At 60.1% G+C, this 55,541-nt stretch carries 57 protein-coding genes (1 of these 57 running past the window's edge); 32 read left to right on the top strand and 25 right to left on the bottom strand.

The window, feature by feature from the left end; genetic code table 11:
* Positions 1-89 precede the first annotated feature (89 nt).
* From AC1DXW_RS19665 to AC1DXW_RS19695, 7 genes are all read left to right on the top strand, one after another.
* Entirely contained in the window at positions 90-989 is a 900-nt protein-coding gene (locus AC1DXW_RS19665) for a carbohydrate ABC transporter permease (RefSeq protein WP_477756205.1), read from the top strand.
* Between the two features lie 8 nt (positions 990-997).
* Positions 998-1,828 carry a carbohydrate ABC transporter permease gene (locus tag AC1DXW_RS19670; RefSeq protein ID WP_477756204.1) on the top strand — a complete coding sequence of 277 codons (831 nt, stop codon included), beginning with the start codon at positions 998-1,000 and terminating at the stop codon, positions 1,826-1,828.
* Positions 1,829-1,960: 132 nt separating this feature from the next.
* On the top strand, positions 1,961-3,064 hold the full coding sequence (locus tag AC1DXW_RS19675) for an ABC transporter ATP-binding protein (protein ID WP_477760350.1): 1,104 nt from the start codon (positions 1,961-1,963) through the stop codon (positions 3,062-3,064).
* 16 nt (positions 3,065-3,080) lie between these two features.
* Entirely contained in the window at positions 3,081-4,553 is a 1,473-nt protein-coding gene (locus AC1DXW_RS19680) for a mannitol dehydrogenase family protein (protein ID WP_477760351.1), read from the top strand.
* A gap of 113 nt (positions 4,554-4,666) precedes the next feature.
* Positions 4,667-6,163 carry a xylulokinase gene (gene xylB, locus AC1DXW_RS19685; protein ID WP_477760352.1) on the top strand — a complete coding sequence of 499 codons (1,497 nt, stop codon included), beginning with the start codon at positions 4,667-4,669 and terminating at the stop codon, positions 6,161-6,163.
* Between the two features lie 13 nt (positions 6,164-6,176).
* Positions 6,177-7,121 carry a carbohydrate kinase family protein gene (locus tag AC1DXW_RS19690; RefSeq protein ID WP_477753814.1) on the top strand — a complete coding sequence of 315 codons (945 nt, stop codon included), beginning with the start codon at positions 6,177-6,179 and terminating at the stop codon, positions 7,119-7,121.
* Between the two features lie 290 nt (positions 7,122-7,411).
* The gene (locus AC1DXW_RS19695; RefSeq protein WP_477753813.1) at positions 7,412-7,678 is read left to right on the top strand and encodes a DUF2790 domain-containing protein; all 267 of its coding nucleotides are present in this window, start codon (positions 7,412-7,414) and stop codon (positions 7,676-7,678) included.
* Between the two features lie 97 nt (positions 7,679-7,775).
* On the opposite strand, the gene AC1DXW_RS19700 is transcribed toward AC1DXW_RS19695, so the two are convergent.
* A complete protein-coding gene (locus tag AC1DXW_RS19700) occupies positions 7,776-8,042 on the bottom strand; it encodes a DUF1652 domain-containing protein (RefSeq protein ID WP_477753812.1) in 267 nt (88 codons plus the stop codon).
* 281 nt (positions 8,043-8,323) lie between these two features.
* Here AC1DXW_RS19700 and eco point away from each other — a divergent pair, with 281 nt between their 5' ends.
* On the top strand, positions 8,324-8,806 hold the full coding sequence (eco, locus tag AC1DXW_RS19705; protein WP_477753811.1) for a serine protease inhibitor ecotin: 483 nt from the start codon (positions 8,324-8,326) through the stop codon (positions 8,804-8,806).
* A 64-nt stretch (positions 8,807-8,870) separates the two neighbouring features.
* On the opposite strand, the gene ilvA is transcribed toward eco, so the two are convergent.
* The 4 genes from ilvA to lpxO all read right to left on the bottom strand — a co-directional run bounded on the left by ilvA (position 8,871) and on the right by lpxO (position 12,705).
* Positions 8,871-9,884 (bottom strand): threonine ammonia-lyase, biosynthetic, encoded by a 1,014-nt coding sequence (ilvA, locus tag AC1DXW_RS19710; RefSeq protein ID WP_477753810.1) that lies wholly within the window; start codon positions 9,882-9,884, stop codon positions 8,871-8,873.
* A 206-nt stretch (positions 9,885-10,090) separates the two neighbouring features.
* Positions 10,091-11,254 carry a PQQ-dependent sugar dehydrogenase gene (locus tag AC1DXW_RS19715; RefSeq protein ID WP_477753809.1) on the bottom strand — a complete coding sequence of 388 codons (1,164 nt, stop codon included), beginning with the start codon at positions 11,252-11,254 and terminating at the stop codon, positions 10,091-10,093.
* Positions 11,255-11,321: 67 nt separating this feature from the next.
* On the bottom strand, positions 11,322-11,663 hold the full coding sequence (locus AC1DXW_RS19720; RefSeq protein ID WP_477753808.1) for a hypothetical protein: 342 nt from the start codon (positions 11,661-11,663) through the stop codon (positions 11,322-11,324).
* Between the two features lie 142 nt (positions 11,664-11,805).
* Positions 11,806-12,705, bottom strand: coding sequence for a lipid A hydroxylase LpxO (gene lpxO / locus AC1DXW_RS19725; RefSeq protein ID WP_477753807.1), 900 nt, complete (start codon positions 12,703-12,705; stop codon positions 11,806-11,808).
* A 487-nt stretch (positions 12,706-13,192) separates the two neighbouring features.
* Here lpxO and AC1DXW_RS19730 point away from each other — a divergent pair, with 487 nt between their 5' ends.
* Entirely contained in the window at positions 13,193-14,779 is a 1,587-nt protein-coding gene (locus AC1DXW_RS19730; RefSeq protein WP_477753806.1) for an ABC-F family ATPase, read from the top strand.
* A gap of 282 nt (positions 14,780-15,061) precedes the next feature.
* Positions 15,062-16,249: an MFS transporter gene (locus tag AC1DXW_RS19735; RefSeq protein WP_477753805.1), complete on the top strand. Its 1,188-nt coding sequence runs from the start codon at positions 15,062-15,064 to the stop codon at positions 16,247-16,249.
* A 38-nt stretch (positions 16,250-16,287) separates the two neighbouring features.
* Here the strand turns inward: AC1DXW_RS19735 and AC1DXW_RS19740 are convergent, their stop codons facing one another.
* Together AC1DXW_RS19740 and AC1DXW_RS19745 are read right to left on the bottom strand one after the other, a co-directional pair.
* Positions 16,288-17,325, bottom strand: coding sequence for an alpha/beta hydrolase family protein (locus tag AC1DXW_RS19740; protein WP_477753804.1), 1,038 nt, complete (start codon positions 17,323-17,325; stop codon positions 16,288-16,290).
* Between the two features lie 168 nt (positions 17,326-17,493).
* The gene (locus tag AC1DXW_RS19745; RefSeq protein WP_477760353.1) at positions 17,494-18,105 is read right to left on the bottom strand and encodes an FMN-dependent NADH-azoreductase; all 612 of its coding nucleotides are present in this window, start codon (positions 18,103-18,105) and stop codon (positions 17,494-17,496) included.
* 131 nt (positions 18,106-18,236) lie between these two features.
* On the opposite strand from AC1DXW_RS19745, the gene AC1DXW_RS19750 reads away from it, so the two are divergent.
* Both AC1DXW_RS19750 and AC1DXW_RS19755 read left to right on the top strand, forming a co-directional pair.
* Positions 18,237-19,145: a LysR substrate-binding domain-containing protein gene (locus tag AC1DXW_RS19750; RefSeq protein ID WP_477753802.1), complete on the top strand. Its 909-nt coding sequence runs from the start codon at positions 18,237-18,239 to the stop codon at positions 19,143-19,145.
* Positions 19,142-19,501 carry an MmcQ/YjbR family DNA-binding protein gene (locus AC1DXW_RS19755; protein ID WP_429396430.1) on the top strand — a complete coding sequence of 120 codons (360 nt, stop codon included), beginning with the start codon at positions 19,142-19,144 and terminating at the stop codon, positions 19,499-19,501. The genes AC1DXW_RS19750 and AC1DXW_RS19755 overlap by 4 nt, the downstream gene beginning before the upstream one ends.
* A gap of 7 nt (positions 19,502-19,508) precedes the next feature.
* Here AC1DXW_RS19755 and AC1DXW_RS19760 read toward each other — a convergent pair whose 3' ends face one another.
* Positions 19,509-19,937: a DUF1294 domain-containing protein gene (locus AC1DXW_RS19760; RefSeq protein ID WP_477753801.1), complete on the bottom strand. Its 429-nt coding sequence runs from the start codon at positions 19,935-19,937 to the stop codon at positions 19,509-19,511.
* Positions 19,934-20,764, bottom strand: a complete 831-nt coding sequence (locus AC1DXW_RS19765; RefSeq protein ID WP_477753800.1) for an undecaprenyl-diphosphate phosphatase — start codon at positions 20,762-20,764, stop codon at positions 19,934-19,936. The genes AC1DXW_RS19760 and AC1DXW_RS19765 overlap by 4 nt, the downstream gene beginning before the upstream one ends.
* 295 nt (positions 20,765-21,059) lie before the next feature.
* On the opposite strand from AC1DXW_RS19765, the gene pnuC reads away from it, so the two are divergent.
* The 8 genes from pnuC (at position 21,060) to AC1DXW_RS19805 (ending at position 27,327) form a co-directional block, all read left to right on the top strand.
* The gene (gene pnuC, locus AC1DXW_RS19770) at positions 21,060-21,623 is read left to right on the top strand and encodes a nicotinamide riboside transporter PnuC (RefSeq protein WP_477753799.1); all 564 of its coding nucleotides are present in this window, start codon (positions 21,060-21,062) and stop codon (positions 21,621-21,623) included.
* Positions 21,620-22,144, top strand: a complete 525-nt coding sequence (locus AC1DXW_RS19775) for an AAA family ATPase (protein WP_477753798.1) — start codon at positions 21,620-21,622, stop codon at positions 22,142-22,144. Before pnuC ends, AC1DXW_RS19775 begins: the two co-directional genes overlap by 4 nt.
* A 347-nt stretch (positions 22,145-22,491) precedes the next feature.
* Positions 22,492-22,938 (top strand): hypothetical protein, encoded by a 447-nt coding sequence (locus AC1DXW_RS19780; protein WP_477753797.1) that lies wholly within the window; start codon positions 22,492-22,494, stop codon positions 22,936-22,938.
* Position 22,939: 1 nt separating this feature from the next.
* Complete coding sequence (locus tag AC1DXW_RS19785) at positions 22,940-23,518, top strand: adhesin (protein ID WP_477753796.1); 579 nt, start codon at positions 22,940-22,942, stop codon at positions 23,516-23,518.
* A 64-nt stretch (positions 23,519-23,582) separates the two neighbouring features.
* Positions 23,583-24,437 (top strand): heme utilization protein, encoded by an 855-nt coding sequence (locus tag AC1DXW_RS19790; RefSeq protein WP_477753795.1) that lies wholly within the window; start codon positions 23,583-23,585, stop codon positions 24,435-24,437.
* A gap of 67 nt (positions 24,438-24,504) precedes the next feature.
* Entirely contained in the window at positions 24,505-25,185 is a 681-nt protein-coding gene (locus AC1DXW_RS19795) for a C39 family peptidase (protein WP_477760354.1), read from the top strand.
* A gap of 26 nt (positions 25,186-25,211) precedes the next feature.
* On the top strand, positions 25,212-25,973 hold the full coding sequence (locus tag AC1DXW_RS19800) for a hypothetical protein (RefSeq protein WP_477760355.1): 762 nt from the start codon (positions 25,212-25,214) through the stop codon (positions 25,971-25,973).
* Positions 25,974-26,019: 46 nt separating this feature from the next.
* Complete coding sequence (locus tag AC1DXW_RS19805; protein ID WP_477760356.1) at positions 26,020-27,327, top strand: hypothetical protein; 1,308 nt, start codon at positions 26,020-26,022, stop codon at positions 27,325-27,327.
* Positions 27,328-27,382: 55 nt separating this feature from the next.
* On the opposite strand, the gene AC1DXW_RS19810 is transcribed toward AC1DXW_RS19805, so the two are convergent.
* Positions 27,383-28,708: a sigma-54 dependent transcriptional regulator gene (locus tag AC1DXW_RS19810; protein ID WP_477753791.1), complete on the bottom strand. Its 1,326-nt coding sequence runs from the start codon at positions 28,706-28,708 to the stop codon at positions 27,383-27,385.
* Positions 28,709-29,049: 341 nt separating this feature from the next.
* On the opposite strand from AC1DXW_RS19810, the gene AC1DXW_RS19815 reads away from it, so the two are divergent.
* From AC1DXW_RS19815 to nhaB, 3 genes are all read left to right on the top strand, one after another.
* Positions 29,050-29,316 (top strand): hypothetical protein, encoded by a 267-nt coding sequence (locus tag AC1DXW_RS19815; protein WP_477753790.1) that lies wholly within the window; start codon positions 29,050-29,052, stop codon positions 29,314-29,316.
* A gap of 289 nt (positions 29,317-29,605) precedes the next feature.
* A complete protein-coding gene (locus tag AC1DXW_RS19820; RefSeq protein WP_477760357.1) occupies positions 29,606-30,895 on the top strand; it encodes an NHL repeat-containing protein in 1,290 nt (429 codons plus the stop codon).
* Between the two features lie 78 nt (positions 30,896-30,973).
* Positions 30,974-32,476 carry a sodium/proton antiporter NhaB gene (gene nhaB, locus AC1DXW_RS19825; RefSeq protein WP_477753788.1) on the top strand — a complete coding sequence of 501 codons (1,503 nt, stop codon included), beginning with the start codon at positions 30,974-30,976 and terminating at the stop codon, positions 32,474-32,476.
* 49 nt (positions 32,477-32,525) lie between these two features.
* On the opposite strand, the gene zwf is transcribed toward nhaB, so the two are convergent.
* Both zwf and gnd read right to left on the bottom strand, forming a co-directional pair.
* Positions 32,526-34,040 (bottom strand): glucose-6-phosphate dehydrogenase, encoded by a 1,515-nt coding sequence (gene zwf / locus AC1DXW_RS19830; RefSeq protein ID WP_477760358.1) that lies wholly within the window; start codon positions 34,038-34,040, stop codon positions 32,526-32,528.
* Positions 34,037-35,017, bottom strand: a complete 981-nt coding sequence (gnd, locus tag AC1DXW_RS19835) for a phosphogluconate dehydrogenase (NAD(+)-dependent, decarboxylating) (protein ID WP_477753786.1) — start codon at positions 35,015-35,017, stop codon at positions 34,037-34,039. Before gnd ends, zwf begins: the two co-directional genes overlap by 4 nt.
* A gap of 273 nt (positions 35,018-35,290) precedes the next feature.
* Between gnd and AC1DXW_RS19840 the strand changes: the two genes are divergently transcribed.
* Both AC1DXW_RS19840 and AC1DXW_RS19845 read left to right on the top strand, forming a co-directional pair.
* The gene (locus AC1DXW_RS19840) at positions 35,291-35,473 is read left to right on the top strand and encodes a DUF6026 family protein (protein WP_108217489.1); all 183 of its coding nucleotides are present in this window, start codon (positions 35,291-35,293) and stop codon (positions 35,471-35,473) included.
* Positions 35,474-35,675: 202 nt separating this feature from the next.
* On the top strand, positions 35,676-35,885 hold the full coding sequence (locus AC1DXW_RS19845) for a hypothetical protein (protein ID WP_007994798.1): 210 nt from the start codon (positions 35,676-35,678) through the stop codon (positions 35,883-35,885).
* 76 nt (positions 35,886-35,961) lie between these two features.
* On the opposite strand, the gene AC1DXW_RS19850 is transcribed toward AC1DXW_RS19845, so the two are convergent.
* The 3 genes from AC1DXW_RS19850 to zapE all read right to left on the bottom strand — a co-directional run bounded on the left by AC1DXW_RS19850 (position 35,962) and on the right by zapE (position 38,298).
* Complete coding sequence (locus AC1DXW_RS19850) at positions 35,962-36,453, bottom strand: GNAT family N-acetyltransferase (protein WP_477753785.1); 492 nt, start codon at positions 36,451-36,453, stop codon at positions 35,962-35,964.
* Between the two features lie 118 nt (positions 36,454-36,571).
* Positions 36,572-37,153, bottom strand: a complete 582-nt coding sequence (locus tag AC1DXW_RS19855) for a DinB family protein (protein WP_477753784.1) — start codon at positions 37,151-37,153, stop codon at positions 36,572-36,574.
* Positions 37,154-37,179: 26 nt separating this feature from the next.
* Complete coding sequence (gene zapE, locus AC1DXW_RS19860; RefSeq protein WP_477753783.1) at positions 37,180-38,298, bottom strand: cell division protein ZapE; 1,119 nt, start codon at positions 38,296-38,298, stop codon at positions 37,180-37,182.
* A gap of 158 nt (positions 38,299-38,456) precedes the next feature.
* Between zapE and AC1DXW_RS19865 the strand changes: the two genes are divergently transcribed.
* The gene (locus AC1DXW_RS19865; protein ID WP_477760359.1) at positions 38,457-39,509 is read left to right on the top strand and encodes an aldo/keto reductase; all 1,053 of its coding nucleotides are present in this window, start codon (positions 38,457-38,459) and stop codon (positions 39,507-39,509) included.
* 114 nt (positions 39,510-39,623) lie between these two features.
* Here the strand turns inward: AC1DXW_RS19865 and speB are convergent, their stop codons facing one another.
* Positions 39,624-40,583: an agmatinase gene (gene speB, locus AC1DXW_RS19870; protein ID WP_477754227.1), complete on the bottom strand. Its 960-nt coding sequence runs from the start codon at positions 40,581-40,583 to the stop codon at positions 39,624-39,626.
* A gap of 20 nt (positions 40,584-40,603) precedes the next feature.
* On the bottom strand, positions 40,604-41,695 hold the full coding sequence (locus AC1DXW_RS19875) for a polyamine ABC transporter substrate-binding protein (protein WP_477760360.1): 1,092 nt from the start codon (positions 41,693-41,695) through the stop codon (positions 40,604-40,606).
* Between the two features lie 101 nt (positions 41,696-41,796).
* On the opposite strand from AC1DXW_RS19875, the gene AC1DXW_RS19880 reads away from it, so the two are divergent.
* From AC1DXW_RS19880 to AC1DXW_RS19890, 3 genes are all read left to right on the top strand, one after another.
* Positions 41,797-42,690: a LysR family transcriptional regulator gene (locus AC1DXW_RS19880; protein WP_477754229.1), complete on the top strand. Its 894-nt coding sequence runs from the start codon at positions 41,797-41,799 to the stop codon at positions 42,688-42,690.
* Between the two features lie 163 nt (positions 42,691-42,853).
* Positions 42,854-43,960 (top strand): enoyl-CoA hydratase/isomerase family protein, encoded by a 1,107-nt coding sequence (locus AC1DXW_RS19885; protein ID WP_477754230.1) that lies wholly within the window; start codon positions 42,854-42,856, stop codon positions 43,958-43,960.
* A 3-nt stretch (positions 43,961-43,963) separates the two neighbouring features.
* Positions 43,964-45,115 (top strand): acyl-CoA dehydrogenase family protein, encoded by a 1,152-nt coding sequence (locus AC1DXW_RS19890; protein WP_477754231.1) that lies wholly within the window; start codon positions 43,964-43,966, stop codon positions 45,113-45,115.
* A gap of 149 nt (positions 45,116-45,264) precedes the next feature.
* On the opposite strand, the gene AC1DXW_RS19895 is transcribed toward AC1DXW_RS19890, so the two are convergent.
* The 6 genes from AC1DXW_RS19895 to AC1DXW_RS19920 form a co-directional block, all read right to left on the bottom strand.
* Positions 45,265-46,038 carry an enoyl-CoA hydratase gene (locus AC1DXW_RS19895; RefSeq protein ID WP_477754232.1) on the bottom strand — a complete coding sequence of 258 codons (774 nt, stop codon included), beginning with the start codon at positions 46,036-46,038 and terminating at the stop codon, positions 45,265-45,267.
* A 14-nt stretch (positions 46,039-46,052) separates the two neighbouring features.
* Positions 46,053-47,180, bottom strand: a complete 1,128-nt coding sequence (locus AC1DXW_RS19900; protein ID WP_477754233.1) for an acyl-CoA dehydrogenase — start codon at positions 47,178-47,180, stop codon at positions 46,053-46,055.
* 141 nt (positions 47,181-47,321) lie between these two features.
* Positions 47,322-48,515, bottom strand: coding sequence for an acetyl-CoA C-acyltransferase (locus AC1DXW_RS19905; RefSeq protein WP_477754234.1), 1,194 nt, complete (start codon positions 48,513-48,515; stop codon positions 47,322-47,324).
* Positions 48,516-48,527: 12 nt separating this feature from the next.
* On the bottom strand, positions 48,528-49,289 hold the full coding sequence (locus tag AC1DXW_RS19910) for an SDR family NAD(P)-dependent oxidoreductase (RefSeq protein WP_477754235.1): 762 nt from the start codon (positions 49,287-49,289) through the stop codon (positions 48,528-48,530).
* A gap of 16 nt (positions 49,290-49,305) precedes the next feature.
* Entirely contained in the window at positions 49,306-50,970 is a 1,665-nt protein-coding gene (locus AC1DXW_RS19915) for an AMP-binding protein (protein WP_477754236.1), read from the bottom strand.
* A gap of 136 nt (positions 50,971-51,106) precedes the next feature.
* Positions 51,107-52,030, bottom strand: coding sequence for a carbon-nitrogen hydrolase family protein (locus tag AC1DXW_RS19920; protein WP_477754237.1), 924 nt, complete (start codon positions 52,028-52,030; stop codon positions 51,107-51,109).
* Between the two features lie 84 nt (positions 52,031-52,114).
* Here AC1DXW_RS19920 and AC1DXW_RS19925 point away from each other — a divergent pair, with 84 nt between their 5' ends.
* Entirely contained in the window at positions 52,115-53,023 is a 909-nt protein-coding gene (locus AC1DXW_RS19925) for a LysR family transcriptional regulator (protein ID WP_477754238.1), read from the top strand.
* 99 nt (positions 53,024-53,122) lie between these two features.
* On the opposite strand, the gene AC1DXW_RS19930 is transcribed toward AC1DXW_RS19925, so the two are convergent.
* Positions 53,123-53,374 (bottom strand): hypothetical protein, encoded by a 252-nt coding sequence (locus AC1DXW_RS19930; protein ID WP_007983592.1) that lies wholly within the window; start codon positions 53,372-53,374, stop codon positions 53,123-53,125.
* A 164-nt stretch (positions 53,375-53,538) separates the two neighbouring features.
* On the opposite strand from AC1DXW_RS19930, the gene AC1DXW_RS19935 reads away from it, so the two are divergent.
* Positions 53,539-53,856, top strand: coding sequence for an ElaB/YgaM/YqjD family protein (locus AC1DXW_RS19935; protein ID WP_477754239.1), 318 nt, complete (start codon positions 53,539-53,541; stop codon positions 53,854-53,856).
* A gap of 85 nt (positions 53,857-53,941) precedes the next feature.
* Here the strand turns inward: AC1DXW_RS19935 and AC1DXW_RS19940 are convergent, their stop codons facing one another.
* Positions 53,942-54,982 carry an Ldh family oxidoreductase gene (locus tag AC1DXW_RS19940; protein WP_477754240.1) on the bottom strand — a complete coding sequence of 347 codons (1,041 nt, stop codon included), beginning with the start codon at positions 54,980-54,982 and terminating at the stop codon, positions 53,942-53,944.
* Positions 54,983-55,216: 234 nt separating this feature from the next.
* Between AC1DXW_RS19940 and AC1DXW_RS19945 the strand changes: the two genes are divergently transcribed.
* On the top strand, positions 55,217-55,541 hold the 5' portion of the coding sequence (locus tag AC1DXW_RS19945; protein WP_477754241.1) for a dermonecrotic toxin domain-containing protein. Its footprint extends 4,508 nt past the window's final position; 325 of the gene's 4,833 nt are visible here — the first part of the coding sequence; it begins with the start codon at positions 55,217-55,219; its stop codon lies off the right edge, out of view.

The raw sequence follows: 55,541 nt of genomic DNA on the forward strand, positions 1-55,541 counted from the left end.
CCATCGCGAGCAAGCTCGCTCCTACAGGGATCTTCATTGTTCGTTCCAATCGGTTTAACACCATGAATACATCAACTGCCAAAGCTCACATGGACATTGTCCAACCGCAGCGTAAAAGCCGCGTGACCAATCCCGGCTGGTTTCTGGTCAGCCCTTCGGTAGCGCTGCTGCTGTTGTGGATGATCGTGCCTCTGGGCATGACCCTCTACTTCTCGATGATCCGCTACAACCTGCTCAATCCGGGTGAAAACCAATTTGTCGGGCTGGAGAACTTCACTTATTTCCTGACGGACTCGGGCTTCCTGCCCGGCGCCAGCAACACGCTGTTGCTGGTGGGCAGCGTGCTGCTGATCAGTGTGGTGTTCGGCGTGCTGATCAGTGCGCTGCTGGAGGCCAGTGAGTTTTTCGGTCGCGGCATCGTGCGGGTGCTGCTGATCTCACCCTTCTTCATCATGCCCACCGTCGGCGCGCTGATCTGGAAGAACCTGATTTTCCATCCCGTGTCGGGGATTCTCGCCTACGTCTGGAAGCTGTTCGGCGCGCAACCGGTGGACTGGCTGGCGCACTACCCGCTGCTGTCGATCATCGTCATTGTCTCGTGGCAATGGCTGCCCTTCGCGATCCTGATCCTGATGACCGCCATGCAGTCCCTCGACCAGGAACAGAAAGAAGCCGCGCGCCTGGACGGTGCCGGGCCGATCGCGATCTTCTGGCACCTGACCTTGCCCCACCTGGCACGGCCGATTGCGGTGGTGGTGATGATCGAAACCATCTTCCTGCTCTCGGTGTTCGCCGAAATCTTCACCACCACCAACGGCGGCCCCGGCTACGCCTCGACCAACCTCGCCTACCTGATCTACAACCAGGCGCTGGTGCAGTTCGACGTTGGCATGGCCTCGGCGGGCGGCTTGATCGCCGTGGTCATCGCCAACATCGCCGCGATCATCCTGGTGCGGATGATCGGCAAAAACCTGACCGACAAAGCCTGAGGCCTGCCATGACTCTTCAACAATCCCGTCGCCTGCAAAGCCTGCTGCTCGGTACATTGGCCTGGGCCATCGCGATCCTGATTTTCTTCCCGATCTTCTGGATGGTACTGACCAGTTTCAAGACCGAAATCGATGCCTTCGCCACGCCGCCGCAGTTCATCTTCATGCCGACGCTTGCGAACTACCTGCACATCAACGAGCGTAGCGATTACTTCAGTTTTGCCTGGAACTCGGTGGTGATTTCCTTCAGCGCCACGGCCCTGTGCCTGCTGATCGCGGTGCCTGCGGCCTACTCCATGGCGTTCTACGAAACCCAGCGCACCCGAGGCACACTGCTATGGATGCTCTCGACCAAGATGCTGCCGCCGGTGGGCGTGCTGATGCCGATCTACCTGCTGGCCAAGAGTTTCGGCCTGCTCGATACGCGCATTGCACTGATCGTCATCTATACGCTGATCAACCTGCCGATCGTGGTCTGGATGATTTACACCTACTTCAAGGACATCCCCAAGGACATCCTCGAAGCCGCGCGCCTGGACGGCGCAACGCTGGCGCAGGAAATGCTCCGGGTGTTGCTGCCCATCGCCAAGGGCGGCCTGGCGTCCACGGTGCTGCTGTCGCTGATCCTGTGCTGGAACGAGGCCTTCTGGTCGCTGAACCTGACCTCGTCCAAAGCCGCACCGCTGACCGCGTTGATCGCCTCGTACTCGAGCCCCGAAGGGCTGTTCTGGGCCAAGTTGTCGGCCGTCTCGACCCTGGCCTGTGCGCCGATCCTGATCTTCGGCTGGATCAGCCAGAAACAACTGGTTCGCGGCCTGTCGTTCGGCGCCGTGAAATGAAGATCCCTGTAGGAGCGAGCTTGCTCGCGATGGACGTGAACGATAACGCGTGCAGACAGGAAGAACGCTCCGCCTACAAATTTATCGCGAGCAAGCTCGCTCCTACATAACAACAAACGGAGGCCCATCACCATGGCCAACCTGAAAATCAAGAATCTGCAAAAAGGCTTCGAAGGCTTTTCCATCATCAAGGGCATTGACCTGGAAGTGAACGACAAGGAATTCGTGGTCTTCGTCGGCCCGTCGGGTTGCGGCAAATCCACGTTGCTGCGGCTGATCGCCGGGCTGGAAGAGGTCAGTGGCGGCACCATCGAACTCGATGGCCGCGACATCACCGAAGTGAGCCCGGCCAAGCGCGACCTGGCGATGGTGTTCCAGACCTACGCACTGTACCCGCACATGAGCGTGCGCAAGAACATGTCGTTCGCCCTCGACCTGGCCGGCGTGGCGAAAGCCGAAGTGGAGAAGAAGGTTGGCGAAGCGGCGCGCATCCTCGAACTGGGGCCGATGCTGGAGCGCAAGCCCAAGCAACTGTCCGGCGGCCAGCGCCAGCGCGTGGCGATTGGCCGGGCCATCGTGCGCAACCCGAAAATCTTCCTGTTCGACGAACCGTTGTCCAACCTCGATGCCGCCCTGCGCGTGCAGATGCGCCTGGAACTGTTGCGCCTGCACAAAGAACTGCAAGCCACGATGATCTACGTGACTCACGATCAGGTCGAAGCGATGACCATGGCCGACAAAGTGGTCGTACTCAATGGCGGCAAGATCGAGCAAGTCGGCTCGCCGCTGGACCTCTATCACCAGCCGGCCAACCTGTTTGTCGCGGGGTTTCTGGGCACACCGAAAATGGGCTTTCTCAAAGGCAAGGTCACACGCACCGACAGCCAGGGTTGCGAGTTGCAACTGGACGCCGGAACCCGCATCAGCCTGCCCTTGAGCGGCAGGCATCTGAGCGTCGGGAGTGCGGTGACGCTGGGCATCCGCCCCGAGCATCTGGAACTTGCCAAACCCGGCGACTGCGCCTTGCMGGTCACCGCCGATGTCAGCGAACGCCTGGGCAGCGACACCTTCTGCCACGTTCTGACCTCGTCCGGCGAAGCCCTGACCATGCGTGTTCGCGGCGATCTGGCCAGCCGTTATGGCGAAAACCTGAGCCTGCACCTGGATGCGCAACACTGCCATTTATTCGATGCCGACGGCGTGGCACTGACCCGCCCGCTGCGCGTTGCTGCCTGATTTCAGAGAGCCTGCGATGAAACTGAACAAACAGAACCTCAACCGCCTCGCGCCTGAAGTGGTCCTGCCCGCCTACGCGTTGGGCGATACCCGCCAAGGCATCGCGCACATCGGCGTCGGCGGTTTCCATCGCGCCCACCAGGCGTTTTACACCGATGCACTGATGAACACCGGAGAGGCGCTGGACTGGGCCATTTGTGGTGTCGGCCTGCGCGCGGATGACCGCCGCGCCCGTGACGATCTCAAGGAGCAGGACTACCTGTTCACCCTGTTCGAACTTGGTGATAGCGACGACACCGAGGTGCGGGTGATCGGCGCCATCCGCGACATGCTGCTGGCCGAGGACGGCGCCCAGGCGTTGATCGACAAACTGGCCAGCCCCGAGATCCGCATCGTCTCGCTGACCATCACCGAAGGCGGTTACTGCATCGACGACAGCACCGACGAGTTCATGGCGCACTTGCCGCAGATCCTGCATGACCTGGCGCACCCGGATGCGCCGAAAACCGTGTTCGGTTTCCTCTGTGCCGCACTGGCCAAGCGTCGCGCCGCCGGCACGCCGGCCTTCACCCTGATGTCCTGCGATAACCTGCCGCACAACGGTGCCGTCACCCGTAAGGCGCTGCTAGCCTTCGCCGCCTTGCACGACGGCGAATTACGCGACTGGATCGACGCCAACGTCAGTTTCCCCAATGCCATGGTCGATCGCATCACGCCGATGACCAGCATCCAACACCGTTTGCAACTGGCCGACAAACATGGGCTGGACGATGCCTGGCCGGTGGTCTGCGAACCCTTTGTGCAATGGGTGCTGGAAGACAAGTTCGTCAACGGTCGCCCGGCCTGGGAAAAGGTTGGCGTGCAGTTCACCGACGACGTCACGCCCTACGAAGAAATGAAGATCAAGCTGCTCAACGGCAGTCATCTGGCGCTGACGTACCTGGGATTCCTCAAGGGTTACCGCTTCGTCCATGAGACCATGAACGACCCGCTGTTCGTGCGCTACATGCGCGCCTACATGGACCTGGATGTGACGCCGCAGCTGCCGGCGGTGCCGGGAATTGACCTGGCCGAGTACAAGAACACCCTGGTGACGCGCTTCTCCAACCAGGCGATTGCCGATCAGCTTGAACGGGTGTGTTCGGACGGCTCGTCGAAGTTTCCGAAATTCACCGTGCCGACCATCAACCGCTTGATCGCCGATGGCCGTGAGACCAGGCGAGCAGCGTTGGTGGTGGCGGCGTGGGCGCTGTACCTCAAGGGCGTGGATGAGCATGGCGAGACCTATTCGATCCCGGACCCACGCGCAGCGTTCTGCCAGACGCTGGTGGCCGATGATGTGTTGATTACCCAGCGATTGTTGGCGGTCGAGGAGATTTTTGGTACGGCCATTGCGCGCTCGCCGGAGTTTGTCGCGGCGTTTGAGTGGTGCTGCAACAGTTTGCGGGATTTTGGGGTGTCGCGGACGTTGGAACGGGTGCTGGCGTAGGCCCTGCGGTGAGTCTGCTGTCGCCTTCGCGGGCAAGCCCGCGATGGCGGCCTGACAGTCGGCAGAGATGCTGAATGCTCAACGATATCCACCTGACGATCCAAGGATTTTGCATGACAACCCAACAACTCTTCCTCGGCATCGACTGCGGCACCCAAGGCACCAAGGCCATCATCCTCGAAGCGATCAGCGGTGAAGTGCTCGGCCTGGGCGCCGCCAGCCACAGCCTGATCAGCGGCCCCAATGGCTGCCGCGAACAGGACACCCGTCAGTGGCTGGAAGCCTTCGCCACTGCCACCCGCCGTGCGTTGCTCGCGGCCAAGATCGATGGCCAGTCGATCCTCGGCATTGGCGTCTCCGCTCAGCAACACGGCCTGGTGCTACTGGACGATCAGGGCCAGATGCTGCGTCCGGCCAAGCTCTGGTGCGACACCGAAACCACCCCGGAAAATGACCGCCTGCTGGCCCATCTGGGCGGCGAAAAGGGTTCGCTGGAACGCCTCGGCGTGGTCATCGCGCCGGGCTACACCCTGTCCAAACTGCTATGGACCAAAGAGCAGCATCCCGAGGTGTTTTCCCGCATCGCCCGCATCCTGCTACCCCACGACTACCTCAACCATTGGCTCACCGGCCGCAGTTGCAGCGAATACGGCGATGCCTCGGGCACCGGGTATTTCAATGTGCGTACGCGCCGGTGGGATTTGCAATTGTTGCTGGACATCGACCCGAGCGGACGCCTGCAAGCCGCGCTACCTGAGCTGATCGATGCCCATCAGGCGGTCGGTACGGTTCTGCCGGGCATTGCCGAACACCTGGGCATCAACCCGCGGGCACTGGTGTCCAGTGGCGGCGGCGACAACATGATGGGCGCCATTGGCACCGGCAACATCCAGCCCGGTGCAATCACCATGAGCCTCGGCTCGTCCGGCACGGTGTACGCCTATACCGATCAACCGAGCGTCGCCGCGGATGCCGCAGTCGCCACGTTCTGTTCTTCCAGTGGCGGATGGTTGCCATTGATCTGCACCATGAACCTGACCAACGCCACCGGCCTGATTCGTGACCTGCTGGACCTCGACATCGATCAGTTCAATGAGCTCGTTGCCCAGGCGCCGATCGGTGCCGAAGGTGTGAGCATGTTGCCGTTTTTCAACGGGGAGCGGGTGCCTGCCCTACCCCATGCCAGTGGCAGCCTGTCGGGTCTGACCATGACCAATCTGACCCGGGCCAACCTGTGCCGCGCGGTGGTCGAAGGCACGACGTTCGGTTTGCGTTACGGACTGGACCTGTTACGCCACAATGGCTTGCAAAGCCGCGGCATTCGGCTGATCGGCGGTGGTTCGAAAAGTGCGGTCTGGCGGCAAATTGTCGCCGATACCATGAATACACCGGTGATCTGCACCGAACAAAGCGAGGCCGCGGCTCTCGGTGCGGCGATCCAGGCGGCCTGGTGCGTATCCCGGGCGAACGGGCACGAACACAGTCTGGCGGACTTGTGCGAGCGTTGCGTGAAGCTCGACCCGGCCAGTGAAACCCGGCCGGAGGCCGACAATGTACACGCCTGTCAGCAGGCGTATGAACGCTATCAACAGCATGTCGCAACCCTTTGAAGAGTGAACAACTATGTACCTGGTGTGTGGCGAAGCGCTGTTCGATTTTTTCAGTGAAAACGACGCCAGCGATCTGGCTTCCAAAGTGAACTTCAAAGCCATTGCCGGTGGTTCGCCGTTCAATGTGGCAGTGGGCTTGCGCCGATTGGGCGTGGACGCGGCGCTGTTGGTCGGGTTGTCCACCGATTACCTGGGGCGGCGCCTGCTGCAAGTGCTGCAAGATGAAGGCGTGTGCCAGGACTACCTGCTGGATTTTGCCGCGCCGACCACCCTGGCGATGGTCGCGGTCGGGGCCAATGGCTCACCGCAGTACAGCTTCCGTGGCGAAGGCTGCGCGGATCGACAATTGCAACCGGAGCACCTGCCGGCACTCGGGCCGGAGGTGCGCGGGCTGCATATCGGCTCGTTTTCCCTGGTGGTGCAGCCGATTGCCGACACGCTATTGGCCCTGGTGCGCCGGGAAAGCGGCAAGCGCCTGATCAGCCTCGACCCGAATGTGCGCCTGAACCCGCAACCGGACATTGACCTGTGGCGCGGGCGGATCGCGACCCTGGTAGAGCTGGCTGACCTGATCAAGGTCAGCGACGAGGACCTACATCTACTGTATCCAGACCAGGATCCTGCGCAGGTGATCGAGGGCTGGTTGCAGCACCGCTGTCAGCTGGTATTCCTGACCCGGGGCGGTGAAGGCGCGACTGTGTTCAGCCGGGCTCATGGTTCGTGGTCGGCTCCTGCCTGTGCGGTAAAAATCGCCGACACCGTGGGCGCGGGCGATACCTTTCAGGCGGCGCTGATTACCTGGCTGACCGAACAGCAGCTGGACTCGGTGGAGGGAGTGAAACAACTTGGCCGCGAGCAGATCGACCGCATGCTGAAGTTCGCAGTGCAGGCGGCCGCGTTGACGTGCAGCAGGACCGGGCCGGATTTGCCTTATCGGCAGCAACTGGATTTGCGCTGAGTTCGAGGACGTCATCGCGAGCAAGCTCGCTCCCACAGGGTTGCGGGTCGCTCACTGCATTTGTGTCCACCCTTGTTCGCGATGACTTTCCATCAGGCGCCCGATGGTCTTAACTGATACACAGGATCGCGCATTCGCAACAGACGGCGTTCAGCCGGGTTAACCCTCGCTTAACCGTGCGGTCCAACACTTCACTGGACCGCACGCCCTCAGACTGCTCTGACGCCCAGTGCGGCAAGTTCGACAAGCGACACATCGAACTGACTTTCCGTCCGCACCGGAGATCGCTGATGAACACTCGTACCCTGCTGGTTACCACCGCCCTCGCCTGCACTGCGTTTGCCGGCCTGGCTCAGGCCAATGACACCACTGACTCTCAAGCCGTGCCCTATCACTACGGCATGCCATTGCATGTCAGCAAAGTGATTTCACTGACCGAGCCGGACACCCTTGAGTGCAAAGTGGTAAATGCCCAGATGAAGTACATCGATGACAGGGGAAAACCCGCAGAAATTACCTACCGTAAACTTTCCGACGCCTGCGAGAACCAGAGCTGACCGAAAAGTCTGATTTGCCGACGGTTGCCGTTGAACTGGCGCTGGGCCTGGCGTTCTTCCAGACCCGGCGCGTGTCCGTGGAACTCGAAACCGCAGGTTAAAGCGCTTTGCCCAGCATCGAGTGGGGATCGACCTCGATGTGATGCTGTTTGGATCGCAGCCGGGCAATCAACTCGTTGATTTCCCGGCAACCATTGAGCCCGGAAGCATCAATGCCGGTGACCAATAGATCCAGGTGATCGGTTTGCCCGTCTGCATAGACCTTGACGGTCATCGACAGATCCGGTGACAGCGTGCACTGGCAGCGCACGGGCAGAAAACTGCTTTCGATGATGTTGCGAATTTCCAAGGCAGAAAGAAACATGGCGACTCCCTCCTATGTGAGACTGCCAATAACGGTCAATGCTCGCTCATATGAAATCCCGGCAAGCTTCAAGGACAGATACAGCATAAATCATGCTCCGGATTTCGCTGTGCAGCTCATCGGCAATTCATGGGTTCAGGCAAGATACCTGTAAAGCTTGTCATGCCGTTTGCAATATACACCCCTTGTGACCTTGAAATTTGCACGCTGGGCGCCACGGGTTTGCATTCACTGCACACCACAGTGAAAATGCCGTCCTTCACTTCAAGCAAGGAGGCATCATGAGTTCTTTGACCGTTAACGCTTGCGCAGCGCTAGCCGCACTGGGGCTTGCCGGCCTGGCGCACGCCGCCAAACTCGAAGGCACCGCGCCCTATCCGAAGGCCGAAAGCGGGTTTACCCGCCAGGTGATTCACCTCGCACCACAGACCCGGGAAAACGACTTCCAGGTCGAGATCCTGGCCGGCAAGACGATGACCGTCGACTGCAATAACCCGCGTCTGGGTGGCATTCTCGAAGAGAAGAACCTCGAGGGTTGGGGCTACCCGTTCTATCGCCTGGAAAAAGTCATTGGCCCGATGAGCACGCTGATGGCCTGCCCGACCGGCACGAGCAAACAGGGTTTTGTACCGGTGGTCGGTGACGGCTTCCTGCTGCGTTACAACAGCAAGCTGCCGCTCGTGCTGTACGTACCCAAGGACATCGAAGTGCGCTATCGGATCTGGTCGGCGTCGAACAAGGTCGAGAAAGCCGCTCAGGAATAACCCGGCCATCCGGCGGACCCTTGTGGCGCCCGCTTGCGGCGCCCGCCGTCGGCCTGCCCGAGTGTCATGCCGGAGCGCCACTCAACGCAGCTCGCTCGGCCACATGCCCCAGGCTGTCGAAATTGATGTTGGCACCCGAGTCGATGGCGACCAGGGTCTGACCACGAGCCCCGCTCTGCGCCACGTACTTCTTGATCCCGGCCACCGCCAGCGCGCCGGAAGGTTCGGTGATCGAGCGGGTATCGTCATAGATATTCTTGATTGCAGCGCAAAGCTCATCGTTGCTGACCGTCAGCACCTCATCGACACAAAACCGGCAGACCTCAAAACCGTAAGCGCCGATCTGCGCCACCGCCACCCCGTCGGCGAAGGTGCCGACACTTGGCAAGATAACTCGCTCGCCGGCGAGCAACGCAGCTTGCAGGCACGCGGAATGCTCCGACTCGACGCCGATGATGCGCACCTCCGGTCGCAAGTATTTGACGTAAGCGGCGATGCCGGCGATCAGCCCCCCGCCACCCACCGGCACGAAGATCGCATCCAGCGGACCTTGATGCTGGCGCAGGATTTCCATGGCCACCGTGCCTTGACCGGCGATCACCTCCGGATCGTCGAAGGGCGAAACAAAGGTGCGACCGGTTTCCCGGGCCAGATCAAGTGCATAGGCCAGTGCAAACGGAAAGCTTTCGCCGTGCAATACAGCATCGGCGCCACGACTGCGAACCCCGATGACCTTCAATTGCGGCGTCGTGCATGGCATGACGATGGTGGCATTGATCCCCAACTCCCGAGCAGCCAGCGCCACACCCTGGGCATGATTGCCGGCAGAAGCGGTAACCACGCCGCAAGCCTTTTGCGCCTCGCTCAGTTGCACCAGCTTGTTGTAGGCGCCGCGGATCTTGAAGGAAAAGGTCGGTTGCAAGTCTTCGCGCTTGAGCAGGATCTGGTTGCCCAAGGCTTCGGACAAGGCCGGTGCCGGTTGCAACGGCGTGCGCACGGCCAGTTCATACACCGGCGCGGCAAGGATTTTTTTGACGTAGCGTTCCAGCAAGGCCTGTTGATCAGCGGTAAAACTCATGGTCGTCTCCTGACATTGATCGGGACCCGGGAGACAGAAAGTAAAAACCCGCCTCTAGGGCGGGTTGGGTGCTGCAGTCGTGAGCTAGCCCGCCAAATGAGGAATGGCGGTAATAATGCTTGGCTGGCAGCGCAATACGGTGGAAGTCATGATTCGAAATTAGCCGGACGGTGGTGGCAAGTCAATGGCAAGTTTTGTAGATGCCGTTAGTCAGCCGGCAACTTCAACCCGACTTTGTAAATGCCACCGTTCTCCTCATCGGTCAATACATACAAATAGCCATCCGGCCCCTGCCGCACATCGCGAATGCGTTGTTTCAGCTCCCCGAGCAAACGCTCCTCGTGGATCACCTTGTCGCCATCGAACTCCAGGCGGATCAGTTCCTGGCTGACCAACGCGCCGATAAACACGTTGCGCTGCCAGGCCTTGAAACGATCGGCATCGTAGAACGCCATGCCACTCAGGCCCGGGGATTTTTCCCAGACATGGTTCGGGGCAACGGTGCCTTCGACGGTATCACCCCTGGCTTCGGGAATCGGTTGACCGGAGTAGTTGATGCCATGGGTCGCCAGCGGCCAGCCGTAGTTTTTGCCACGCTCGATGATGTTGATTTCATCGCCGCCCTGGGGACCGTGTTCGTTTTCCCACAGTGTGCCGTTCCACGGGTTGAGCGCCGCGCCTTGCGGATTGCGCTGCCCGTAGGACCAGATYTCCGGGCGCACGTTGGCCTGGCCGACAAAGGGGTTGTCCTTGGGCACCGTGCCGTCCGGGTAGATCCGCACCACTTTGCCTTGCAGTTTGTCGAGGTCCTGGGCAGTCGGGCGGTCGTTGTTTTCCCCCAGGGTCACGAACAGATAGCCGTCGCGATCGAACACCAGCCGCGAGCCGAAATGGTTGCCCACCGAGAGTTTGGGTTCCTGACGCAGGATCACGTGGAAATCCTTGAGCGCCGTCATATCGTCGGAGAGCCGGCCGCGGCCCACTGCTGTGCCGGCCTTGTTATCCTCACCACCACCTTCGGCATAGGACAGATAGACCGTCCGGTCCTGCTTGAAATCCGGTGACAACGCCACGTCCAGCAAGCCGCCCTGTCCCTTGGCCCAGACCGTTGGCACGCCATTGAGCGGTGCTGACAGCTTGCCGTCAGCGGTCACCAGTCGCAGGTTGCCAGGCCGTTCGGTTACCAGCATGCCTTTACGATCCGGCAAGAATGCCAGCGCCCAGGGGTGCTCCAGCCCCGTCACGACGGGGGTGACCTCGAGGGTGCCTTCTTCGCTTTTCATCGTCTGGGCGGGCGCGGCAAGCACAGGGACAGTGGCGCTGATCAATGCGCTGGCACAGAGGGTTGCCAATAGGTTTTTACGCAACATGCAGGATTCCTTTTCCGATGAACATGAGGTTTGGTGAAAAGTAGCGGGCAGAGCTGATGCCTGCCACTCAACGGTTGTTGCTGCCGGTGTCTCGCGGGGCAGGATTGGGAATGAATGTCGGTGGGCTGGCGGGAGCGGTCCGGTCGGGATAGCGATTACCGATGCCACCGTTGTCCAGCGTCGGCGAGCGCTGGACCGGCACGGTATTGGGTCCGCGTATGGCCGGGGCGCTGGGTTGAGTGCCTTGCATGCTGTTGGGGTTGGCCCGGTGGATCGGACTGTTGTAAGGGTTGTTGTTGGTGCGGCCCGGCAGGTTCTGGGCCAATTGCAACGCAGCAGAGGCATCGGCCAGAGAGCCCAATATGGCACTCAAGCCCAGCACAATGGCGCCAAACACGTATCGGTTCATGGGGTGCCTCTCTACGTCGCGTGGATAAGGACTTCGATACCACGCTACGCCCGGGGTTCAGCTTTGTTAACAAAAACCTCCCCGGCAAGACGTAATAGGCTGGATGTTCCGGCTTCATCGTCAGCAGCCCGAACACACCCCTTCAGATCAGAATGATGACCACCAGCAATCCGGCGAAGATCGACCACTTTTCGAGGTAGTAAAGCGTGCGATTGCGCTTTTTCAGTTGTTTGCCGTGCAGGCGAACCTTATAGATCCTGCTGAACAGCCGGTTGAGCCCGCCGGTCCTGTCGCCCGCCTCGTTCGGCGCACCTGCCGCCGACATGACGGTGCGGCTGAACCAGCGATTGAATGCCGCAGCCCAGCGATACTTCATCGGCCGCTCGACGTCGCAGAACAAGATGATGCGATTGTGCGGCGTGGTGTTCTCTGCGTAATGAATGTAGGTCTCATCGAACATCACCGCTTCGCCATCGCGCCAATGGTAGTTCTGGCCATCGACATTGATGTAGCACCCGGCAGCGTTGGGTGTTTCCAGGCCCAGGTGATAACGGTAGGAACCGGCGTACGGATCGCGATGGCGCACCAGTCTGGAGCCCGGGGGCAACTCGGCGAACATCGCCGCCTTGATCGAACCAATGCCCTGCACCAGCTCAGTGGTGCGCGGGCAGAGCTTCATGGCCGACGGGTGGCTGTCGCCATACCACTTGAGATAGAAACGCTTCCAGCCGGTCTTGAAAAACGAGTTGAAACCGACGTCGTCGTATTGATTCGAACGCTTGATCTCGCCGGTGTGRAGCAAGTTCTGGCCTTCGGCACGGATTTCTTCCCAATGCGCCTGCAGCGGGCTCAGGTCGGGAAAGTCGGCCGGGTCGAGATAAGGCTTGTTGGGGATTTTCGAAAACAGATAAAGAAAGCAATTGATCGGCGCCAGAAACGTCGAGTGATCACTCAACTGGCGGCCCAGCTTGTGGCGCACGTGACCGCGCAGGTGGACATACGCAATGGAGACAACGTAGATAACGGCAATGATGAGTTTCACTGGAATCGTCACAGGTCGGAAGTAAACAAACTGCGCCCTTTACCAGCATGCCAGTCCTGGGGTCTTGTGCAGCGACTGATTACGAAACAGCGGCGCCGTAGTGCCATCGAGCCTTACCGATGGTCGGTTTCCGGCTGATGGATGGCATTTTAGCCACAGTTTGTAACCAATGGTTAACCAGCAACTGCGAAAATGTGTCCGCAAAATCCGCCAAAGCGTTGCAGTGGTCTCAACGCCCTATCGTTTAAAGAGCCAGACCAGTACAATTGCCGCCAAACTTTACGCGCGACCCAGGTTGAGAGCGGGAAATCCCCTTTCAGCGCACATTGACTCGGGCCAAGCGCGCCACATGCTGCTGTCCACTTGATGCCAGATGGATCTTTCACTGCCGATCGGGATGAATATCCCGGGGTCCGGACAGTGGAACGGATACTGAACCGGTACTGCCGCAACCCTGGCTACTCTGAATGCTTCGCAGGAAAAACCTTTGATTTCTACAGCTAACATCACGATGCAGTTCGGCGCCAAGCCGCTCTTCGAAAACGTTTCCGTCAAGTTCAACGGTGGCAACCGTTACGGTCTGATCGGCGCCAACGGTTGCGGCAAGTCGACCTTCATGAAGATTCTCGGCAATGACCTCGAGCCGTCCGGCGGCCAGGTCATGCTGGAACCGAACGTGCGCCTGGGTAAATTGCGCCAGGACCAGTTCGCCTACGAAGAATTCACCGTGATCGACACCGTGATCATGGGTCACGAAGAGCTGTGGAAGGTCAAGGCCGAGCGCGACCGCATCTACTCGCTGCCGGAAATGAGCGAAGAAGACGGCATGGCCGTGGCCGAGCTGGAAACCGAGTTCGCCGAAATGGACGGCTACACCGCCGAATCCCGTGCCGGTGAACTGCTGCTGGGCCTGGGTATCCCCCTGGAACAGCACTTTGGCCCGATGGCCGAAGTGGCGCCAGGCTGGAAACTGCGGGTGTTGCTGGCCCAGGCACTGTTCTCCGATCCGGAAGTGCTGTTGCTCGACGAACCGACCAACCACCTGGACATCAACACCATCCGCTGGCTGGAAACGATCCTCAAGGCGCGTAACAGCACCATGATTATCATTTCCCACGACCGTCACTTCCTCAACAGCGTCTGCACTCACATGGCCGACCTGGACTACGGTGAGCTGCGCCTGTTCCCGGGCAACTACGACGAGTACATGACCGCGGCGACCCAGTCCCGCGAGCAACTGCTGTCGGACAACGCCAAGAAGAAAGCGCAGATCTCCGAACTGCAGACCTTCGTCAGCCGCTTCTCGGCCAACGCCTCGAAAGCCAAGCAGGCCACGTCCCGCGCCAAGCAGATCGACAAGATTCAGCTGGCCGAAGTCAAGCCATCGAGCCGCGTGAGCCCGTTCATCCGCTTCGAACAGACCAAGAAACTGCACCGCCAGGCCGTAACCATCGAGCAGATGTCCAAGGGCTTCGACGGCAAGACCCTGTTCAAGAACTTCAGCTTCACCGTCGAAGCCGGCGAGCGCGTGGCGATCATCGGCCCGAACGGTATCGGCAAGACCACCCTGCTGCGCACCCTGATGGGCGAGCTGACCCCGGACGCCGGTTCCGTGAAGTGGACCGAAAGCGCGGAGCTGGGCTACTACGCCCAGGACCACGCCCATGACTTCGAAGACGACGTCAGCCTGTTCGACTGGATGGGCCAGTGGACCCAGGGCGAGCAGATCATTCGCGGCACCCTGGGTCGCATGCTGTTCTCCAACGACGAGATCCTCAAGTCGGTCAAGGTCATCTCCGGTGGTGAGCAAGGCCGCATGCTGTTCGGCAAGCTGATCCTGCAAAAGCCGAACGTGCTGGTGATGGACGAACCGACCAACCACCTGGACATGGAATCCATCGAGGCGCTGAACCTGGCGCTGGAGAACTATCCGGGCACGCTGGTCTTCGTCAGCCACGACCGTGAGTTCGTATCGTCCCTGGCCACCCGCATCATCGAGCTGAGCCCTAACGGCGTAACCGACTTCAGCGGCACCTACGACGACTACCTGCGCAGCCAGGGTGTGGTGTTCTAAAGGCAGTTACAAGCCTTTAGCTGCAAGCTTCAAGTGAAAAGCCCTGTCTTGGTGACGGGGCTTTTTGCATTCCGGGCCAAGGTTTCTTGTTGGTGCATAAATCATCGCGAGCAAGCTCGCTCCCACAGGGGAATGCATTTCAAAATGTGGGAGCGAGCTTGCTCGCGATGAGGCCATGAGGAACAGCGATAATGTCACGGCAAAAGTAGTTAGCCTGCTTTCTTTTATCCCAACGCCGCGCCATGATGCAGTTCTCCCGCCGCCGCCCGCGAACGAGCCCTCATGTCTGTGCCGCAAGTTGCTCCGCAAAGCTCCATGGCGATCACCCTGCAGATCGTCTCCATCGTCGTCTATACCTTCATCGCCTTCCTCTGCATCGGTTTGCCGATTGCGGTACTGCCGGGTTATGTCCACGAGCAGCTCGGGTTCAGCGCCATCGTGGCCGGGCTGACCATCGGCTCGCAATACCTCGCCACCCTGCTCAGCCGGCCCATGGCCGGGCGGATGTCCGACAGCGTTGGCACCAAGCGCGCAATCATCTTTGGCTTGTCGGGGATTGCGCTCAGCGGCGCGCTGACCTTGCTGTCGACCCTGTTGCAAGGCTTTCCCTTGCTCAGCCTGCTGATTCTGATCGCCGGGCGCCTGTTGCTGGGTATCGCCCAGGGATTGATCGGCGTCGGCACCATCAGTTGGTGCATGGGCCAGGTCGGCGCGGAGCATACCGCGCGGTCGATTTCCTGGAACGGCATCGCGTCCTATGGGGCGATTGCCATTGGTGCGCCGCTGGGTGTGGTCATGGTGCAACAACTGGGTTTCGCCAGCCTGGGCATTGCCCTGTCGCTGCTGGCCCTGGCTGCACTGTTGCTGATTCGCAACAAGCCTTCGGTGCCGGTGGTGCACGGTGAACGTTTGCCGTTCTGGGCGGTGTTTGGGCGCATTGCGCCGTTTGGCGCGAGCCTGAGCCTGGCTTCCATTGGCTACGGCACCCTGACAACCTTTATCACCCTGTATTACGTCAATCGCGGCTGGACTGGCGCGGCCTACTGCCTGACCGTGTTTGGCGTGTGTTTCATTCTGTCGCGACTGCTGTTCATTTCCGCCATCAGCCGATTCGGCGGGTTCACGTCGGCCATTGCCTGCATGTGCATCGAGACGCTTGGCCTGGCGCTGCTGTGGCTGGCACCGTCGACCGGATATGCACTCATCGGCGCCGGCCTGACCGGGTTCGGCCTGTCCCTGGTGTACCCGGCGCTGGGTGTCGAGGCCATCAGACAGGTGCCCAATTCCAGCCGGGGTGCGGGCTTGAGTGCTTACGCGGTGTTTTTTGACCTGGCGCTGGCCATCGCCGGCCCGTTGATGGGCGCAGTGGCGTTGAACCTGGGTTATGCGTGGATTTTCTTCAGTGCGGCGTTGTTGTCGGTGACGGGTCTGGGACTGACGCTGCTGTTGAAACACCGCGCCATGGCTTGAATCCCTGTAGGAGCTGCCGAAGGCTCCTACAAAGGGATCTATTGATCGGCGGTCTGCATCCCGGCCCGGGTTGCTCTGCCCAAGGTGCTCGAGAAGAAGCGTCCGGCTTCTGAGATCAGATTGCGGTGAATGTCTTGCCGATCGACGCCATCGGCATCGGTGCACAGCGCGGGCATGATCACGATCTGCTCGTCATTGCACGGCGCCATGAATACGAAGTGCCCTGCCCCGGCCAGCAGCTTGAAGTCAGGCGCCGTCGGCAGTTTGCGCGCCAGTGCCGCGGCGTTCTTGTCGACCGCCACCAGTTTGTCGCCATCGCCGCTGTAAAGCAGCACCGGCACATGCACATCGGCCAGGGTGTGGCGACCGAACTTCAGGCTCAACGGCGCCATCAGCATCAAGGCGTGGACGCGAGGATCAGGCACCGGTTGCAGGTCGTCACGGTCGACAATCAATTCACCCTGGGTGTTGCAGGCATCGTGGTCATCCGGACGTTCCTGGCAATAACGGCGCAGGCGATCCAGGTCCGGGGTGGCGCCAGACAGAATCAATGCGGTCTCGCCACCGGCCGAGTAACCGATGACCCCCACTTGGTCGGCATTGACGAACGGCGACAGCATACGGTCGCCCAAAGTGGCGGTGATGGCTTCGGAAATCTGGATCGGCCGGCCGTACAGGTTACTCAAAGTACCGAGTCGGCTGTGATCCCTGGAGTTGTCACCGGGGTGAATCACCGCCACCACGACGAAGCCTTTGCGCGCCAGCGACGTGGCGAGGTCGTGCAGGGCCAGCGGGGTACCGGTGTTTCCGTGGGACAGCATCAGCATCGGGAACCGGCCAATGGCAACCTTGGTGTCCTCCCCGGCTTCGACGGTGTAACCCTCGAGCTTGCTGGTGTGCTCCCAGTCACTGGACGGATAGAAGGCGATGGCGCGCATCGGCTGCAGGTCCAGTGGGTCGAGAAACGTCATCTCATGGAAGCCGACGCTCCAGTGAGGATGCGGTGCAGGCGCGGCGTGCACTGTATTCAGGCTGCTGAGCAGGCAAATCAGTAAAGTTGCACAAAGACGCACCATGGGATGCCCCACCTTGTTACCGGACTTGTGACGTGAACCCTGACAGCATAAGTCGGGCCACAATCTGAAACGACCAGAAACAAAAAACTCCGTAGCTGGTACTTGCGTAACCAGACTACAGAGTTTTTTTGGGCTTTACCTGAACGGTTGCCTACTTTTACGCAAGCCTTACGCAGCGGCGAACAATTGCTCGCTGATTTGCACGTGAGCATCGCTCATGGCTTTGTTGCGCACGTCTTCACCGTATGCCAGGCCTTCGGCACGGACGATTTCGATGTCGGTGATGCCGATGAAACCGAACAGCAACTTCAAATATTCTTCATGGGCAACACCGCTTGCCTGACCGGCGTGCATGCCGCCGGAGGTCGAAACGATCACGACTTTCTTGCCGCCGCACAGGCCTTCAGGGCCGGCTTCGGTGTAACGGAAGGTCTGACCGGCTACCGCGATGCGGTCGATCCAGGCCTTCAGTTGAGTCGGGATGGTGAAGTTGTACATTGGTGCGGCAATTACCACGGCATCGGCCGCCAGGAATTCGGCCAGGGTCGAGGCGCTGAGTTCGGCTTCGTGCTGTTGTGCGGCATTGCGCAATTCTGCAGTGGTGCCGGCGGCGACCAGGGTGGTGGCGGAGAAGTGGCTGATCGCGTCGGCGGCCAGGTCGCGGTAGGTCACCACGGCGCTTGGCTCGGCGGCTTGCCAGGCTTTGACGACTTCGCCGCTCAGCTGACGGGAAGCCGAGTTGTCGCCCAGAATGCTCGAATCGATATGCAGCAGTTTCATGTGGGATCTCCAGGTGAGGATCGCCCACAAGGGCGATCTGATGGGACTAATCCTACAGACGAAACCAATAGCTGATTAGACGGCAACAATGCGATAGTTCGTCCCACAGATAGAACAATCGGATTCACACCATGCAAGACCTCAACGACCTGTATTACTTCGCCAAAGTGGTGGAAGCCGGTGGTTTCGCGGCAGCCGGGCGTTTGCTGGGCATCCCCAAGTCACGACTGTCACGGCGCATCGCCGAACTGGAAGAACGCCTTGGTGCTCGATTGCTGCAACGCACCACCCGACAGCTGAAATTGACCGCTGTGGGTGAGCGCTACCTCAGGCACTGCCAGGCGATGCTGCTGGAGGCGGAAATGGCCGACGAGGCCGTCGCCAGTATGTCCAGCGAGCCCCGCGGGCGTTTACGGGTGTCCTGCCCGGTCGGGCTGGCCCACGAAATATTGCCGGGGGTGATCAGCGACTTTCTGGAACGGTTTCCGCAAGTCCAGCTGGAGGTCATGCTGCTCAACCGGCGGGTCGACCTGGTGAACGAAGGCATTGACGTGGCCCTGCGTGTGCGCGAGCTGGGCGACGAAGACCCGCTGCTGGTCACTCGTCGCCTGCGTCAGGCGCAGATGCTGATGGTCGCCAGCCCGGGTTTCCTCGTGGGCCTTGAGATCAACCATCCCGAGGATCTGAAAAGCCTGCCGGTGCTCGGCGCCCTGGAAGCCGACCGCCTGGTGCACATCCGCCTGCTGGATCAAAAAGGCAAAAGTTGTGAACTCGCGCTCGAGGCCCGGCTGGGCATCGATGACTTTATCGTGCGCAAGGCCAGCACCCTCTCCGGTCTGGGCTTTACGATGCTGCCCATGATGTATTGCGAGCAGGAACTGGAAAACGGCTCACTGGTGCAGTTGCTACCCGAGTGGTCGTTGCCCGGTGGCTGGCTGCAAGCGGTCTATCCTCATCGACGCGGGGTGATGCCGGCGGTACGCGCCTGGATTGACCATTTGGTCGAATCCTTCAATGCCTGTGGGGAACGATTGTTATGAAAGCCGGACGGATGAGCGAAGAGGATGTCGCGAAGTTTTGCCTCGCCCTGCCGGGAGCGCGGGAAGACTATAAATGGGGAGGCGTACGGGTGTTTTCGATTGCCGGGAACAAGATGTTCGCGTTGCAGGGCCTGCGGGGTGATTCCCTGGCCTTCAAGGTCGACAAGGATCTGTTTCTCGGTCATTGCGACCGCCCGGGGATTCATCCGGCACCTTATCTGGCGCGCGCCCAGTGGATCATCATGGAGACGCCCTACCCGCTCGGTAGCGAAGAGCTACAGGGATTGCTGCGGCGTTCGCACCAGTTGGTGGTGAGCAGGCTGCCAAAGCGCACTCAAGTCGGACTGCTGCTATAGGGCCTTATTAGAGCAAGGCAAACACGTGTGCGCCGAGGAACAGGTGATCGATCCAGAACACCTGGTGCAGTAGCACGATGATCCAGAACACCAACTGGTACGAGACTTTGCGGGTTTTGTGCCGAAACGCTTGCTGGGCCAGCAAGGCACCGGGCCAGCCTCCGGCGAACTCCAGCGCATGCAGGACATTCTCGGGCGTGCGCCATTGCTCGGCGCGGGCCTTGCGCTTGTCACTCCAGTACAGAAAAAACGTCACGACGCTGACGATGCCGTAGGCCGCCAGGGGAATCAGCGACTCCCCATGCAGCCATGACGACACTGAACCCGACAGCGGCAACGCGCACAGGATTGCAAACACCAGCCATTTCAACCGTGAATGGCGGATCTGTCCCCCGGGCTGGCGCCCGGGGTTATTGCGCGAGCTTGAGTCACTCACGGCTTGGCTGCGCTCCAGTCGACCCAGCCGAATTGCCAGGTCGCCAGGATGATCAGGCCGAACACAATGCGATACCAGGCAAACGCCGCATAGCTGTGGTTGGCGATGAACTTGAGCAGCCCGCGGACCGCGATCATCGCGAAGACGAACGCCGTGACGAAACCGATCGCGAACACCGGGAAATCCGCCGGGACAAACAGGTGGCGGTATTTATAGCCCGAGTACACCGCTGCGCCGACCATGGTGGGCATCGCCAGGAAGAACGAGAACTCGGTAGCGGTCTTGCGCGACAGGCCGAACAGCAACCCGCCGATGATCGTCGAGCCCGAACGCGAAGTGCCCGGAATCATGGCCAGGCATTGGGCGAAGCCCACTTTCAGGGCATCTTTCCAAGTGATGTCATCCACCGTTTCGGCGTGTACTTCATGCTGACGGCGCTCGGCCCACAACATGATGATCCCACCCACGACCAGCGCCGTTGCCACGGTGATCGGGTTGAACAGGTATTCGTGGATCAAATCGGCGAAGATCACGCCCAACACCACGGCCGGCAAGAACGCGATCAACAGGTTCGCGGTAAACCGCCGAGCGCCCGGCTGGGTCGGCAGACCGATGACCACGTCGAAGATCTTGCGTCGAAACTCCCACACCACTGCCAGGATGGCACCCAGCTGAATAATGATGTTGAACGCCATCGCCCGCTCGCCCCCGAAGCCGAGCAAGTCGGCCACGATGATCTGGTGGCCGGTACTGGAAATGGGCAGGAATTCGGTCAGCCCTTCTACAATCCCAAGAATCAATGCCTGAAAGGCGGTCCAAAGATCCATCAATCCCCCAAAAGGCTATGCGCATTGGCATGCCCCGTTAGTATTTTTCAAAAGCCTTAATTGCGATCAGCGTAGCTGAAGGCCCGCGCATCAAGGATCACCACAGAACCGTAAAAATCCTGTGAAAAAACAATCCTGATTCGGGTTTATCCGCGCGGGGCCGAAATCCTACCAGACAAGTCCGATTGGCGCTGCCGCGTTATCGCGCACCAATGAAGCACACCCTGCGCCACGGGATTCTCGACGCCGATCCGGTTACAATCCGTCMCCTTTCCGATTTTCCCAAGGAGCCTCCATGTCCGGGCTTGAACTGTTTGCCGCCGCCCTCGGTGTCATTGCCGTCTGGTTGACAGTCAAACAGAACCCCTGGTGCTGGCCCATCGGCCTGGTCATGGTGCTGCTCTATAGCTGGATCTTTTTTGAGGTGAAGCTGTATTCGGACATGCTGCTGCAAGTCGTTTATGCCGCCTTGCAGCTTTACGGTTGGTGGCAGTGGACGCGGATTGGTGAAGCGACCCATGGCCGCGAAGTCAGTCAGCTCGACACTCGGTCCGTGGCGTTGAGCCTTGCCATCGGTGCAATCGGCAGCCTGTTGCTGGGGGCGGCCATGGCCAACTGGACCGACGCCGCGCAACCCTGGCTCGATGCGGCGTTGACCGGATTCAGCCTGGTAGCGCAGGTCTGGATGGCGCAAAAACGTGTCCAGTGCTGGCCGCTGTGGATCGCCCTGGATGTGATTTTCGTCGTGCTGTTCATCTATAAGGACCTGTACCTGACCGCCACCCTGTACGGGTTGTTCACCGTTATCGCCGTGCAGGGCTGGCGCGAATGGCGCGCCGATCCGGCATTGCACGCATGAAAGTCCTGGTACTCACAGGCCCCGAATCCAGCGGTAAAAGCTGGCTGGCAGCCGAGTTGCAACAGCGTTTCGGCGGGATTCTGGTCGACGAGTATGTGCGCTGGTTCATCGAGCAGAATCCACGGGACACCACATTGGCCGACATTGCGCACATCGCCCGCGGTCAATTGGCATGGGAAGACCATGCGCGGGCGCAACGACCGTCTTTGCTCATCCTCGACACGCACCTGTTGAGCAATATCCTCTGGAGCCAAACGCTGTTTGGCGATTGCCCCGCCTGGATTGAACAAGCGCTACTGGCCCGGCATTACGACTTGCACTTGCTGCTGTCGCCGGAACACGTCGACTGGACGGATGACGGCCAGCGTTGCCAGCCCCGATTGAGTGAGCGCCAGGCATTTTTCGACCAGACCCTGGCCTGGCTTGAGCGCCACGCACAACCGGTTCAGGTACTGCACGGAGATTGGGCAGAACGCCGACTCTTGGCACTGAACGCCGTGACCCGATTGCTCGGCGCCTGACCGGCGTTTGGGGCAATTTCCCCATCACCCCCCCCTGTTTTGGGGGAAAAGTGTCCGATCCTGAAACACCCTCCGTGCCTGAAACTGCCCGTTTCAACGCCCCTCATCGTTTGGTCGCCGGACTTGTTAAGGCATTGATACAACAACGCTATAACCCCTGTTCTAGAGGGGTTCGCCGGCATTTCCGGGTTGCCTGCGCATGGTTTCGTCTCACCGTTGGAACATCCTCGGCAAAGGGCCCCCGGGCAAATTCCGCAAGCCATTGAATCAACACGATATTCAAAAAACGGCACAGCTTTCGCTCTATCCCTTACACCGCTGACCAGGGCCAGCCCACAAATGAAGGAATGACCGTCGTGGGGATACTGAATAAAAAGGGCTTGACGTGCCTCCTGCTGATCGCGAGCGCGGGCGGCACTGTTCTCAGTTTCAACCTACAAGCCGAAGGCAACGGTGTCATCGTGCTTGATCGAACCATTCACGCAACTCCCATCGGTCGCAGCGGCGGCAGAGATCCGAACCCTGACACCCTAAATGCCAACCCATCGGCCCGCGTCACCGGCGAACTCAGCGATGCCGACATTGCCGGGGTCACCACCGGAACGGCCCTTCGCCACAGCAACGGGCAAAGCCCGGGTGGCCTGCAAGGCCTCAACGTCGTCACCAACCCCAACGGTTTGCCTGGCATGTCTGTCGGCCAGGGTGGTGGTAGTGGCGGCGCCATTTCCGGAACCATCAACCGCGCCATGAGCAGCGGCCTCGGTTCACTGGGCACAATGGCGGGAGGCAAATGAGATGAGTCGATCCCTCCTGTTGCTTGCCCTGCTCGGCTGCACCAGTGTAATGGCCGATTCGGGCGTCAGTTCGGTTAACACCGCCTCCATCCAGGATTCCGGTACTCAATACCGAGGCAACTTCAACGTCAACCAGGCGGCCGGTGATCAACAGCAGCAGGCCAACGTCCGCGCAATCGCCATTGGTACCCAAGCCGGTGCGACCACCAGCGTCAGGCAAAAAATCACTACGCCGGCCAATCCATCGCTTGACGCGACAGCCAATATCGGCGGCACCTCTTTCAGTAATGGCAACGGCGTACTGGGTGTCAACCAGGGCGCCGGGGCGAACAACCAGATGGCCAACGCCATGCGCATTAGCATCAGCGCTGCACCACAAGCCATCGACGATAGTGCCCTTTCTCAACAGAACGTGGCCTTGTTACCGAGCTCGGGAGCAACTGGCACCCCAAACGGCAGTCGCCAGGTCGTGACAAGCGACCAGGCCTTCACCGGCAGCCGGGGAGTGATCCAGGTGAACCAGAGTGCCGGGGTGGGGAACCGAATGGCTAACACCCTGAGCATCCGGGTCTCTGACTGACCCCTATACAGTGCGATTAGGGACGTACCAACACTTGACCAACTAATGAGCACGGAGAAACACCATGAACCCGACAACTGCTCTCAAACCTCTGGCTTTTGCTCTGGCAGCAGTGATGGCATTCGCCGCACAAGCAGGCTCTCTTGCTGATGGTCAAGGCAACGGTCAGGGCACTGGGCAAGGCAACAACCTTCAGCCTGATGGCCCGACTCTGGAACAGTTTCTGCAGATTACAGCAGGCGCCGGGGCCGCCGTGCTGGACTCGCAGATCAGCAGTCACAACTCCGTATCGAACCAGGGCACCCAAAACGACGCTAAAGCCGATAACTCCCTGAACAACTCCAACGGCAACATGGGTGCCAACGTTGCAGCTGGTGACGGCAACCAACAAGACAACGCCGCCGCCCTTGCCACTGCTGACGAAAGCTTTATTTTCGGCACCGCCGTCGCCGTCTCCAGCGCGACACAGAGGAGCAACGGCAACACCGCCAGGAACCGCTCCAACACCAACAACACAACGCTCAATAACGCCGGCAACAGCGGTTCCGGCAACATCGGCATCAACGTGACCACCGGCGCCTTCAACCAACAGAAAAACAACCTGGCAATTGCCGTTTCGGGCGGCCGTGTAGCACTGGCAGCGGCAGCGGCCAACCAAAGCACGTCCGGGATGAAGGTCACCAACAACGGCAATCCCACGACTGATTTCGTACCCGTGGGTGTATTCGGTCTGGCTGGCGTAACCACTCAACAAGTGATGACTCCAGATAGCTGGAAACCCCCTGTAACCAACAATGCTTCGATAACGGGCTCGATGAACAACTTCTCCGGCAACGGCGGAGCGAACGTATCGTCCGGCGTAGGCAACCAGCAAAGCAACTCGCTGTCCATCGCCGCAGGCTGCAAACTTTGCCAGTAATCGCGATCGCAATCGCAATGAAAGCCCCGGCGACGGGGCTTTTCTACAGCCCCAAGGCGTATCGATCATGCGTAAGACTGTCCTTTTCGCCCTGCTCTGCCTGTCTGGCCTGATCCAGGCCGCACAGATGCCGGTGGCCGCCCTGCCGGGTGGCGTGCTGGTATACAAGCACGTACAGAGTTTGCGTGAGCGCAAGTTCAGCGACATCGTCGAACAGAAAACCGATTTCAGCTGCGGTGCCGCCGCGCTGGCAACGATACTGCGCCAGGCCTATTGGCTTGACGTCGATGAGGAGCACATCATCAAAGGCATGCTGGTCACCGCAGACCAGGACCTTGTGCGTACCCAGGGTTTTTCCATGCTGGACATGAAGCGCTACATAGAGCGCATCGGCATGCGCGCCCGGGGCTACAAGATCCCGCCTGAAAGACTCGATGCAGTGACGATTCCGGTGGTGGTACTGATGGAAATTCGCGGCTACAAGCACTTCGTGGTGTTGCAGAGAGCGGACAAGTACTGGGTCTATATCGGCGACCCGGTACTCGGACACAAACGCTATTCCCATGATGACTTTGTCAAAGGCTGGAATGGCATTATCTTCGCTATCGTCGGTCCCGGTTACGACAAAACCAATGCGTTACGCAGTCCACCGGAACCGCTGACAGCCAAGAACAAGATGGATAACTTCAACCCGGTCAAAGATGCTGAACTGATGGATTTTGGTTTCATACAGAGCGACTTCTTTTAATCGCCAATAAGATGATAGGGGGCAGGATGCTCCGGGAGCAGCAAATGAAAACCTCGTATTGGGTGGTCGCTGCCTGTCTGGCAGCGAACACTTCAGGTTTTGCTGATGAGTTCAGACCCATCGAAATCAATGACCAGGAACTGGCCGCGTTGCGTGGCCGGTATGTGATGCCGGGGCGGATCATCAGCTTCGGTGTTGTCATGAGCAGTACCTGGCGCAATGCCAGTGGTGATCTGATCGGGGCATCCACCTCGATGCAACTTCAAGCCGCAACGGTCAAACCCGAGTTCTATGTTTCAACCATCAAGCAATCCGGTCATGGCGGTACGTCCAGGTCGGGCAGCGGTAACGTGACGGGTGGCGCTGCCCTGAGCACTTCCCGGGGCATAACCCAGGTCACACGGGCCGCAGGCGATGGCAACAGTTCAAACAACAACATTGCCATCAACGTCAAAGAGGCCCGCACGGCCCCTGCACTGGTGCCGAGCCAGGGCCAGGCGCTGATAGCCGGTCAAACCATTACCGGCAGCAATGCCGCAGGCAGTGTCGCCGTTTCCGCGACGAGCGGCGGTGTTCAGGTGGCCATTACCGCCAACAACAACCAGGGCTCAAGCCTGCAACAGGTCGCCCAAGGCGGGTTGCTGCAAAACACCCGGTTGCTGGGCAGCAGCAATGTGGTCAACAACATGACTCAACTCAACGTAGTGCTCAACAATAATGGCCCCAGTACAGGTGTATTGGACTTCAACCTGAACCAACTCGCTGCATTACGGACCTTGGGCTATTGAACTACGCTGAGTCTGGACCATTGGGCACAAATGGACGGCTTATTTCATGTACCGATCAGTATCACTGCGTGCAGTTGTATGCTTGAGTGCTCTACTCCCGGCGGCGATGGTGCCGGCAGCAGCTGACCCGGAAATGGAGGCGCTCAAACAAGAGCTTCTGGAGTTGAAACAACGATACGAAGTCCAGCAAAAAGCCCTGGCGGTACTGGAACAACGAATCCGCCAGGTTGAGGACCAGCCCGCTTCTCCTCCCCCTAAACGCCTGGCCAAGTCGCCAGCAGACATGAAAGGCAATCCAAACGTCGCCACCGGCACCGGTGCGGCGGCCGCTTCAGGGGGTGCCGCCGGGGGCAGCGGCAGCTCGTATGGACAATCGTTGGCCGATGACTCACAACCGGCGCAAAGCGTTTCAAATCTGTATGACGAGGCCAGCGGGTTCTTCGGTGGTGGCAAGTTCAGCTTCGAAACCGGGATTACCTACTCCCGATACGATACCCGCCAACTGATCCTCAACGGTTTTCTCGCCCTGGACTCGATCTTTCTGGGCGCCATCAACCTGGACCGGATCAAGGCCGACACCTGGACGCTTGACCTCACCGGCCGCTACAACTTCAACAATCGCTGGCAGTTCGACCTGAACGTGCCGGTGGTCTACCGTCAATCCACCTACCAGTCCGGTGGCGGCAATAACGGCGCCGCCAACGTCACGACTGAAGATACCGTCAAGGAAGACCCGACCATAGGTGACGTCAACTTCGGTATCGCCTACAAATTCCTCGACGAGTCGGTCAACACCCCGGATGCCGTGGTGACCTTGCGCGTCAAGGCGCCGACCGGCAAAGATCCGTTCGGCATCAAGCTGATTCGGGTGGACGATAACTCCAACCTGGCCGTGCCTGAATCCTTGCCTACCGGTAATGGCGTCTGGGCGATTACACCGGGGATCTCTCTGGTCAAGACGTTCGATCCGGCAGTGCTGTTCGGCAGCCTGTCCTACACGCACAATCTGGAGGAGTCTTTCGACGACATCAGCTCCAACCCGGCGGTCAAGACACCGGGCAAAGTACGCATTGGCGACAGCTTCCAGATTGGCGCCGGTATTGCGTTCGCCTTGAACGAAAAGATGAGTATGTCGTTCTCGGTCTCTGACCTGGTGCAACGCAAAAGCAAGCTCAAGGAAGATGGCGGGGATTGGCAATCGGTGGTCTCCAGCGATGCCAACGCCGGTTACTTCAACATCGGCATGACCATTGCGGCCACCGACAGCCTGACCATCGTCCCCAACCTGTCCATCGGCATGACGGACGATGCTCCGGACTTCCAGTTCAGTCTGAAACTCCCTTACTACTTCTGACCCGAACAAAAAAACCGCTGCAATCGCAACGGTTTTTTTGGTTTCCGGCTGCGGTTCAGCGAATCTGGTGCTTGTGCAACAACCGGTAGAAGGTTGGACGCGACACACCCAATACTTTGGCGGCGACACTCAGGTTATCGCTGTGGCGGTTCAATACATCACACAATGCCTGGCGTTCGGCCCGGCTCTTGTATTCTTCGAGGGTGCCCATCGGCGCGGCGATTGTATGCTGACCGATCAACCCCAGATCACGAGCCTCGATCTGCCGGCCTTCGGCCAACACCAGCCCGCGACGAACGCGGTTGGCCAGTTCGCGAACATTGCCTGGCCAGTCGTGTTTGCCCATGGCAATCAATGCGTCTTCGCTGAAACTGCGTGGGCGGCGTCCGGTTTCATGGCTGTAGAAATGGGAGAAGTGGTTGGCCAGCGACGCCAGGTCGCCATGGCGCTCGCGCAGTGGAACGGTCGCCACTTGCAGTACGTTCAAGCGGTAATACAAGTCTTCGCGAAAGCGTTTCTTCTCGATGGCGGCTTCAAGGTCGACATTCGTTGCCGCCAGAACCCGCACATCCACCGCAATCGGCTGACTGCCGCCCACCCGCTCGATGTGTTTCTCCTGGAGGAACCGCAACAGGTTGGCCTGCAACTCCAGTGGCAGGTCACCGATCTCGTCGAGAAACAGAGTGCCACCGTTGGCGGCTTCTATCCGTCCGACCTTGCGTTGGTGCGCGCCGGTAAATGCGCCTTTCTCATGGCCAAACAGCTCGGACTGGATCAAGTGTTCGGGAATCGCACCACAATTGATCGCGATAAAGGGTTTGCTGTGACGCTGGGACAGACGATGCAGGGTGCGTGCGACCAGTTCCTTGCCAGTGCCGCTTTCACCCCGAATCAACACCGGAGATTCTGTCGGAGCCAGTTTGTTCAACAGTTTCCGCAGTTCACGGATAGGTTTGCTGTCACCCAGCAATTCATGCTCGGGCTGGTCAACATAGACCGTTCCCTGCCCGCGCAATCGCGCCATGCCAAACGCCCGGCCCAGCGTTACCTGAACCCGGGACACATCGAATGGCAAGGTATGAAAGTCAAAAAACCATTCACACACAAAGTCGCCGACATTTTGCAGGCGCAGCACTTCCTGATTGAGTACGGCTATCCACTCGGTGCCACTGCGGCTGATCAATTCCTTGACGGCTTCCGGGTGCTCAAGGTGAGAGGGCTGCAAGCGTAACAAGCCCACGTCACAGGTTCGGTCAGTGGCGTTCGCCAGCGTGCAGCTATCAACGTCCCAACCGATAGCGCGCAATCCAGGGAGCAGACGATAGCAATCGTCACAGGGGTCCACCACTAATAAACGTCGTAAAGCAGGCGCATCGCTCATGACTGTTCCTTGACGCCAAATTTAAGAAATTTTATTAAAAACAGTCATTTGGCAGACCTAACTGTAACATTAGCAAGAATTTGACAGGGCCTTGTACTGTTTGACTATAGGGACGCTGTAAAACCAGTTATAAGTTGCGATTCTGTTAGTTACCTAACGACTCTTCCTTTCATTGCGCTTTCAATGCCAGCATCATTCTTGAGCCTATGAAATAAAGTGGAAATTTCTTTTGATTGTGTGTGACCCAAACCCCGGTTGCGGGCATCAGTACAAGTAACCAGCCGAACGGTAAGCCCAACCGACGGCACATCACTTGATTGGGCATACAGAGAGAAGACCCTATGAACGCCCCGCTCCGTATCAACGAAGCATTGCTGATTGCCGACCGCGCATTCAAACCATTCAAATGCGTGGCCTGGGCCCCACAAGACGGTAATGGCGAACTCAGCCTGACCGTTATCGACCGCACCAGCACCAGCATTGGCCGCAAGCAGATCCCAAGCAGTGCCTACTCCGACCCTCAACAACTTGAACGTCTGCTGGAACAGGCACGCGCCGAATTGAGCGAGGAAGGTTACACACTGCAATCGTGGTCGATGCCGCACTAATCTGTTTTGCGGATTACTCCGGGGTAATCCGCACCCTCCCCCCCTGCCATTAGTTGGGTTGATCGTTTTCACCGATCCGCACTCATTTCCCGCACAAATTCGAACTTTTGCGCACCCGGTACTTTGCAGGCTTGCCATTGGTTCGAAAAGACACTGTTGTGGCACACAACGACTCTCCGTCTGTGAGTTCTCACCATTGCGCATCTCATCATTCAGGGTTTGAATATTCTCCCTACATAGTCGCCACCCAAACTTCTGGATCAGGACGACTCGCAAGGAGTTGCGGCGCATGTCAATCCAGTCCGCTTTTACCTTCTCCGCCACCCGGCACACCCCCGGGACCCTCGATACGACGTTTGCCGCCAACGGCAAAACCCAGGTGTATTTCGTCGACAGCCTTTCCAGCCTCGCCAATGACATTGCGATCGATGCGCAGGGCCGCTTGCTGGTAGCCGCAAAAGTCGGCATGGCCGATGGCAGCCGCTTTGGTCTGGCCCGCTTGCTGGAGGACGGTTGCGCAGACCTCGCGTTCGGCAAGCAAGGTAGTGTCATCGGCCAATTCGAACCGGGGTTCGAAGCCATGGGCGCCAAGGTTCTGGTCATGCCCGACGGCAATATCCTGTTGGCCGGGCTGCACTACGAAAACACGCACCGCACGCTCCCGGCCCTCGCCTTGCTGGATCAGCAGGGTCGCCTGGTTCAGAGCTTTGGCGATAATGGTCGCTGCGTCGTGCGATTGCCTGGCGGTCTGTCCCTGGGCATTCGTGATGCATGGCTGCCGCCCGGTGTGCCGGGTGCGGAAGCCTGCGATGTGGACGTACAACAAGATGGCCGGATCCTGATCCTGGCCAACCATCACTACGAACTGGCCGATCACGTCGGCCTGTTGATACGACTGGATGGCGAAGGCTCGCTGGACTGCTCGTTCAACGGTAGCGGCTTCGTGGTGGTCAGGCACCTGCTGATGAATACCTGGCTCAGCAACCTGACGGTACAACGTGATGGCCGAATTCTGGTCGGTGGATCGATCAACTTTCCTGAAGAAGGCTTGCTGGCACGCTATCACGCTGACGGCCGCCTCGACGACCGTTTTGCCGTGGATGGATTCATGACCTTCAAAACGCAAGGGCATGGCGCCCGGGTCAGTCAGGTGGTCCAGCAAAACGAAGGTGACATCCTGTGTTTCGGCAGCAGTTGCGAGCCGATGCACTGCCTGACATTTAAAATGCACAGCAATGGCCGACCCGACAATCATTGCAACGGCGGACAACCACAGCGGCTGCAAATCGGTCACAACGGATGCCAGTGGATCGCCGCGCAGTTACAGCCCGATGGCTGTGTGCTGGCGGCGGGTGCAACCATCGGCGGCGTTGAAGCAGACTTCATTGTCGGGCGATACCTGCCCAACGGCCATCTCGATCGCCGCTTTGGCAAAGGCTGTGGCTGTACGCGTACTCGCCTGGGCCCCGGCCCGGATACCGCCACCTGTGTCACGGTGCAGGCCAATGGAAACATCGTGGCTGGCGGCTATTCGCTGCAGGGCAGTTACAAGGCAGTCGTCGCGCGCTTTCTAGGCTAAACCGATGGGTTTTTCCTGCGCTTGATCTTCTCGTCCGCTTACGGCAACTTGCGCGCTTCTTAAAACAAGGAGCAGCCGATGTCCGGTTCAATGGCCCAGGCGTTCGCGCACAACTTTCTCGGGAACTCGCCCCGTTGGTATAAGGCCTGCATCGTCGGCTTTCTGATTCTCAATGCCCTGGTGCTGTGGACCGCAGGCCCGGTGGCGGCCGGCTGGCTGCTGGTGCTGGAGTTCATCTTTACCCTGGCCATGGCGCTCAAGTGTTATCCGCTGATGCCCGGCGGCCTGTTATTGATTGAAGCCCTGCTGCTGAAGATGACCACGCCACAGGCGCTGTACGACGAGTTGCTGCACAATTTCCCGGTGATCCTGCTGCTGATGTTCATGGTGGCCGGTATCTATTTCATGAAGGACTTGTTGCTGTACCTGTTCTCGCGTCTGCTGTTGGGGGTTCGTTCCAAGGCCCTGCTGGCCCTGATGTTCTGCTTTCTGTCGGCGTTTCTGTCAGCGTTCCTCGATGCCTTGACCGTGACTGCCGTGATCATCAGTGCCGCCGTAGGCTTTTACTCGGTGTATCACCGCGTCGCCTCGGGTAACGATCCGCGTCTGGACAGCGAGTTCAGCGACGACAAACATCTGCCCACCCTCCATCAGGGTGATCTCGAACAGTTCCGCGCCTTTCTGCGCAGCCTGCTGATGCACGGTGCCGTGGGCACCGCATTGGGCGGTGTCTGCACGCTGGTCGGTGAGCCGCAGAACCTGCTGATCGGCCATGAAATGGGCTGGCACTTCTCCGACTTCTTTACCCGGGTTGCGCCGGTATCCCTGCCGGTACTGGTTGCCGGACTGGTGACGTGCGTTCTGCTGGAAAAGCTGCGCTGGTTCGGATACGGCACGCTGCTGCCGGATAACGTCCGCGCGGTACTGGCCAACTACGCCGCCGAAGACAATGCCGAGCGCACCACACGCCAACGTGCAGCGCTGCTGGTGCAAGGCGTTGCCGCATTGATTCTGATTGCCGGGCTGGCGTTTCACATCGCCGAAGTGGGTTTGATCGGTTTGATGGTGATCGTGTTGATCACCGCCTTTACCGGTATCACCGACGAACACCGCCTGGGCACAGCATTCAAGGACGCCATGCCATTTACCGCATTGTTGGTGGTGTTTTTCGCCGTGGTCGCGGTGATTCACGATCAGCAACTGTTCGCCCCGCTGATCCACTGGGTGCTGGCGCTGCCGGCGGACCAACAACCGGGCATGCTGTTCATTGCCAATGGCCTGCTGTCCGCCATCAGCGACAACGTGTTCGTGGCAACCATTTACATCACCGAAGTGAAGCGCGCATTCATTGCGGGTGAGATGACCCGTGAGCATTTCGAGACGCTGGCCATTGCGATCAATACCGGCACCAACCTGCCTAGCGTGGCGACGCCCAACGGTCAGGCGGCGTTTCTGTTCTTGCTGACTTCGGCGATCGCACCGCTGGTACGCCTGTCTTACGGGCGGATGGTCTGGATGGCGTTGCCGTACACCGTGGTGATGGGTTTGCTCGGATGGTATGCGGTGAGCTACTGGCTGTAACCCCCGGAGCAAAATGTGGGAGCAAGCTCGCTCCCACAGGAGATGCGTGTTATCCGAGGCGGTGCCAGACGCGACTGTCACGGGTGAGCAATTCTTCGCCGGCCTTGGGACCGTTTTCCCCGGCGGCATAGCCCTGCACGCTGGAATCCTGCTGCCAGGCATCCAGGAACGGTTGCACCGCGCGCCAGCCGTTCTCGATGTTGTCAGCGCGCTGGAACAGTGTCTGGTCGCCGGTCAGGCAATCGTAGATCAGGGTTTCGTAGCCGGTGGACGGCTGCATCTCGAAGAAGTCCTTGTAGGCAAACCCCAGCTCGATGTTGTCCATCTTCAGGGCCTGACCGGGACGCTTGGCCAACAGGTCGAACCACATGCCTTCGTTGGGCTGGATCTGAATGCGCAAATAGGTCGGCTGCAACTCGTCGACCTCGGTATCGCGGAACTGCGCATAGGGCGCCGGTTTGAAACAGATGACGATCTCGGTGTCACGCACGCTCATGCGTTTACCGGTACGCAGGTAGAACGGCACGCCGACCCAGCGCCAGTTGTCGATCATGACCTTGAGGGCCACATAGGTTTCGGTATTGCTGTCGGGTGCGACCTTGTCTTCCTGGCGATAGCCCGGCAACGCCTTGMCATCGATCTCACCCGCGGCGTACTGGCCGCGCACCGAGTTGGCGCGGGCCTCCTCCACCGTCCAGGGCCTGATCGCGCCGACGACCTTGGCTTTCTCGCCCCGGACCGCATCGGCGCCAAACGCGGCGGGAGGCTCCATCGCCACCATCGCGAGCAACTGAAACAGGTGATTGGGCACCATGTCCCGCAGGGCGCCGGTGTGCTCATAAAAACTGCCACGGGTTTCCACGCCGACAGTTTCGGCGGCGGTGATCTGCACGTGATCGATGTAGTGATTGTTCCAGAACGCTTCGAACAGGCTGTTGGAAAAACGGCTGACCAGAATGTTCTGCACGGTTTCCTTGCCCAGGTAATGATCGATCCGGTAGATCTGCTTTTCCGTCATCACCTTGAGCAGGCAGGTGTTCAAGGCCTCGGCCGTTTGCAGGTCAGAGCCAAAGGGCTTTTCGATCACGACCCTTCTGAACGCCTCGGGGGTCTCCTCCAGCAAGCCGGCGGTACCGAGGCGGCGTGCCACTTCACTGAAGAAACGCGGTGCGGTGGCCAGGTAGAACACCGCATTGCCGGTTCCGCTGTCGGCGATTTTCGCCGCCAGCGCTTTATAAGTGCTGTCGTCCAGGAAATCGCCCTGGACGTAGCTGATGCCTTTGGCAAGTTTGGACCAGACCGCTGGATCAAGGGTGTGGTCACCCTTGCCAGCCATCTCGTTTCGAATGAAATCTTCGAGCTTTTGCGCAAAGCCTTCATCGCTGATGGCGTTGTGGTCAACGCCGATGATCCGCAGTCCATCCCCGAGTAGCCCGTTGCGCTTGAGGTTATACAGCGCCGGCACCAACAGACGCTTGACCAGGTCACCGTGGGCGCCAAACAGAAACAGCGTCGTCGGTGGTGCGGGCTCAGCCTTGGATTTCCTGCGGATCACATGGGTCATTTTTTCGAGGTCTCCACGTGGCCGCCGAAGCCGAAGCGCTGGGCCGAGAGAATCTTGTCGCCAAAGGTGCCTTGACCACGGGAACGGTAGCGGGAGAACAGCGAGTTCGACAGCACCGGCACCGGTACCGCTTGCTCCATGGCGGCTTCGATGGTCCATTGACCTTCACCGCTGTCGGCCACGGACCCGGAGAAACCGTCGAGTTTCGGATCGCTGGCCAGGGCGTCGGCGGTCAGATCGAGCAGCCACGAGGACACCACGCTGCCACGCCGCCAGACTTCGGCAATGTCGGCGACGTTCAGGTCAAAACGCTGGTCTTGCGGCAGGCTCTCGCTGTTTTTGGTCTTGAGGATGTCGAAGCCTTCGGCGAAGGCCTGCATCATTCCGTACTCGATGCCATTGTGGATCATCTTCACGAAATGCCCGGCGCCAGCGGGACCGGCGTGAATATAGCCACGCTCGGCACGATCGTCGTCAGACTTGCGGTCCCTGGTGCGCGGGATGTCGCCCAGGCCCGGGGCCAGGGTTGCGAACAGCGGGTCGAGGCGCTTAACGGTCTCGGCATCGCCGCCGATCATCATGCAGTAACCGCGCTCCAGGCCCCATACGCCGCCGGAGGTACCGACGTCGATGTAATGCAGGCCTTTTTCCGACAGGGTTTTCGCCCGGCGGATATCGTCCTTATAGAAGGTGTTACCGCCGTCGATGATGGTGTCGCCGGCTTCGAGCAAGGTGCTCAGGGTGTCGATGGTTTCTTCGGTCGGCGCGCCGGCCGGCAGCATGACCCAGACCGCACGCGGCGTGGCCAGGCCAGCGACCAGCGCCGGCAGATCGGTGACGCCCGTGGAGCCTTCTGTGGCCAGGGCTTCGACAAAGGCGGTATTGCGATCGTAAACAACGGTGGTGTGCCCGTTGAGCATCAGGCGCCGCGCAATATTGCCGCCCATGCGGCCCAGTCCAATAATCCCGAGTTGCATGTGCTGATGCTCCCTACTACAAATAAAAGTGTGTCAAAGGTTATAGCCCAACGCGACTCATGAGGTTAGTCCAGAGCGTTGGCGTGAAGTTTCCGGGCATTGTGCCCGATCCTGATGGATAACGTCGGGAATCAAACCGAAGACACAACGACCATGAAAAATAAAAAAGTTCCCTTCGGGGGCAAAAGAAATCAAAATTGGCGCCGATAGTAGATCAGCCGTTGATTTTCGAGGCGGTTCTACAGTTGAGACACGCCATTTGCGAGGTGAGCAATGGGCACAGTACACACCGCACTGCCAGCACAAACCCTTTACGTCACAATCCGTCGTGATGAGTTGCGCCAGTTGAAGGACGAACGCGATCAATTGAAACAGGAGCTGGCGCAGTTGCGACTGCTGCTGCAAGCCAATCAGGTGCAGCCCCTGGCTGTCACGCAACGCGCCCCACTCGCCTGACCCCCCTCCTTTCTAGCGGGAGCAGTCTGCACTGCTTCCGCACCGGCTCGCGACCTTCTCCGAGCAGGCTTCCCGCGTTAGCCATGAAGGTCGTTGGTGAAGTTGATTCCCATTGAACGGATTCGGCGGATAATGCCATTTCGACACTGCTTCATTGATTCATGGACGAAAGGCATCCGACATCTGTAGTGGGAGGCAAACCATGAAACGCACCGCATTGATCCTCGCCGGCCTGATGGCCTTGGGCGCATCCAGCGCTTTTGCCGAAGGCGGAGCCGAACGCATGCGCTATTACTATGAAAGCCTGCGACTGGCCCAGCAACAAGCCTTGGGCCACCCCATCCAAAGCACTGAGCTGCGGGTTCCGGACGATCAAACCGCACAAATGACTGAAACCTACAGACCGAAATGATCCATGGACTTCTGACTGCCAGGGTCACAGAAGACTGTCGGGCGTCCTGATGGACGCCCTTTTTTTGCCTGTTGAATCAGAGGCTCTTGATCCAGAACAGCATCCGTCCATGGGCCGGGTCGAACATGCCGGGGGCGAAACCGGCTTTTTCATAGGCCCCCTGGGCCACAGCGTTGCCTTCCAGCACTTCCAGGGTGAGCTTGCAGCAGCCACGCTGACGGGCGATGTCCTCGACTTTTTGCAGCATCTTCTGGCTCAAGCCCAGGCCGCGAAATTTTTTCACCACCGCCACATCGTGCACATTGACCAGCGGCCGGCAGGCAAAGGTGGAAAACCCCTCGAAGCAATTGACCAGTCCGGCCGGCTCGCCACCGACAAAGGCCAGCACACTGAAGGCGTGGGGACGCCGGGCAAGCTCTGCCGGGAGTTGCGCCAGTACATGGGCTGGCAACGGCTGGCCGCCGCCCATCGGGTCCTCGGCGTAGTGGTTCAACACCAGACAAATAGCCTCGGCATGCACCGGATTGGTGTAACTGGCCTGAAGCACAAGAATTTCTGCGGAGTCCATTTCCATCCTCGATCACACATGAAGTAGCCCCCAGCATGTATTTCACGCTGAAGTGCCCGCTGCACGATAGCGCGAGCACCGTGTTACCGACAATCGCAACCGTGGAATTCTTTGGCGCTCAAGCGCCCCAGATCAAGGCTTCCGTCCATCCCAGCCCGGCAAAATCCTCGGCCCGCAAGTGCGACTCACCGGCGCAGAAAAACTCGTCGAGTTGCGGTGGCTGGACCGAGGTGCCGCTGAGCATGGCGTGTACCTGGCCGCGGTGATGGATCTGGTGTTCAAACAGATGGGACAGCAAGCGCAAGCGACTGTCGTGTTGCGGGGTGTCGCGGGCGATGGTCACGATTTTGCCAAGGTCGGCATCGCGCATCTGCTCGCAGTAGGCGATCAGCCGGCGGTCGACGTGGGCCTGTTCGCCAACGAGGTCCGTCGCCATGAGGCAGGGCTCGTCTTCCTTGAAAAACACCCGGCAATCGGGATGCGGATCGTCGCCGCGCAGTTCCCGCTCCAGGGCGTCCACATAGAACCAGTCACAGGTGAGGATGTGATTGAGCGTGGCGCGGATCGAGGGGAAGAAACTGACCCGGGGTGCGCTCAGTTCCTGCGGGCTCAACTGACGCCAGGCCTTGGCCAGTCGGTGATTGGCCCAGGCGTTCTGATAGGCCATGGTCAGCAAATGGTGTGACAGGGGCTGATTCATGTTCGCTGTTCCCGATCAAATCCTTATCAAACTTCGGCAAACCGTTGCAGTTGCATTTCCTGCAATCGGCTGAGGGTGCGGCGGAACGGGAATTCCAGATAACCCTCAGTGTAAAGCGATGCCATTGGCACTTGCGCTTCAAGGTACAGCGGCACCTTGCGGTCGTAGCATTCGTCCACCAGGGCAATGAAGCGTCGCACCCCGTCGTCGTGCACCGACAACTGCGGCAACTCGCGATCCCCCGCGTCCACCCGCTCGACACCGTCCTCAGTGCCGCGAGCAATGCGCCCGGCGCGTTTCTGCGCGCTGAGGTTGGGCACGTCACTCAACAGAATAGCGCCGTAGGTATCGCACAGGGCGATGAAATCCATGGCCGCGAAGGGTTGCTCGCACAGCGCGGCGTAACGGGTCCAGAGCACAGTCGGGCTGGCCTTGAGCACCTCAAGGGAACGGTAACCGACCTGGATCGAGTCGCTCGATACTGATTGACCGACGCTCAACATCTGGAACACTTCATCCAGCGCGCCGGGCTGACCGGCCTCGGCCACCCAGTAGCGTTGCGAACCGGCTCCCGGATGCAGGCGATGGTCTTCCCCACCATCCACTGCAATTACCTGCATGTGCTGCTTGATCGCCGCGATGGCGGGCATGAAGCGGTCGCGATTGAATCCGTCGGCGTATAACTGGTCCGGCGGCAGATTGGACGTGCAGACCACCACCACGCCCTGTTCGAACATCACCTGGAACAGGCGCCCGAGAATGATCGCGTCGCCGATGTCGTTGACGAACAACTCGTCGAAACACAGAACGCGCACTTCTTCGGCCAATTCACGAGCCAGCGCCTTGAGCGGATCGGCGGTGCCGGTCAGTTGAAACGAGCGCTGGTGCACCCAGCCCATGAAGTGATGAAAGTGCTGGCGCCGCGCCGGTACTTGCAGGCTTTGGTAGAACTGGTCCATCAGCCAGGTCTTGCCCCGCCCTACCGGCCCCCACAGGTACACGCCGGAAATTGGCGCGCGGCCTTCGTGCAGCGCTTCGTGGCATTTTTGCAGGGCCCACACGGCATGTTCCTGGGCCTCGTCCTGGACGAAGCCCTTTTGTTCGATGGCATGCTGCCAGGCGCTTAAGGGGGAATCGATAGTCATGGGCGGCAGTATGCCATTGCGCATGAAAAACGTGACCAGTGATCGGCAGTTTTGTGCAGAGAGGAAAAGCGCCTTGACGCATTAAATTACTAGCATCATATTTAATAGATGTTACTGACAATCTATTAACCTTGTCGCCATCCCTCTGGAGTCATCCCATGCATTACAAAGTTTTCGGTCGTAAAACCGGCTTGCGTGTTTCCGAACTGGCACTGGGCGCCGGTAATTTCGGTACCGGTTGGGGCCATGGCGCCGAGCGCGACGAAGCCAGGCGCATTTTTGATGGCTACCTGGAAGCCGGCGGCAACTTCATCGATACCGCCAATGGCTATCAGGGCGGGCAGTCCGAGGCCATGCTCAGCGAATTCATCGCCGCAGAACGGGATCGCCTGGTCATCGCTACCAAATACACCCTTGGGACTACACCCGCGGCCGGCATTTCCCACACCGGCAACAGCCGCAAGAACATGGTGCGCGCCGTCGAAGAAAGCCTCAAACGGCTGAAGACCGAGCATATCGACCTGTTCTGGGCGCACATGAGCGATGGCGTCACGCCCATGGAGGAGATCCTGCGCGGCTTCGACGACCTGGTCAGTGCCGGCAAGATTCATTACGCCGGGCTGTCGAACTTCCCTGCGTGGCGCATCGCCCGCGCCGACCTGCTGGCCGAGGTACGCGGTTTTGCGCCGATTGCCGCGATCCAGGTCGAGTACAGCCTCGCCGAACGCACCGCTGAGCGCGAACAACTGCCGATGGCCGAAGCCCTGGGCCTGGCCGCGACCCTGTGGTCGCCGCTGGGTGGCGGCTTCCTGACCGGTAAATATCGCAACAGCGCAGGCGACAACCGCGCGAACAAGCTCGGCGTACTGATTCATGCCGAAAAAAGCGCCCGTGAAACTGCCCTGCTCGACACCTTGATAAGCGTTGCCACAGAACTGGACGCCAGCCCCACCCATGTGGCCATTGCCTGGCTGCGGGAACAGGCCAAACGCTCGACCACGGCGCTGATTCCGATCCTCGGTTCCCGGACTCGTGAACAGCTGGACGCCACGTTGGGCGCGCTGAATGTGCAGTTGAGTGCTGAGCAACTGGCACGACTCGATAGCGTCAGCGATGTGGCCAAAGGCGTGCCGCACGAATCCATTTCCGGTTCGTCCGAAAGGTTCAGCGGTGGTCAGACCCTCGACCTGCCAATCGTTCCAGTGGCCTGACACCGCCAAAACTGTAGGAGCGAGCCTGCTCGCGATGAGGGCGGAACATTCAACATCTATGTTGGCTGAACGACCGCTATCGCGAGCAGGCTCGCTCCTACAGGGTTAGGCGTATTACCGATCGACCTTATGTTTTGCCGCATACAGACACAGCATCTCCATCGCCAGTGTCGCCGCCGCCAGTGATGTAATCTCTGCGCTGTCATAGGCCGGGGCCACTTCCACCACGTCCATGCCCACCAGATTGATCCCGCGTAGACCGCCGAGAATTTCCAGCGCCTGCACCGTACTCAAGCCGCCACACACCGGTGTTCCGGTGCCCGGAGCAAACGCCGGATCGAGGCAGTCGATGTCGAAGGTCAGGTACACGGGGTTGTCGCCGACCCGCGCCCGAATCGCCTCGACAATCGCTTCGCAGCCACGACGATGCACCTGCCGCGCGTCGAGCACTTGAAAGCCTTGATGATCATCGTTGGTGGTGCGCAAGCCGATTTGTACCGAACGTGACGGATCGACCAGCCCTTCCCTGGCCGCGTGCCAGAACATGGTGCCGTGATCGATGCGCTTGCCCTCTTCGTCCGGCCAGGTGTCGCTGTGGGCGTCGAAGTGGATCAGCGACAACGCCCCGTGCTTGCGGGCATGGGCCTTGAGCAGTGGATAGGTGATGAAATGGTCGCCGCCAAAGGTCAGCATCGCGCTGCCGGCGTCGAGGATGCGCTCGGCGTGGGCCTCAATCATTTCGGGCGTCGACTGCGGCGCGCCGTAATCGAAATCGCAATCGCCGTAGTCGATGACCGCCAGGTGATCGAACGGATCAAACGTCCATGGCCAGTGCCGTTCCCAGGCGATCCCGGCAGAGGCGGCACGAATGCCCCGTGGTCCGAAGCGTGCGCCGGGGCGGTTGCTGGTGGCCGTGTCGAACGGCACGCCACTGACGGCCACATCAACGCCACGCAGGTCACGACTGTAGCGTCGACGCATGAAGCTGGTAATGCCGGCGTAGGTACTTTCGGCGGCCGTGCCGTAAAGGCTGTCACGGGTAAGGGCTTGATCGTTCTGCATCGGGACGTCCATTGAAGGCTCCTTCTCTTTTCTTATTGGCGGCTACGGAAAGTGGTCCACAAACGGGTGCGCTGGCGCATGTCCTTGAGGCTCATGCTGCGGTCGGCGTAAAGCCGGTCACGCACATCGGCGGGTGGGTAAATGTCCGGATCTGTGCGCACTGCCTCATCCACCAGCGGCGTGGCGGCCTGGTTGGCGGTGGCAAAAAACAGCGTGTTGGTCAGCGCCGCGACGGACTCGGGGCGCAGCATGAATTCGATGAACTGGCGGGCAGCCTCGGGGTGTGGCGCGTCCTTGGGGATCGCCAGGTTGTCCTGCCACACGATGGTGCCTTCCCTGGGAATCCGGTAGGCGATTTCAAACGGTTTGTTGGCCTTGCGCGCCTGGTCGGCGGCCATGCTGGCGTCACCGTTGTAGGTCAGCGCAAGGCAGATGCTGCCATTGGCCAGATCGTTGATCTGCCGCCCGCTGGCGACGTAAAGCACCGAGGGTTGCAACTGATGCAATAACGTTTGGGCCGCGTCGAGATCGCTCTTGTCGGTGCTGTAGGGATCCTTGCCCAAATAATGCAAGGCCAGGCCGATCACTTCCTGTGGTGAATCAATGACCGCGATGCCACAGTCCTTCAGCTTGCTGGCGTATTCCGGTTTGAACAGCAGGTCGAGGCTGTTGAGCGGTACATTCGGCAGGCGTTTCTTCACCTCCTCGACATTCATCCCGAGCCCCAGGGTGCCCCATGTATAGGGCACGCCATAGCGATTACCGGGATCTACCGCCGCCATCTTCTCCAACAGATCGGGATCAAGATTGGCGTAGCCCTTCAGGCCCTCATGGGGGATGGCCTTGAGCGCACCTGCCGCCAGGCCGCGCGCCAGCACACTGGACGACGGGACGACCACGTCGTACCCGCTGCCACCGGTGAGCAGCTTGGTTTCCAGTACCTCCGGCGCATCGAAGGTGTCGTAGCGTACATGGATGCCCGTCTCCTGCTCGAACCGTTGCAGGGTTTCAGGAGCCACGTAATCGGCCCAACTGTACAGATTGACCACCTTGTCCTCGGCCTGGGCCGAAGCGGCAACGACGAGCAACAGCGCGGGTAAACACAGCTTGAACATGGGAGCCATGACGAACACCTGACCAGAGGAAGTGGTTGCAGGATGCGTCGTCGGATACATTGGTGAAATACCAAGTTAATTAACCTGACTTTATGACGGAGTAATGTTTGATGCTCGGCCAACTGCATGATCTGGATCTGCAATTGCTACGTCTGTTTGTCAGCGTGGTGGAGTGCGGCGGCTTCAGCGCAGCTCAGGGCGAGTTGGGGTTGAGCCAGTCGAGCATCAGCCAGCAAATGGCCAAACTGGAAACCCGCCTTGGCTATCGCTTGTGCAGTCGCGGCAAGGGCGGATTCAAGATCACTCCCAAGGGCGAGCAATTGCTCAGCGCCACCCGTGGACTGTTCGAGTCCATCGAAGCCTTCCGTCATCAATCCAACGGCGTGGCCGGACGCCTGATCGGCGAAGTGCGTCTGGGCCTGTCCGAAGCCCTGGATCAATCGGTGCTGCAACGGGTGGCCGAAGCAATCCGGCGCTTCCGTGAGCGGGACGAGTCGGTGCGTATCGAGCTGATCAGCGCCATGCCCGGCGAGATGGAACGCCTGCTGCTGCAACAGCGGCTGGACCTGGCCATCGGCTACTTCTCGCAAGTACAAAGTGCGTTTGACTACCGCGAACTGTTCATTGAAACCCAGCACCTGTATTGCGCCCCCGGCCATCCAATGTTCACCAACGCGAACCCGATCGATCAGGACCTGCAGGCCAGCGACCGGGTCGATCACCCCTACCGTTTCCTGCGCAGTGACGAACCCTTTCAGGGCAAGCGGTGTTCGGCACGTTCGGAGCAAGTCGAAGGCACCCTCGCCTTCATCCTTTCCGGTAAGCATGTCGGTTATTTGCCCAGCCACTTTGCCCGTGGCTGGGAAGACAAAGGTTTGCTCAGGGCCGTGCGCCGAGGCGATATGAGTTTCGATGTCGCGTTTCATCTGGCCCGGCATCGGGCTCAGGTAGCCGGCGATGCGCAGAAGGCGTTCGAAGAGGATCTGCTCGCGGCGTTTGCCTGAATACGCGTTGGTCTACGCTGAAACAGTGCCGGTCATCACCATGCAAAAATGCGCAGACAACCTGCACTTATCCGGGTTGTACAAGGCAAATTTGCACTGATACGATCCGTCATCGCTCGCGCGCGAGCATCTCGATAAAGACAATAAAAGCAGGGAGTTAGTGATGACTGCTCAGGTTTCATCGAAGGGGACGCAGTTCATGGATGCCATGCACAACGATGTGCTGGCCGAAGTGCGCAACCACATTGGTCATCTGACCCTCAACCGCCCCGCCGGCCTCAATGCCCTCACCCTGGACATGGTGCTCAACCTGCACCGCCAGCTCGACGCCTGGGCCCAGGACTCGCAAGTGCATGCCGTGGTCTTGCGTGGTGCCGGGGAAAAAGCCTTCTGTGCCGGCGGCGACATTCGCTCGCTGCATGACAGCTTCAAAAGCGGCGACACCCTGCACGAAGATTTCTTCGTCGAGGAATACGCCCTCGACCTCGCGATCCACCACTACCGCAAACCGGTGCTGGCCCTGATGGACGGTTTTGTCCTCGGCGGCGGCATGGGTCTGGTGCAAGGCGCAGACTTGCGCGTGGTCACCGAAAAAAGCCGCCTGGCGATGCCGGAAGTCGGCATCGGCTACTTCCCGGACGTCGGCGGCAGTTACTTCCTGCCGCGCATCCCTGGTGAACTGGGGATTTACCTCGGTGTCACCGGGGTACAAATTCGCGCCGCCGATGCGCTGTATTGCGGTCTGGCCGACTGGTACCTGGAAAGCGTCAAGCTGGGCGCCCTGGACGAAAAACTCGACCAGCTCGAATGGCACGACACGCCGCTCAAGGACCTGCAAGGCCTGTTGGCAACACTCGCCGTGCAGCAACTGCCAGATGCGCCACTGGCGACCTTGCGCCCGGCCATCGACCACTTCTTCGCCCAACCCGATGTGCCGAGTATTGTGAAGCAACTGCGTCAGGTAACGGTCGCCGACAGCCATGAGTGGGCGGTCACCACCGCCAACCTGCTGGAAACCCGCTCGCCGCTGGCCATGGCCGTGACTCTGGAAATGCTCCGTCGCGGACGCGAGCTGCCACTTGAACAATGTTTCGCCCTTGAACTGCATCTGGACCGCCAGTGGTTCGAGCGCGGCGACCTGATCGAGGGCGTGCGCGCCTTGCTGATCGACAAAGACAAGACACCCCGCTGGAACCCGCCCACCCTCGAGGCACTGGACGCCGAACACGTGGCGAGCTTCTTCAGCGGGTTTGACCAGAGCGAGAGCTGAGCCATGCACGATATCGAATTGAGCGAAGAGCAAGTCATGATCCGCGACATGGCCCGGGATTTTGCCCGTGGCGAAATCGCGCCCCATGCCCAGGCCTGGGAAAAGGCCGGCTGGATCGATGACGGTCTGGTGGCGAAGATGGGCGAACTGGGCTTGCTGGGCATGGTTGTGCCCGAGGAATGGGGCGGCACCTATGTCGACTACGTGGCCTACGCCCTGGCGGTAGAAGAGATTTCCGCGGGCGACGGTGCTACCGGCGCCTTCATGAGCATCCACAACTCCGTGGGCTGCGGGCCGGTGCTCAACTACGGCAGCGAAGAACAGAAACAGACCTGGCTGGCGGACCTGGCCAGCGGCAAGGTCATCGGCTGCTTCTGCCTGACCGAACCCCAGGCCGGTTCCGAGGCACACAACCTGCGCACCCGCGCCGAACTGCGCGACGGCCAGTGGGTGCTCAACGGCGCCAAGCAATTCGTCAGCAACGGCAAGCGGGCCAAGCTGGCGATTGTGTTTGCCGTGACCGATCCGGATTTGGGCAAGCGTGGCATCTCGGCGTTCCTGGTACCGACCGATACCGCCGGTTTTATCGTCGATCGCACCGAACACAAAATGGGCATCCGTGCTTCCGACACCTGCGCGGTCACTCTGAACGACTGCACCATCCCCGAGGCCAATTTGCTGGGAGAACGCGGCAAGGGTCTGGCCATCGCCTTGTCCAACCTCGAAGGCGGGCGAATCGGCATCGCAGCTCAAGCACTCGGCATTGCTCGCGCGGCGTTCGAAGCGGCGCTGGCCTACTCCCGTGATCGGGTGCAGTTTGGCAAGACGATCAATGAACACCAGAGCATCGCCAATTTGCTGGCCGACATGCACATGCAGTTGAACGCCGCGCGGTTGCTGATCCTGCACGCCGCGCGCCTGCGCACGGCCGGCAAACCCTGCCTGTCGGAGGCGTCACAAGCCAAGCTGTTTGCCTCGGAAATGGCCGAGAAGGTGTGCTCGTCCGCCATTCAGATTCATGGCGGCTATGGCTACCTGGAAGATTATCCGGTGGAAAAATACTACCGGGATGCGCGGATCACGCAGATCTACGAAGGGTCGAGCGAGATTCAGCGGATGGTGATTGCCCGCGAACTGAAGAACTACCTGGTGTGAAGCCCTGTAGGAGCGAGCTCGCTCGCGATGGAGGTCAACGATGACGCGGGGCACCTGAATCAACCCGGTGCCCTCAGGTTTTTCGTCGGATCGCCGCCCGGAGCAAGCTCGCTCCTACAGGAGCAGGCTTGCTCAAAATGGCGTTAACATCACTTGCCTTGGAACTCGGCGTCCCGCTTGGCAATGAACGCCGCCATCCCTTCCTTCTGATCCTGCGTGGCAAACGCCGCATGGAACACCCGACGCTCAAAGCGCACGCCTTCGGCCAGGCTCACTTCAAAGGCACGGTTGACGCTTTCCTTGACCATCATCGCAATCGGCAACGACTTTTTGGCGATCAACGCCGCGACTTTCAGCGCTTCATCCAGCAACTCATCGCTCGGCACGATCCGCGCCACGATGCCGCAACGCTCCGCTTCCACGGCATCGATCAGGCGCCCGCTCAGGCACATCTCCATGGCCTTGGCCTTGCCCACGGCGCGGGTCAGGCGCTGGGTGCCGCCCATGCCCGGCAACACCCCGAGGTTGATTTCCGGCTGACCGAATCTGGCGTTGTCGCCGGCCAGGATGAAGTCGCACATCAGCGCCAGCTCACAGCCGCCACCCAGGGCGAAACCGTTGACCGCCGCGATGATCGGCTTGCGGCGGTTGGCTACGCGGTCGCTGTCGCTGAACAGGTCGTCGAGGTAGATCTGCGGATAGGTCAGCTCCGCCATTTCTTTGATGTCGGCACCGGCGGCGAAGGCTTTTTTCGAACCGGTCAGGACGATGCAGCCGATGTTCGAGTCAGCCTCGAAGCCATCGAGGGCCTGGTTCAGTTCGCTGACGATCTGTGCGTTCAACGCGTTCAGCGCTTGTGGACGGTTGAGGGTGATCAGGCCAACGCGGCCGTGGGTTTCCAGCAAAATCGTTTCGTAGTTCACAGATTCTCTCCTTCTTATAAATTGCGCGAAATGACCATGCGCTGAATATCGCTGGTGCCTTCGTAGATCTGGCAGACCCGCACGTCGCGGTAGATCCGTTCCAGCGGGAAGTCGTTGAGGTAACCATAACCGCCGAGGGTTTGCAGCGCCGAGGAGCATACCTTCTCGGCCATTTCCGAGGCGAACAACTTGGCCATCGAAGCCTCGACCAAAGCCGGTTTGCCACTGTCACGCAGGGCCGCGGCGTAGTGCACCATTTGCCGCGCCACGGCGATCTGGGTCGCCATGTCCGCCAGGCGGAAGGCCACGGCCTGGTGTTCGATGATCGGCTTGCCGAAACTCTGGCGCTCACGGGCGTAGTCGCGAGCCGCTTCGAACGCCGCGCGGGCCATGCCCACCGATTGCGAAGCGATGCCGACGCGACCGCCTTCAAGGTTGGCCAGGGCAATCCTGTAGCCTTCGCCCTCCTCGCCCAAACGGTTGGCCACCGGCACCTTCACGTCTTCGAAGAGAATCTGGCAGGTGTCGGACGCATGCTGACCGAGTTTGTCCTCGACCCGCGCAACGGTGTAGCCCGGCGAATCGGTCGGCACGATAAAGGCGCTGATGCCGCGTTTGCCAGCGCTCGGATCGGTCACCGCAAACACGATCACCACTCCGGCATTCTGCCCGGAGGTGATGAATTGCTTGCAGCCGTTGAGCACGTAGTGATCGCCTTCCAGGCGCGCACGGGTTTTCAAGCCGCTGGCGTCGGAACCGGCCTGGGGTTCGGTCAGGGCGAAAGCGCCGAGCATCGCACCGCTGGCCAGCGGTTTGAGGAAGCGCTCTTTCTGCTCATCCGTGCCGTAGTGGAGGATCGGCACACAGCCCACGGAGTTGTGCACGCTCATGATGGTCGAGCAGGCGCCATCGCCGGCGGCGATTTCTTCCAGCGCCATGGCGTAGGCCAGGTAACCGGTGTCGCAACCGCCCCACTGCTCCGGCACCAGCATGCCGAAGAAGCCCAGCCCGGCCATCTCGCCGATGGCTTCCTTGGGAAAGCGATGCTCGCGGTCCCATTCGGCAGCGAACGGTTTCAGCCGTTCCTGGGCAAAGTCCCGGGCCATGTCGCGGATTTGTTGTTGGTCGTCATTGGGGATCATGGTGAATCCTTGAAGTTTAATTGCCCCCTGTAGGAGCGAGCTTGCTCGCGAAGGGCCTGAGAGCGCCGCATTCATCCAGGCAGCCCTCGTCATMGTTGACGTCCTTCGCGAGCAAGCTCGCTCCTACAAGGGGCGCTGGCCTTAATACAGGCATTCCACGGCCATGGCCGTCGCTTCACCGCCGCCGATACAGATCGCCGCGACGCCACGCTTCAAGCCTTTCTGGCGCAGGGCCGAGAGCAGGGTCACCAGAATCCGCGCACCGGAAGCCCCGATCGGGTGGCCCAGGGCGCAAGCACCGCCGTGCACGTTGAGCTTCTCGTGGGGAATTTCCAGATGCGTCATCGCGGCCATGCCGACCACGGCGAAGGCTTCGTTGACTTCCACCAGATCGACGTCATTGAGCGACCATCCGGTTTTCTTCATCAATTTCTTGATCGCACCGATTGGCGCCACTGGAAACAGACCCGGGGTGTCGGCGAATGCGGCGTGGCCATGAATCACCGCCAAGGGTTTCAGGCCCTGTTTCTGCGCCTGCGACTGGCGCATCAGCACCAGCGCGGCGGCACCGTCGGAGATCGAACTGGAGTTGGCCGCCGTCACCGTACCGCCTTCGCGGAACGCCGGTTTCAACGAAGCGATCTTGTCCAGCCTGGCTTTTGGCGGCTGCTCGTCATTGCTGATCACAACCTGCTCTTTGCCCACCGTCACGGTCAGCGGGACGATTTCGGCCTTGAAGCTGCCGTCCTTGATCGCCTGTTGCGCGCGGGTGGTCGAGGCGATGGCAAAGGCGTCCTGGGCTTCGCGGCTGAAGCTGTTGGTTTCGGCGCAGTCTTCGGCGAAGGTGCCCATCAGGCGGCCCTTGTCGTAGGCGTCTTCGAGGCCGTCCAGGAACATCGAGTCCTGCACCCGGCCATGGCCCATGCGGTAGCCGGCACGGGCACGGTCCAGCAGGTAAGGCGCGTTGGACATGCTTTCCATGCCACCGGCGACCACGACGTCGGCACTGCCCGCCACCAGCATGTCATGGGCCAGAATCGCCGCTTCCATGCCGGAACCGCACATCTTGTTCAGGGTGGTGCAGCGGGTCGATTTATCCAGCCCCGCGCCCAGCGCTGCCTGACGCGCAGGTGCCTGGCCAAGGCCTGCCGGCAGTACGCAGCCGAACAACACTTCGTCGACGGAATCGCTGGCAACGCCAGCGCGTTCCACCGCTGCTTTGATGGCTGCCGCGCCGAGTTGCGGCGCGGTCAGGCTTTTCAGTTCGCCCTGGAAACCGCCCATCGGGGTACGGACGGCGCTGACGATTACAATCGGATCGTTGGAAATAGTCATGACAAATCCTCCTTACTTGGCGGCCATGCGCAAGGCACCGTCGAGACGGATCACCTCGCCGTTGAGCATGCTGTTTTCAATAATATGCTTGACCAGCCCGGCATACTCGCCCGGTTTGCCCAGGCGTGGCGGGAACGGCACGCCGGCGGCCAGGGAATCGCGGACTTCCTGGGTCATGCCGGCCATCATCGGTGTCTCGAAGATGCCGGGGGCGATCGTCATGACACGGATGCCAAAACGCGCCAGCTCACGGGCCGCCGGCAAGGTCAGACTGACAATCGCGCCCTTGGACGCCGAGTAAGCCGCCTGACCGATCTGACCGTCATAGGCCGCAGCAGACGCGGTGTTGATGATCACGCCGCGCTCGCCATCGGCATCCGCTTCGGTCTCGGCAATCGCCGCTGCCGCAAGACGCAGCATGTTGAAGCTGCCGATCAGGTTGACGTTGATCACCTGGCTGAAACCGGCCAGTGCGTGTGGACCGTTCTTGCCGAGAATCTTCTCGCCACGCACGATGCCGGCGCAGTTGACCAGGCCATTAAGGCCGCCAAAGGCCTTGACCGTCGCCCGCACCGCAGCTTCGGCCGCCGCTTCGTCGCTGATGTCCGCCACCACGCTGTGCGCGCCAAGGCGCTGGGCCTGGGCTGCAACGGCCTCGGCGTTCATGTCCACCAGCATCACTTTCGCGCCAGCGTTAACCAGCACCTCGGCGGTGGCGGCACCGAGGCCGGAAGCGCCACCGGTGACGATAAAAATCTTGTTCTCGATCTGCATCATTGTTTCCCTGGATTCAAGCTGGAAGGTTCTTCGCCGCGGCCTCTTGAGCCTTGGCGATTTCCTGGTTGCGCAAGATAAAGCGCTGCAATTTGCCGCTTGGGGTTTTCGGCAATTCGCTGACAAATTCGATTTCGCGGGGGTACGAGTGCGCCGCCAGACGTTTGCGCACGTGCTGGCGCAGCTCTTCGGCCAGCGCAGGTTCAGCGCGGTATTGCGGGTTGAGCACGACGAAGGCCTTGACCAGTTCGGTGCGCTCCGGATCGGGTTTGCCGACCACTGCGGCCTCGACTACGGCCGGGTGTTCGATCAGCGCACTTTCCACGTCGAACGGACCGACCCGGTAGCCGGAGGTGGTGATCACGTCATCGCTGCGACCGACGAAGCTGATGCTGCCGTCCGGGTTCCACTCGACGGTGTCGCCACTCAGGTAATAGTTGCCGACAAAGGCCTTGGTCGGCCCGCCTTCGTAGCCGGCGAACCAGCACATCGGCGATTGGCTGCGGTCGATGGCCAGGATGCCCGGCTGGCCAACGCCCAGTTCCTGGTATTCGTCATCCAGCACTACAATACGGTGGCCCGGCGAGGCAAATCCGGCGGCGCCCATGTGAATCGGATGTTCCAGGCCGTGGTGGTTGCACAGCACCATGCCCAGTTCGGTCTGGCCGTAATGGTCGTGGATGACCACGCCGAGGTTGTCGGCGAACCAGCGGATCACTTCCGGGTTCAGCGGCTCGCCGGCGCTGCTGACGATACGCAGCTTGCCCTTGATCGATCTGGCGAATTCTTCGCCGCCGGCAATCAGCAAACGGTAGGCCGTCGGCGAACCGGTGAGGTTGGTAATCCCGTATTTGTTGATCACCCGGCAGGTGCTTTCGAGGGTGAACGGGCCATCGTAAAAAGTAATCGGATGACCCATGGACATCGGCCCTGTGACACCGAAATAAATGCCGTAGGCCCAACCCGGATCGGCGACGTTCCAGAACGCGTCTTCCGGGCGCAGATCCACCGCATCGCGGGTGTAGCTCTGGAACGCAACGATGGCCTTGAGCGGCACCGACAGTGCTTTCGACGGGCCGGTGGTGCCCGAGGTGAACATCAGCAGGAACGGATCTTCCCCGGTCAGCAGCACCGGTTCACAGTCGGGGGAATAGTTGGCCAGTTCGGCCCAGAAACTGAAATCGCCGCGAACCAGGCCCTGCCCTTTGGGGCCGGTGACGGTCACCGTGGTCGGGCAATCGGCGACTTCGGCCAGTTTCGGCCGGTTCACCCCATCGGTCACCACCACCTTGGCGCCAGAGCAGCCCAGGCGGTGCTCGATGGCCTTGGGGCCGAACGCGGTAAACAGCGGTTGATACACCGCGCCGATGCGCCAGGTGGCGAACACGGTGATCAAGAGTTCGATATTGCGTGGCAACAGGCCGGCGACCTTGTCGCCTTTCTTCACGCCCTGGGCCAGCAGGTAGTTGGCGAAACGCGCGGCCTTGTCCTGCAAGTCGGTGAAGGTGTACGTCGCACCGGTGCCGTCGCGTCCTTCCCAGAACAGCGCGATGCGACCCGGCAAGGCGTGCCGGTCACAGCATTCGACACAGGCGTTGAGGGCCGTCAGATCGCCTGCGAGTGCGGCGTCGACGGTGTGCTGATAATTGAACTGAGCAGTAGCAGACAAGTAATCGCGCATTGCCAGAATCCCTTTGTGTTTTTATTAGGTTGGGGGGAACCGTAATCAACAGGGAAATACTCGCTCTGCGCGGGGTGGCGGGCAATGGTCAAAGCTATCAAGTTGTCTGACTGCTTTGGCCAAAGCCCGCAGGGCATCAAGCGATGAAGCGCACTCCGGGTTTGGCGCGCTCGTCCACGGTCAGTTCGAACACATCCGGGCGGGCGTAGTGGCCGACCACGTCAAAGTCATAACGGGCGCGTACCAGGTCGTCGGTGTCGATTTGTGCAGTGAGCAGACCGGCGCTATCACGCAACGGTCCGGCGAGGATGTCGCCCATGGGACCGACGATCACGCTGCCGCCGGCGATCAACGGCCGATCCGCCGGCCAGTTGGCGATGTCCAGGCCCAGGGCCTGCGGCGATGCCTGGACCTGACAGGCACTGACCACGAAACAGCGTCCCTCATGGGCGATGTGGCGCATGCTGACCTGCCACATCTCCCGTTCGTCCACGGTCGGCGCGCCCCACACCTCCACGCCCTTGGCGTACATCGCCGTGCGCAGCAGCGGCATCATGTTTTCCCAGCACACCAGCGCACCGACGCGCCCGACCTGGCTGTCGATCACCGGCAAGGTCGAGCCATCGCCCTTGCCCCAGATCAGCCGTTCGGTGCCGGTGGGCATCAGTTTGCGGTGTTTGGCCACCAGCCCGGCCTGCGGATCGAGGTACAGCGCGGTGCAGTACAACGTGCTGCCCGCACGCTCGATCACGCCGATCACCAGATTGGCCCCGGTGCGCGCGGACAGCGCCGCCAGCGCCTCGGTTTCCGCGCCGGGTACGTCGATTGCATTGGCAAAATAGCGGGCAAAGGCTTCGCGACCTTCCGGCAGGCGATAGCCCAATTGCGTGCCAAAGCCCTCGCCTTTGGGATAACCACCCAGCAGCGCTTCGGGCATCACCACCAACCCGGCACCGGATTCGATGATCGCGTTTTCATAGGACAGGATCTGTTCCAGGGTGTCGGCCTTGCCACCGGGCATGGCGCCGATTTGCAGGGCTGCAACGATTGATTTGGGCATCTCGCAAACTCCATTCGCATCAGGGGTTGCTCATTCTCCGGCCTCACATGATCATCAATAAAGACCGATTCACTGCTGAATGATATGAGCCAAATGAATATCACCGACGTCGACCTCAACCTGCTCAAAGTCTTCGAAGCGCTGCACGAGGAGTCCAGCGCCAGCCGTGCCGCCTTGCGCCTGGGCGTGACGCAATCGGCAGTCAGCGCAGCCTTGCGTCGGTTGCGCGAGGTGTATGCCGATCAACTGTTCGTGCGCACCGGACGCGGCCTGGCTCCCTCGCTCAAGGCCAATCAGCTCAAACCGGTGGTCAGTGATGCCCTGAACAAATGCCGGCAGAGCCTGGCGATGGTCGATCCGGCCGCACAACAGTACGAAGGTCGCTCGGTCACCGTGGGAATGTCAGATGATTTCGAGATTGCCTACGGCCGGCGGCTGATCGAGGAAATCGCCCGGTGCGCGCCGAAATTGCGCCTGATTTTCCGTCAGACCCACAGCCAGATCGTCGCCCAGGCGTTGATGGAGCGCAGCATTGACCTGGCGATTACCGCGGGCGGGTTTGCCGAGCGGCTGCTCAGCCGTCAGGTGCTGGGGGAAGGTGGCTATCTGTGCCTGGTGGACCCGTCGAGCCTGGTCGAGAATCAGCAGAGCATTAGCCTTGAGGAGTTTGTGGCCCGCGAACACATTCTGGTGTCGTCCGGCGGTTTTATCGGGATTACCGATGAAGGATTGGCGGCGCTGGGGCTCAGTCGACGGGTGTGCGCCTCGACCACGCACTTTGCCGCGTTGCCGCATTTGCTCAAAGGCAGCCAGGCCGTGGCGACCATTCCGGCCCATGCCGCCCAAAGCATCGCAACGCTCAGCGGACTGGCGTTGCTGCCCTGTCCTTTGGCGTTGCCGCGTTACCCGATCGAGCTGGGCTGGCGCACCAGTACCCAGCTCGACCCGGTGGTGTTGAAAGTGCGCGAGGCTATTGTCGCGAGTTTCTCGTAGGAGCTGCCGCAGACTGCGATCTTTTGATGTTTTCTTTTCGCCGACTGCTGCGCAACAAGATCAAGCTCAAGATCAACAGATCGCAGCCTTCGGCAGCTCCTACTTGGCCGCCATCAGGCGATTGACTTCACTGCGCACCATGTTGGCGAATTCCGGAGGCGACATGCCGTCCAGTTCGGCGCGTACCCATTCGGCCCATTTGCCTTTGCGTTTGGCCCGTTCGCCAAACAACCGTGCGGCCTCGCCCTTGGCTTTGCCCAGGTTGTTTTGCCAGAGTTCGAACAGACGGGATTTCTCGTCTTCAAGCGCAGCGCGCTCGGCGAGGGGTTTGTCGGCCAGATTGAAGCTCATGGGAATTTCCTGCTGCGTAAAATAGGCGACATCTTACACTGTAGGACGAAATGTCCTGCGCCGGTTTTTCAGCAAGATGGCCTCTCCGGGCAAAATAGCTGCAACTTTTCCGACGGCGACTGACTCCATTGTTCACTATCCACTTACCTGCAAGGAGTACTTCAATGGCCCGCAAAACCGCCGCGCAAGCCGCCGAAGATCAAATCAAGGATCAAGCGTTCAGCGAGCTTCAATCGTTGATCGAAGAGTCGGAAAAGCTGCTGAAAAGCAGCGCCTCGCTGGTCGGGGAAGAAGCGGAGACCCTTCGCGGACAAATCGCCCTGAAACTCCAGCAGGCCAGGGATTCGGTGAGCAGCGTACGCGACCGGACCCTGCCCGCGGTCGAGGCCACTGAAACCTATATCGGCGGGCATCCATGGCAAACCGTGGCGATTTCTGCCGGGTTCGGCCTGGTGGTGGGGTTGTTGCTGGGCCGTCGCTAAGCACGGGCAAACACTGAACCCTGTGGGAGCGGGCTTGCTCCCACAGGGGTTGCGTTAATCAGACATTATTTGCCATTACCTCGGATCACTCCCCTGCCAGCTCCCGCAAGTTCGCCAGCGTCTGCGCATCCAGCTCAATGCCATTGACCTGTGATTTGGCGCGTTGATGGTGACGCCGGTCACCGGGCAAACGCTTCAAACCGACGCCGTGCATTTGCCGCACCAGTTCCTGGCTGCGCTCGGCAAAGCTTTGCCCCACCGCTTTGCCCGGGTCGATCACGATAAGCAATTGGCCAGTCCAGGGCGTCTTGGCGCCGGGATGGTTCTTCCAGTCGAATTCGAAGGAAAAATTGCCGCCGGTCAGTGCCGCCGCGAGCAACTCGACCATCATCGACAATGCCGAGCCCTTGTGCCCGCCAAAAGGCAGCAACGCACCGCCCTCAAGAATCGCTTTCGGGTCTGTGGTCGGCTGGCCGAGGCTGTCCACGCCCATCCCTGCCGGCAAGCGTTTGCCCTCGCGTGCGGCAATTTGCACATCGCCATGGGCAATGGCACTGGTGGCCAGGTCGAAGACAATCGGTGCGCCATCGGCCCGCGGCGCAGCGAAGGCAATCGGGTTGGTGCCGAACAGCGGCCGGTCGGCGCCGTGGGGCACCACGCAGGTCATGCTGTTGACCACGCTCAAGGCCACGAGGCCTTCATCGGCGAAGGGCTCGACATCCGGCCACAAGGCAGCGAAATGGTGCGAGTTACGGATTGCCAGCACCGCAATGCCGGCACTTCGGGCCTTTTGCACCAGTAGTCCACGTGCAGCCGCCAGGGCCGGTTGCGCAAAACCGTTAGCGGCATCGACCCGCACAAACCCTGAAGCCACATCTTCGACCACCGGAACGGCCTGGCCATTGACCCAGCCGCTTTGCAGCGTCGAAACATAACCCGGAATCCGGAATACCCCGTGACTGTGCGCGCCGTCGCGCTCGGCACCGGCGCAGTTTTGCGCAAGCACCCGGGCAACGTCGGCCGACGTGCCGTGACGCAGAAAAATCTTCTCCAGCAAAGCGCTCAGCGCTTCGAATGACAGGTGTGACGAGATCGCAGTAGACGTGTGATCGTGTGGCGCAGACATCTGAAGCTCCAGACTAATTATTGGAGGGAACAACAGCGTACAAAGACCCGCCGATTAACAACGCGCGGCGAGCGACCTGTCAACCTTTCGCTCAGGGTCAATCAGGTATATGCGTGTCACGAATGCCCACGGCCCGTGCGTTATCTATTTACCGCCTGCATCATCCCGCCGGCTTTTAGTCTCGAAACTCAATCCACAGGCGCCCTTGAATGGCACCTTGAACGAGACTCGACGATGCCTGCATCTTTAACTCCGCTGTTTTTCCCCGAGGCACTGTCGTTGCCCGGCCTCTGGAGAGAACTTGGCAAAACCCACGGGCTGACGCAAAAGGACTTCGAATGGTTCAGCCATATCGAACTGGCCAGCCAGGCCCTGCGCGATGAGCAGACGCCGCCCATGCTGGCGAAAAAAATCCTGCTGAAAATACCGGGACTGGAACATTTGGCGCTGGCCGGCAGTTTTTTGCTGACCGCGACACCCGATGACAACGGCGTGATTCTCTACACCCCGTACGCCGGGATACAGAAGTTCACTGACCGTTCGGCCCTGACCGAACAGC

This window comes from Pseudomonas sp. P4_C4 (assembly GCF_056402055.1).

What these genes read in the sequence shown, in the direction of transcription:
- AC1DXW_RS19665 (WP_477756205.1), top strand. Translation starts at nt 90, where the DNA reads ATGGACATTGTCCAACCGCAGCGTAAAAGCCGCGTGACCAATCCCGGC.
- AC1DXW_RS19670 (WP_477756204.1), top strand. Translation starts at nt 998, where the DNA reads ATGACTCTTCAACAATCCCGTCGCCTGCAAAGCCTGCTGCTCGGTACA.
- AC1DXW_RS19680 (WP_477760351.1), top strand. Translation starts at nt 3,081, where the DNA reads ATGAAACTGAACAAACAGAACCTCAACCGCCTCGCGCCTGAAGTGGTC.
- xylB (WP_477760352.1), top strand. Translation starts at nt 4,667, where the DNA reads ATGACAACCCAACAACTCTTCCTCGGCATCGACTGCGGCACCCAAGGC.
- AC1DXW_RS19690 (WP_477753814.1), top strand. Translation starts at nt 6,177, where the DNA reads ATGTACCTGGTGTGTGGCGAAGCGCTGTTCGATTTTTTCAGTGAAAAC.
- AC1DXW_RS19695 (WP_477753813.1), top strand. Translation starts at nt 7,412, where the DNA reads ATGAACACTCGTACCCTGCTGGTTACCACCGCCCTCGCCTGCACTGCG.
- AC1DXW_RS19700 (WP_477753812.1), bottom strand. Translation starts at nt 8,042, where the DNA reads ATGTTTCTTTCTGCCTTGGAAATTCGCAACATCATCGAAAGCAGTTTT.
- eco (WP_477753811.1), top strand. Translation starts at nt 8,324, where the DNA reads ATGAGTTCTTTGACCGTTAACGCTTGCGCAGCGCTAGCCGCACTGGGG.
- ilvA (WP_477753810.1), bottom strand. Translation starts at nt 9,884, where the DNA reads ATGAGTTTTACCGCTGATCAACAGGCCTTGCTGGAACGCTACGTCAAA.
- AC1DXW_RS19720 (WP_477753808.1), bottom strand. Translation starts at nt 11,663, where the DNA reads ATGAACCGATACGTGTTTGGCGCCATTGTGCTGGGCTTGAGTGCCATA.
- AC1DXW_RS19735 (WP_477753805.1), top strand. Translation starts at nt 15,062, where the DNA reads ATGTCTGTGCCGCAAGTTGCTCCGCAAAGCTCCATGGCGATCACCCTG.
- AC1DXW_RS19740 (WP_477753804.1), bottom strand. Translation starts at nt 17,325, where the DNA reads ATGGTGCGTCTTTGTGCAACTTTACTGATTTGCCTGCTCAGCAGCCTG.
- AC1DXW_RS19745 (WP_477760353.1), bottom strand. Translation starts at nt 18,105, where the DNA reads ATGAAACTGCTGCATATCGATTCGAGCATTCTGGGCGACAACTCGGCT.
- AC1DXW_RS19750 (WP_477753802.1), top strand. Translation starts at nt 18,237, where the DNA reads ATGCAAGACCTCAACGACCTGTATTACTTCGCCAAAGTGGTGGAAGCC.
- AC1DXW_RS19755 (WP_429396430.1), top strand. Translation starts at nt 19,142, where the DNA reads ATGAAAGCCGGACGGATGAGCGAAGAGGATGTCGCGAAGTTTTGCCTC.
- AC1DXW_RS19765 (WP_477753800.1), bottom strand. Translation starts at nt 20,764, where the DNA reads ATGGATCTTTGGACCGCCTTTCAGGCATTGATTCTTGGGATTGTAGAA.
- pnuC (WP_477753799.1), top strand. Translation starts at nt 21,060, where the DNA reads ATGTCCGGGCTTGAACTGTTTGCCGCCGCCCTCGGTGTCATTGCCGTC.
- AC1DXW_RS19775 (WP_477753798.1), top strand. Translation starts at nt 21,620, where the DNA reads ATGAAAGTCCTGGTACTCACAGGCCCCGAATCCAGCGGTAAAAGCTGG.
- AC1DXW_RS19780 (WP_477753797.1), top strand. Translation starts at nt 22,492, where the DNA reads ATGACCGTCGTGGGGATACTGAATAAAAAGGGCTTGACGTGCCTCCTG.
- AC1DXW_RS19785 (WP_477753796.1), top strand. Translation starts at nt 22,940, where the DNA reads ATGAGTCGATCCCTCCTGTTGCTTGCCCTGCTCGGCTGCACCAGTGTA.
- AC1DXW_RS19790 (WP_477753795.1), top strand. Translation starts at nt 23,583, where the DNA reads ATGAACCCGACAACTGCTCTCAAACCTCTGGCTTTTGCTCTGGCAGCA.
- AC1DXW_RS19795 (WP_477760354.1), top strand. Translation starts at nt 24,505, where the DNA reads ATGCGTAAGACTGTCCTTTTCGCCCTGCTCTGCCTGTCTGGCCTGATC.
- AC1DXW_RS19800 (WP_477760355.1), top strand. Translation starts at nt 25,212, where the DNA reads ATGCTCCGGGAGCAGCAAATGAAAACCTCGTATTGGGTGGTCGCTGCC.
- AC1DXW_RS19805 (WP_477760356.1), top strand. Translation starts at nt 26,020, where the DNA reads ATGTACCGATCAGTATCACTGCGTGCAGTTGTATGCTTGAGTGCTCTA.
- AC1DXW_RS19810 (WP_477753791.1), bottom strand. Translation starts at nt 28,708, where the DNA reads ATGAGCGATGCGCCTGCTTTACGACGTTTATTAGTGGTGGACCCCTGT.
- AC1DXW_RS19815 (WP_477753790.1), top strand. Translation starts at nt 29,050, where the DNA reads ATGAACGCCCCGCTCCGTATCAACGAAGCATTGCTGATTGCCGACCGC.
- AC1DXW_RS19820 (WP_477760357.1), top strand. Translation starts at nt 29,606, where the DNA reads ATGTCAATCCAGTCCGCTTTTACCTTCTCCGCCACCCGGCACACCCCC.
- nhaB (WP_477753788.1), top strand. Translation starts at nt 30,974, where the DNA reads ATGTCCGGTTCAATGGCCCAGGCGTTCGCGCACAACTTTCTCGGGAAC.
- gnd (WP_477753786.1), bottom strand. Translation starts at nt 35,017, where the DNA reads ATGCAACTCGGGATTATTGGACTGGGCCGCATGGGCGGCAATATTGCG.
- AC1DXW_RS19840 (WP_108217489.1), top strand. Translation starts at nt 35,291, where the DNA reads ATGGGCACAGTACACACCGCACTGCCAGCACAAACCCTTTACGTCACA.
- AC1DXW_RS19845 (WP_007994798.1), top strand. Translation starts at nt 35,676, where the DNA reads ATGAAACGCACCGCATTGATCCTCGCCGGCCTGATGGCCTTGGGCGCA.
- AC1DXW_RS19850 (WP_477753785.1), bottom strand. Translation starts at nt 36,453, where the DNA reads ATGGACTCCGCAGAAATTCTTGTGCTTCAGGCCAGTTACACCAATCCG.
- AC1DXW_RS19855 (WP_477753784.1), bottom strand. Translation starts at nt 37,153, where the DNA reads ATGAATCAGCCCCTGTCACACCATTTGCTGACCATGGCCTATCAGAAC.
- zapE (WP_477753783.1), bottom strand. Translation starts at nt 38,298, where the DNA reads ATGACTATCGATTCCCCCTTAAGCGCCTGGCAGCATGCCATCGAACAA.
- AC1DXW_RS19865 (WP_477760359.1), top strand. Translation starts at nt 38,457, where the DNA reads ATGCATTACAAAGTTTTCGGTCGTAAAACCGGCTTGCGTGTTTCCGAA.
- speB (WP_477754227.1), bottom strand. Translation starts at nt 40,583, where the DNA reads ATGGACGTCCCGATGCAGAACGATCAAGCCCTTACCCGTGACAGCCTT.
- AC1DXW_RS19875 (WP_477760360.1), bottom strand. Translation starts at nt 41,695, where the DNA reads ATGGCTCCCATGTTCAAGCTGTGTTTACCCGCGCTGTTGCTCGTCGTT.
- AC1DXW_RS19880 (WP_477754229.1), top strand. Translation starts at nt 41,797, where the DNA reads ATGCTCGGCCAACTGCATGATCTGGATCTGCAATTGCTACGTCTGTTT.
- AC1DXW_RS19885 (WP_477754230.1), top strand. Translation starts at nt 42,854, where the DNA reads ATGACTGCTCAGGTTTCATCGAAGGGGACGCAGTTCATGGATGCCATG.
- AC1DXW_RS19890 (WP_477754231.1), top strand. Translation starts at nt 43,964, where the DNA reads ATGCACGATATCGAATTGAGCGAAGAGCAAGTCATGATCCGCGACATG.
- AC1DXW_RS19900 (WP_477754233.1), bottom strand. Translation starts at nt 47,180, where the DNA reads ATGATCCCCAATGACGACCAACAACAAATCCGCGACATGGCCCGGGAC.
- AC1DXW_RS19905 (WP_477754234.1), bottom strand. Translation starts at nt 48,515, where the DNA reads ATGACTATTTCCAACGATCCGATTGTAATCGTCAGCGCCGTCCGTACC.
- AC1DXW_RS19910 (WP_477754235.1), bottom strand. Translation starts at nt 49,289, where the DNA reads ATGCAGATCGAGAACAAGATTTTTATCGTCACCGGTGGCGCTTCCGGC.
- AC1DXW_RS19915 (WP_477754236.1), bottom strand. Translation starts at nt 50,970, where the DNA reads ATGCGCGATTACTTGTCTGCTACTGCTCAGTTCAATTATCAGCACACC.
- AC1DXW_RS19920 (WP_477754237.1), bottom strand. Translation starts at nt 52,030, where the DNA reads ATGCCCAAATCAATCGTTGCAGCCCTGCAAATCGGCGCCATGCCCGGT.
- AC1DXW_RS19925 (WP_477754238.1), top strand. Translation starts at nt 52,115, where the DNA reads ATGAGCCAAATGAATATCACCGACGTCGACCTCAACCTGCTCAAAGTC.
- AC1DXW_RS19930 (WP_007983592.1), bottom strand. Translation starts at nt 53,374, where the DNA reads ATGAGCTTCAATCTGGCCGACAAACCCCTCGCCGAGCGCGCTGCGCTT.
- AC1DXW_RS19935 (WP_477754239.1), top strand. Translation starts at nt 53,539, where the DNA reads ATGGCCCGCAAAACCGCCGCGCAAGCCGCCGAAGATCAAATCAAGGAT.
- AC1DXW_RS19940 (WP_477754240.1), bottom strand. Translation starts at nt 54,982, where the DNA reads ATGTCTGCGCCACACGATCACACGTCTACTGCGATCTCGTCACACCTG.